General features: G+C 41.1%; 48 protein-coding genes, 1 pseudogene and 1 CRISPR repeat array (1 of these 50 running past the window's edge). Of the genes and pseudogenes, 27 read left to right on the top strand and 22 right to left on the bottom strand.

Features of this window, described 5'->3' with window-relative positions:
• The 7 genes from ACM0OW_RS19495 to ACM0OW_RS19465 form a co-directional block, all read left to right on the top strand.
• Positions 1-652, top strand: the 3' portion of a protein-coding gene (locus ACM0OW_RS19495; protein WP_414551804.1) for a ferredoxin--nitrite reductase. It extends 893 nt beyond the left edge of the window; only the last 652 of its 1,545 coding nucleotides appear in the window; its start codon lies beyond the left edge, outside the window; it ends in the stop codon at positions 650-652.
• Positions 653-714: 62 nt separating this feature from the next.
• Entirely contained in the window at positions 715-2,025 is a 1,311-nt protein-coding gene (locus tag ACM0OW_RS19490; protein ID WP_414551803.1) for a CmpA/NrtA family ABC transporter substrate-binding protein, read from the top strand.
• Between the two features lie 59 nt (positions 2,026-2,084).
• Positions 2,085-2,924, top strand: coding sequence for a nitrate ABC transporter permease (gene ntrB, locus ACM0OW_RS19485; RefSeq protein ID WP_414551802.1), 840 nt, complete (start codon positions 2,085-2,087; stop codon positions 2,922-2,924).
• A gap of 120 nt (positions 2,925-3,044) precedes the next feature.
• Positions 3,045-5,033 (top strand): nitrate ABC transporter ATP-binding protein, encoded by a 1,989-nt coding sequence (locus tag ACM0OW_RS19480; protein WP_414551801.1) that lies wholly within the window; start codon positions 3,045-3,047, stop codon positions 5,031-5,033.
• 145 nt (positions 5,034-5,178) lie between these two features.
• Positions 5,179-6,018: a nitrate ABC transporter ATP-binding protein gene (locus ACM0OW_RS19475; RefSeq protein ID WP_414551800.1), complete on the top strand. Its 840-nt coding sequence runs from the start codon at positions 5,179-5,181 to the stop codon at positions 6,016-6,018.
• Positions 6,019-6,088: 70 nt separating this feature from the next.
• A complete protein-coding gene (locus ACM0OW_RS19470; protein WP_414551799.1) occupies positions 6,089-7,600 on the top strand; it encodes an MFS transporter in 1,512 nt (503 codons plus the stop codon).
• 231 nt (positions 7,601-7,831) lie between these two features.
• Entirely contained in the window at positions 7,832-10,015 is a 2,184-nt protein-coding gene (locus tag ACM0OW_RS19465; protein ID WP_414551798.1) for a molybdopterin oxidoreductase family protein, read from the top strand.
• Here the strand turns inward: ACM0OW_RS19465 and trxB are convergent.
• Complete coding sequence (gene trxB, locus ACM0OW_RS19460) at positions 10,006-11,001, bottom strand: thioredoxin-disulfide reductase (RefSeq protein ID WP_414551797.1); 996 nt, start codon at positions 10,999-11,001, stop codon at positions 10,006-10,008. The genes ACM0OW_RS19465 and trxB overlap by 10 nt on opposite strands.
• Before the next feature lie 465 nt (positions 11,002-11,466).
• Here trxB and ACM0OW_RS19455 point away from each other — a divergent pair, with 465 nt between their 5' ends.
• From ACM0OW_RS19455 to ACM0OW_RS19440, 4 genes are all read left to right on the top strand, one after another.
• The gene (locus tag ACM0OW_RS19455; protein ID WP_414551796.1) at positions 11,467-11,919 is read left to right on the top strand and encodes a phosphate-starvation-inducible PsiE family protein; all 453 of its coding nucleotides are present in this window, start codon (positions 11,467-11,469) and stop codon (positions 11,917-11,919) included.
• Positions 11,920-12,233: 314 nt separating this feature from the next.
• Positions 12,234-15,965: direct repeats of the CRISPR family, unit length 37 nt; unit sequence GTTTCAATCCCTGATAGGGATTATTGGTGATTTCAAC.
• A gap of 417 nt (positions 15,966-16,382) precedes the next feature.
• Positions 16,383-16,838, top strand: coding sequence for a nitrate reductase associated protein (locus ACM0OW_RS19450; RefSeq protein WP_414551795.1), 456 nt, complete (start codon positions 16,383-16,385; stop codon positions 16,836-16,838).
• Between the two features lie 118 nt (positions 16,839-16,956).
• Complete coding sequence (locus ACM0OW_RS19445; protein WP_414551794.1) at positions 16,957-17,559, top strand: DJ-1/PfpI family protein; 603 nt, start codon at positions 16,957-16,959, stop codon at positions 17,557-17,559.
• A 456-nt stretch (positions 17,560-18,015) separates the two neighbouring features.
• A complete protein-coding gene (locus tag ACM0OW_RS19440) occupies positions 18,016-19,383 on the top strand; it encodes a PrsW family glutamic-type intramembrane protease (protein WP_414551793.1) in 1,368 nt (455 codons plus the stop codon).
• Positions 19,384-19,702: 319 nt separating this feature from the next.
• Here the strand turns inward: ACM0OW_RS19440 and ACM0OW_RS19435 are convergent, their stop codons facing one another.
• The 12 genes from ACM0OW_RS19435 to ACM0OW_RS19380 form a co-directional block, all read right to left on the bottom strand.
• The gene (locus ACM0OW_RS19435) at positions 19,703-20,350 is read right to left on the bottom strand and encodes a hypothetical protein (protein WP_414551792.1); all 648 of its coding nucleotides are present in this window, start codon (positions 20,348-20,350) and stop codon (positions 19,703-19,705) included.
• A 357-nt stretch (positions 20,351-20,707) separates the two neighbouring features.
• Positions 20,708-22,273 (bottom strand): CHAT domain-containing protein, encoded by a 1,566-nt coding sequence (locus ACM0OW_RS19430; RefSeq protein WP_414551791.1) that lies wholly within the window; start codon positions 22,271-22,273, stop codon positions 20,708-20,710.
• 107 nt (positions 22,274-22,380) lie between these two features.
• Positions 22,381-24,657 carry a PP2C family protein-serine/threonine phosphatase gene (locus ACM0OW_RS19425; protein ID WP_414551790.1) on the bottom strand — a complete coding sequence of 759 codons (2,277 nt, stop codon included), beginning with the start codon at positions 24,655-24,657 and terminating at the stop codon, positions 22,381-22,383.
• A gap of 635 nt (positions 24,658-25,292) precedes the next feature.
• A complete protein-coding gene (locus tag ACM0OW_RS19420; RefSeq protein WP_414551789.1) occupies positions 25,293-26,240 on the bottom strand; it encodes a F0F1 ATP synthase subunit gamma in 948 nt (315 codons plus the stop codon).
• A gap of 150 nt (positions 26,241-26,390) precedes the next feature.
• Positions 26,391-27,911 (bottom strand): F0F1 ATP synthase subunit alpha, encoded by a 1,521-nt coding sequence (atpA, locus tag ACM0OW_RS19415; protein WP_414551788.1) that lies wholly within the window; start codon positions 27,909-27,911, stop codon positions 26,391-26,393.
• 157 nt (positions 27,912-28,068) lie between these two features.
• Positions 28,069-28,626 carry an ATP synthase F1 subunit delta gene (gene atpH, locus ACM0OW_RS19410; protein WP_414551787.1) on the bottom strand — a complete coding sequence of 186 codons (558 nt, stop codon included), beginning with the start codon at positions 28,624-28,626 and terminating at the stop codon, positions 28,069-28,071.
• The gene (locus tag ACM0OW_RS19405; RefSeq protein WP_414551786.1) at positions 28,623-29,186 is read right to left on the bottom strand and encodes a F0F1 ATP synthase subunit B; all 564 of its coding nucleotides are present in this window, start codon (positions 29,184-29,186) and stop codon (positions 28,623-28,625) included. The genes atpH and ACM0OW_RS19405 overlap by 4 nt, the downstream gene beginning before the upstream one ends.
• Before the next feature lie 114 nt (positions 29,187-29,300).
• The gene (locus ACM0OW_RS19400) at positions 29,301-29,792 is read right to left on the bottom strand and encodes a F0F1 ATP synthase subunit B' (RefSeq protein ID WP_414551785.1); all 492 of its coding nucleotides are present in this window, start codon (positions 29,790-29,792) and stop codon (positions 29,301-29,303) included.
• Positions 29,793-29,917: 125 nt separating this feature from the next.
• Positions 29,918-30,163 carry an ATP synthase F0 subunit C gene (gene atpE, locus ACM0OW_RS19395; RefSeq protein ID WP_006196223.1) on the bottom strand — a complete coding sequence of 82 codons (246 nt, stop codon included), beginning with the start codon at positions 30,161-30,163 and terminating at the stop codon, positions 29,918-29,920.
• Positions 30,164-30,287: 124 nt separating this feature from the next.
• A complete protein-coding gene (gene atpB / locus ACM0OW_RS19390; protein WP_239730647.1) occupies positions 30,288-31,034 on the bottom strand; it encodes a F0F1 ATP synthase subunit A in 747 nt (248 codons plus the stop codon).
• Positions 31,035-31,151: 117 nt separating this feature from the next.
• Complete coding sequence (locus ACM0OW_RS19385; protein WP_414551784.1) at positions 31,152-31,592, bottom strand: ATP synthase subunit I; 441 nt, start codon at positions 31,590-31,592, stop codon at positions 31,152-31,154.
• A gap of 297 nt (positions 31,593-31,889) precedes the next feature.
• Entirely contained in the window at positions 31,890-33,071 is a 1,182-nt protein-coding gene (locus ACM0OW_RS19380; protein ID WP_414551783.1) for a class I SAM-dependent methyltransferase, read from the bottom strand.
• Between the two features lie 228 nt (positions 33,072-33,299).
• Here ACM0OW_RS19380 and ACM0OW_RS19375 point away from each other — a divergent pair, with 228 nt between their 5' ends.
• Both ACM0OW_RS19375 and ACM0OW_RS19370 read left to right on the top strand, forming a co-directional pair.
• Positions 33,300-33,869, top strand: a complete 570-nt coding sequence (locus tag ACM0OW_RS19375; protein WP_414551782.1) for a zeta toxin family protein — start codon at positions 33,300-33,302, stop codon at positions 33,867-33,869.
• Positions 33,829-34,059 (top strand): hypothetical protein, encoded by a 231-nt coding sequence (locus ACM0OW_RS19370; protein WP_414551781.1) that lies wholly within the window; start codon positions 33,829-33,831, stop codon positions 34,057-34,059. The genes ACM0OW_RS19375 and ACM0OW_RS19370 overlap by 41 nt, the downstream gene beginning before the upstream one ends.
• 60 nt (positions 34,060-34,119) lie before the next feature.
• On the opposite strand, the gene ACM0OW_RS19365 is transcribed toward ACM0OW_RS19370, so the two are convergent.
• From ACM0OW_RS19365 to ACM0OW_RS19355, 3 genes are all read right to left on the bottom strand, one after another.
• Entirely contained in the window at positions 34,120-34,764 is a 645-nt protein-coding gene (locus ACM0OW_RS19365) for a hypothetical protein (protein ID WP_414551780.1), read from the bottom strand.
• On the bottom strand, positions 34,761-35,819 hold the full coding sequence (locus ACM0OW_RS19360; protein ID WP_414551779.1) for a DNA cytosine methyltransferase: 1,059 nt from the start codon (positions 35,817-35,819) through the stop codon (positions 34,761-34,763). Before ACM0OW_RS19360 ends, ACM0OW_RS19365 begins: the two co-directional genes overlap by 4 nt.
• A gap of 366 nt (positions 35,820-36,185) precedes the next feature.
• Entirely contained in the window at positions 36,186-36,545 is a 360-nt protein-coding gene (locus ACM0OW_RS19355) for a hypothetical protein (protein ID WP_414551778.1), read from the bottom strand.
• Between the two features lie 422 nt (positions 36,546-36,967).
• On the opposite strand from ACM0OW_RS19355, the gene ACM0OW_RS19350 reads away from it, so the two are divergent.
• Positions 36,968-40,378: a phycobilisome rod-core linker polypeptide gene (locus tag ACM0OW_RS19350; protein ID WP_414551777.1), complete on the top strand. Its 3,411-nt coding sequence runs from the start codon at positions 36,968-36,970 to the stop codon at positions 40,376-40,378.
• Between the two features lie 108 nt (positions 40,379-40,486).
• Here the strand turns inward: ACM0OW_RS19350 and ACM0OW_RS19345 are convergent, their stop codons facing one another.
• Positions 40,487-40,645, bottom strand: a complete 159-nt coding sequence (locus ACM0OW_RS19345) for a hypothetical protein (protein WP_414551776.1) — start codon at positions 40,643-40,645, stop codon at positions 40,487-40,489.
• A gap of 249 nt (positions 40,646-40,894) precedes the next feature.
• On the opposite strand from ACM0OW_RS19345, the gene apcA reads away from it, so the two are divergent.
• The 6 genes from apcA to ACM0OW_RS19315 all read left to right on the top strand — a co-directional run bounded on the left by apcA (position 40,895) and on the right by ACM0OW_RS19315 (position 45,926).
• Positions 40,895-41,380, top strand: a complete 486-nt coding sequence (apcA, locus tag ACM0OW_RS19340) for an allophycocyanin subunit alpha (RefSeq protein WP_089091414.1) — start codon at positions 40,895-40,897, stop codon at positions 41,378-41,380.
• Between the two features lie 69 nt (positions 41,381-41,449).
• Entirely contained in the window at positions 41,450-41,935 is a 486-nt protein-coding gene (gene apcB / locus ACM0OW_RS19335; protein ID WP_193999007.1) for an allophycocyanin subunit beta, read from the top strand.
• A gap of 230 nt (positions 41,936-42,165) precedes the next feature.
• On the top strand, positions 42,166-42,372 hold the full coding sequence (locus ACM0OW_RS19330) for a phycobilisome linker polypeptide (protein ID WP_239730635.1): 207 nt from the start codon (positions 42,166-42,168) through the stop codon (positions 42,370-42,372).
• Positions 42,373-42,805: 433 nt separating this feature from the next.
• Positions 42,806-43,357 (top strand): heme NO-binding domain-containing protein, encoded by a 552-nt coding sequence (locus tag ACM0OW_RS19325; protein ID WP_414551775.1) that lies wholly within the window; start codon positions 42,806-42,808, stop codon positions 43,355-43,357.
• Between the two features lie 11 nt (positions 43,358-43,368).
• Positions 43,369-44,760 carry an ATP-binding protein gene (locus ACM0OW_RS19320; RefSeq protein WP_414551774.1) on the top strand — a complete coding sequence of 464 codons (1,392 nt, stop codon included), beginning with the start codon at positions 43,369-43,371 and terminating at the stop codon, positions 44,758-44,760.
• An 11-nt stretch (positions 44,761-44,771) separates the two neighbouring features.
• Entirely contained in the window at positions 44,772-45,926 is a 1,155-nt protein-coding gene (locus ACM0OW_RS19315) for a glycosyltransferase family 4 protein (RefSeq protein WP_414551773.1), read from the top strand.
• On the opposite strand, the gene ACM0OW_RS19310 is transcribed toward ACM0OW_RS19315, so the two are convergent.
• Positions 45,893-47,104, bottom strand: coding sequence for a glycosyltransferase family 4 protein (locus ACM0OW_RS19310; RefSeq protein WP_414551826.1), 1,212 nt, complete (start codon positions 47,102-47,104; stop codon positions 45,893-45,895). The genes ACM0OW_RS19315 and ACM0OW_RS19310 overlap by 34 nt on opposite strands.
• Before the next feature lie 141 nt (positions 47,105-47,245).
• Between ACM0OW_RS19310 and ACM0OW_RS19305 the strand changes: the two genes are divergently transcribed.
• From ACM0OW_RS19305 to ACM0OW_RS19285, 5 genes are all read left to right on the top strand, one after another.
• Entirely contained in the window at positions 47,246-48,151 is a 906-nt protein-coding gene (locus ACM0OW_RS19305; protein ID WP_414551772.1) for a hypothetical protein, read from the top strand.
• The gene (locus ACM0OW_RS19300; protein ID WP_414551771.1) at positions 48,148-48,819 is read left to right on the top strand and encodes a hypothetical protein; all 672 of its coding nucleotides are present in this window, start codon (positions 48,148-48,150) and stop codon (positions 48,817-48,819) included. The genes ACM0OW_RS19305 and ACM0OW_RS19300 overlap by 4 nt, the downstream gene beginning before the upstream one ends.
• Before the next feature lie 3 nt (positions 48,820-48,822).
• Complete coding sequence (locus ACM0OW_RS19295; RefSeq protein WP_414551770.1) at positions 48,823-49,431, top strand: FHA domain-containing protein; 609 nt, start codon at positions 48,823-48,825, stop codon at positions 49,429-49,431.
• A gap of 95 nt (positions 49,432-49,526) precedes the next feature.
• Positions 49,527-50,549 (top strand): UDP-N-acetylglucosamine--LPS N-acetylglucosamine transferase, encoded by a 1,023-nt coding sequence (locus tag ACM0OW_RS19290; protein WP_414551769.1) that lies wholly within the window; start codon positions 49,527-49,529, stop codon positions 50,547-50,549.
• Positions 50,550-50,577: 28 nt separating this feature from the next.
• Positions 50,578-51,774: an FtsW/RodA/SpoVE family cell cycle protein gene (locus ACM0OW_RS19285; RefSeq protein ID WP_414551768.1), complete on the top strand. Its 1,197-nt coding sequence runs from the start codon at positions 50,578-50,580 to the stop codon at positions 51,772-51,774.
• Between the two features lie 4 nt (positions 51,775-51,778).
• Here the strand turns inward: ACM0OW_RS19285 and ACM0OW_RS19280 are convergent, their stop codons facing one another.
• Positions 51,779-52,267, bottom strand: coding sequence for an N-acetyltransferase family protein (locus ACM0OW_RS19280; protein ID WP_414551767.1), 489 nt, complete (start codon positions 52,265-52,267; stop codon positions 51,779-51,781).
• A gap of 307 nt (positions 52,268-52,574) precedes the next feature.
• Here ACM0OW_RS19280 and ACM0OW_RS19275 point away from each other — a divergent pair, with 307 nt between their 5' ends.
• Positions 52,575-53,486, top strand: coding sequence for a hypothetical protein (locus ACM0OW_RS19275; protein ID WP_414551766.1), 912 nt, complete (start codon positions 52,575-52,577; stop codon positions 53,484-53,486).
• A gap of 56 nt (positions 53,487-53,542) precedes the next feature.
• On the opposite strand, the gene ACM0OW_RS19270 is transcribed toward ACM0OW_RS19275, so the two are convergent.
• Both ACM0OW_RS19270 and ACM0OW_RS19265 read right to left on the bottom strand, forming a co-directional pair.
• Positions 53,543-55,177 carry a dipeptide ABC transporter ATP-binding protein gene (locus tag ACM0OW_RS19270; RefSeq protein ID WP_414551765.1) on the bottom strand — a complete coding sequence of 545 codons (1,635 nt, stop codon included), beginning with the start codon at positions 55,175-55,177 and terminating at the stop codon, positions 53,543-53,545.
• 149 nt (positions 55,178-55,326) lie between these two features.
• Positions 55,327-56,133, bottom strand: coding sequence for an Rpn family recombination-promoting nuclease/putative transposase (locus tag ACM0OW_RS19265; RefSeq protein WP_414551764.1), 807 nt, complete (start codon positions 56,131-56,133; stop codon positions 55,327-55,329).
• A 667-nt stretch (positions 56,134-56,800) separates the two neighbouring features.
• Here ACM0OW_RS19265 and ACM0OW_RS19260 point away from each other — a divergent pair.
• Positions 56,801-56,899, top strand: a pseudogene (locus ACM0OW_RS19260) (PEP-CTERM sorting domain-containing protein); the annotation flags it as partial.
• A 96-nt stretch (positions 56,900-56,995) separates the two neighbouring features.
• Here ACM0OW_RS19260 and ACM0OW_RS19255 read toward each other — a convergent pair.
• Positions 56,996-57,463 carry a DUF29 domain-containing protein gene (locus ACM0OW_RS19255; protein ID WP_414551763.1) on the bottom strand — a complete coding sequence of 156 codons (468 nt, stop codon included), beginning with the start codon at positions 57,461-57,463 and terminating at the stop codon, positions 56,996-56,998.
• Between the last annotated feature and the right edge of the window lie 208 nt (positions 57,464-57,671).

Raw genomic sequence — 57,671 nt, 5'->3', positions numbered from 1 at the left:
AGCTGCTAAAGACGAAATTGACTGGGAAAAACGCGACCATATTGGGGTATATAAACAGAAGCAAGCAGGATTAAATTACGTAGGCTTAAATATTCCTGTGGGTCGGCTGTATGCCCAGGATATGTTTGAAATTGCCAGTTTAGCTGAGGTTTATGCCAGTGGGGAGGTTCGGTTTACAGTTGAGCAAAACATCATTATTCCTAATATTCCTGACTCGCGTTTGGCAACGTTTTTAACAGAGTCGCTCCTACAGAGATTTCCAGTTAACCCAGATATGTTAACGCGATCGCTTGTTTCTTGTACAGGCGCACAGTTTTGTAACTTTGCCTTAATCGAAACCAAAAACCGCGCCTTGGAAATGGCTGAAGCCTTAGCAGCTGAGTTAACCCTCACTCGTCCGGTGCGAATTCACTGGACTGGTTGCCCTAATTCCTGCGGACAGCCTCAAGTCGCAGACATCGGTTTGATGGGAACCAAAGCTCGTAAAGATGGCAAACCTGTAGAAGGCGTAGACATATATATGGGTGGCACAGTTGGCAAAGACGCGCATTTAGGCGACTGCGTACAAAAAGGCATCCCCTGCGAAGATTTACAGCCTGTATTGCGAGATTTACTCATCCAGCATTTTGGGGCAGAACTGAATAATTCGTAATTCGTAATGCCTCTTTCAGAGGAGCTTCGCTAACGTAATTCGTTAATCACAACTAAGCACAAATGTCAAACTTTCCTAGAAGACAATTTATTTTTACCGCAGGTGCAGCAGCCGCAGCTTCTCTCTTGGCTCATGGTTGTTCTAGCAATAATTCTCCCACAGGGACAGGGACAACAACCCCTGCTACTAACGTTTCTTTAGCAGCTAATGCACCACAGGTAGAAACAACTAAAGCTAAATTAGGATTTATCGCCTTAACTGATTCTGCTCCCTTAATTATCGCTAAAGAAAAAGGCTTTTTTGCTAAATACGGCATGACTGAAGTCGATGTGATCAAGCAAAATTCCTGGCCTGTCACCCGCGATAATTTGGCACTTGGTTCAGGTGGTGGTGGGATTGATGGCGCACACATCCTCAGCCCCATGCCTTACTTAATGACCATCAATAATATAGTGCCAATGTACATTTTGGCACGGTTAAACACCAACGGTCAGGCGATTTCTGTAGCCAAGAAATTTAAAGAGTTCAATGTCAAGTTAGAAAGTAATGCATTGAAAGAAGCGGCATCTCAAGCTAAATCCGCGCAAAATGCTTTGAAATTTGGTATGACCTTTCCTGGTGGTACACACGATTTATGGATGCGCTACTGGCTAGCGGCTGGCGGTATCAATCCAGACCAAGATGTAATTTTAGCACCCGTACCACCACCCCAAATGGTCGCCAATATGAAAGTAAACACCATTGATTCTTTCTGTGTGGGAGAACCTTGGAACGCTCAGTTGGTAAACCAAGACATCGGTTATTCAGCCTTAGTTACAGGCGAATTGTGGAACGATCATCCAGAGAAAGCCTTCGCCATGCGCCAAGATTGGGTTGATCAAAATCCTAACGCTGCACAGGCCATGTTGATGGCAGTTATAGAAGCACAACAATGGTGCGACAAAGCAGAAAACACCGAAGAAATGTGCAAAATCTGCTCAGAACGTAAATATTTTAACGTTGCAGTTGCCGATATTGTCGAAAGATCCAAAGGCAATATTGATTTTGGTGATGGACGCACTGAGCAAAACTTCCCATATCGGATGAAATTCTGGGCAGATAATGCTTCATATCCTTATAAGAGTCATGATATTTGGTTCTTAACTGAAAATATTCGCTGGGGTTATTTGCCCAAGGATACCAATATTCAGGAAATCGTTGATCAGGTGAATAAAGAGGATTTATGGAAGCAAGCGGCTAAAGCAGTCAGCGTGCCTGATTCTCAAATTCCTACCAGTACTTCTCGTGGTATAGAGACTTTCTTTGATGGAGTCAAATTTGACCCAGATAAACCACAAGAATATTTAAATAGTTTGAAAATTAAGAAAGTCTAATTACTGCCGATTGAATAAATTCTTTTGTAATCAACCGAATTTGATAGGGGAGATAAAAAATGGCTGCTATTACGGGAAGTCGCTTTAAAAGTAATAAGTCGGTAAAGGTTATTAATAAACTAGTGGTAGAAAAAATAGTCCCGCCATTAGTAGCATTAGCTGTCTTTCTAGTTATTTGGGAGCTACTGGTTTTAATTCCCGATTTTCAGCTACCTGGTCCAATCAAAACCTTTAATGACACTTTTGATCCTTTTATAATTCATCCATTTTTTGATAATGGCGAAAGTGATAAAGGTTTGGGTTGGCAAATACTCAGTAGCTTAGAACGAGTTGCTTGGGGCTTTTCTCTAGCAGCCATTGTGGGCATAGTGGTGGGGATTTTTGTAGGTACTAATCGATTTCTTTACAATGCTGTAGACCCTCTATTCCAAGTTTTGCGAACTGTACCACCCTTGGCGTGGCTACCAATTTCACTAGCAGCATTTCAACAAGCTAACCCTTCTGCTATTTTCGTAATTTTCATTACCTCTATTTGGCCGATTATTATTAACACCACTGTAGGGGTGCAACAAATTCCTCAAGATTATGTAAATGTGGCGAGAGTTTTACGTCTAAAAGGACTAAAGTATTTCGTAAAAATTGTGTTTCCGGCGACTGTTCCTTATATATTCACTGGATTACGAATTGGCATTGGTTTATCTTGGTTGGCGATTGTTGCCGCAGAAATGTTGGTTGGTGGTGTGGGAATTGGGTCGTTTATTTGGAATGCTTATAACACGAGTACGGATACTAATTTAAGTGAGATTATTATCGCTCTGATATATGTCGGTGTGGTGGGTTTGCTGCTAGATAAGATGGTGGAATTTATTGCAGGTAAGGTTGTGGCTGAACAAAAGTAGAGAAGATTTTTTTAACGAACCGCAGAGACACAGAGGACACAGAGTTAAGAAAGAAAAGGAAGAGGTTTTTACACACTATCTTCTAATTACGAATTACGAATTACGAATTACGAATTAAATATGACTACTTTTGTTGAGGTTGACCACGTTGATCGGGTTTTTGATTTGCCGAATGGGGGTAAGTATATTGCTCTCAAAAATATTGAGTTGAAAATTAAAGAAGGGGAATTTGTTTCTTTAATTGGACACTCTGGTTGTGGTAAGTCTACTCTGCTAAATATTATTGCAGGTCTAGATAGGGCAAGTATTGGGGGCGTGACTTTAGAAGGGCGGGAAGTTCGAGACCCTAGCCCAGACAGAATGGTAGTATTTCAAAATTATTCGCTGCTTCCTTGGTTAACAGTACGGGAAAATATCGCTTTGGCTGTGGATGAGGTGTATAAACATCAACCCCAAGGTCAACGTCGGGGGATTGTTGAAGAACATATCGACATGGTAGGACTGCGCCTAGCGGTGAATAAACGTCCTCATGAGTTGTCTGGGGGGATGAAACAACGGGTGGCGATCGCTCGTGCTTTGGCTACTCGTCCCAAGTTGTTGCTACTAGATGAACCCTTTGGGGCGCTGGATGCTTTGACACGGGGGAGTTTGCAAGCACAATTAATGAAAATCTGTAACGAACACAATGTTACTTGTGTGATGGTGACGCACGATGTGGATGAAGCGCTATTGTTGAGCGATCGCGTTGTCATGTTAACCAATGGCCCCGAAGCACACATTGGGCAAATTCTGGAAGTGCCTATTCCTCGACCCCGTGAACGTTTGGAAGTAGTCAAACATCCCAATTACTACAGTCTGCGGAACGAAATTATTTACTTCCTCAACCAACAAAAGCAAGAGAAAAAACGTAAATCCCAGCAAATTCCTGTATCAGTGGGGACATCTCACAGAGGTTTAGAAAAAGTCAATCTAGATATTGGCTTTATGCCTTTAACTGATGCTGCACCTTTAATTATTGCCCAAGAAAAAGGTTTCTTTGCCAAATACGGCTTAGAAAAAATTACCCTAACCCGTGCTTCTAGTTGGAACGAAATTGCCAAAAATGTTGCTACAGGTAGATTAGATGCGGCTCAAATGCTGGCGGGAATGCCTTTAGCCATGACTTTGGGTGCTGGTGGTAAAACACCGACTTGTATAATTAATGCCTTGAATATCTCCCGTAACGCTAACGCCATCACCTTAAGCAAAAACTTATACAACCAAGGTGTCAGAAAACCATCTGACCTGAAAGCGGTGATTAATGCTTCTCCTGACAAAATTATCACATTAGGAGTAGTTCATCCCACTTCAATGCAGAACTTAATTCTGCGTTACTGGCTAGCGGCTGGTGGGATAGATCCTGATAGAGATGTCAGCTTAAGTGTAATTCCACCAATGGAAATGGTTGACCAACTTAAAGCCGGCAATATTGACGGTTATTGTGCGGGGGAACCTTGGAATTACATGGCTGTTCATCAAGGCTTAGGCTTTGTAGCTGCTACCGCCTTAGAAATTTGGTCAGGACAGCCGAAAAAAGTTTTGGGAGTCCGGGAAGATTGGGCGCATCAGCATCCAAAAACCTATCAGGCGCTAATTAAAGGACTATTAGAAGCGTGTAAATACTGCGATGAACTCCGCAACCGGGAAGAAATTCTCAAATTAATCTGCCGTTCTGAGTATCTGAATGTAGATCCAGCTTATGTCCGTCCTGGTTTCATCGATCCTTATGATCGCGGTGATGGTACTCTCCCAGAACAACTCACAGCATACAACCAGTTTTATCTTAATAAAACCAACTATCCCAATCGTACCGAAATTTTGTGGATGGTGACTCAACTAGCGCGTTGGGGTTTAGTACCATTTCCTAAAAATTGGGTAGAAGTGATTGAAAGAGTTTGTCGTGCAGATTTATTTGGTGCTGCTGCGAGAGATTTAGGCTTACTGGATATTGGTTGGGATGATCCGATTCATTTATTTGATGGCAAAGTTTTTAATTCTTCTGAACCAATTGAATATCTCAAAAATTTAGAAATTAACCGCCAGTTTCAAATTGAAGAGGTGTTGATTTAGGTTCACGCAGAGGCGCAGAGGCGCAAAGGAAGAGTTTAAGAGACTTGCAAGAAACCTCTCTCTGATTTCTTTACTCTGTGTCCTCTGTGTCTCTGCGGTTGGTTTAAAAAAAATCCCTAGCAATCTATTAACCAAATTTGAATTTATGCAATTAGTAAACAAAAATACTCAAGTTAATCAAGTGCTAGCTCAGAAAAAAGAAAATTTTTTAGTGATTGATGGTGTTAGCAAAATTTACCCAACCTCTCAAGGTCCCTACACCGTAATTGATGGCATTGACCTAAAAGTTCGTGAAGGCGAATTCGTTTGTCTTATTGGTCACTCTGGCTGTGGCAAATCAACTCTTTTGAATATGGTATCTGGGTTCAACACCCCTACCGATGGTGTTGTATTCCTCCAAGATAAACCCATCACCGAACCAGGTCCAGATAGGATGATGGTATTCCAGAATTACTGTCTACTGCCTTGGCTGAGTGTTTTTGAGAACGTTTATCTAGCCGTTGATTCGGTGTTTACGACTAAAACCACAGCAGAAAAAAGGGCGATTGTTAAAGAACATTTAGCAATGGTGGGTTTGACAGAAGCTGCTGATAAAAAACCTAGTCAGATTTCTGGCGGGATGAAGCAACGAGTTGCGATCGCACGCGCCCTTTCCATCCGTCCTCAAGTGTTGATTTTAGATGAACCTTTTGGGGCTTTAGATGCCATTACTAAAGAGGAATTACAAGAGGAATTACTGCAAATTTGGCAAGAACATCAAGTTACTGTTTTGATGATTACTCATGACATTGATGAAGCCCTGTTTTTAGCAGACAGGCTTGTGATGATGACCAATGGCCCAGCCGCTAATATCGGCGAAGTGTTAGATATTCCTTTTTCTCGTCCTCGCAATCGTCGCCAAATTATGGAAGATCCAGAATACTATCACCTGCGTAATTATGCTTTAGACTTTCTGTTTAGTCGATGCGCTCATCCTGAAGATTAAATAAGAATAATTGAAAGGAAGAAAACGCGATTCATCGCGTCTCTACAGGAATTTAACGAGGGAATATTGAATGCTTAGAGGATTATTTTCATTACAGGGTCGCTACCGAATATTACATCTGACTTGGTTTGCATTTTTTCTCTCATTTGTAGTCTGGTTTAACTTTGCACCGTTTCAAACAGCTATTAAAGAAGCACTAAGTTTAACTGAAGGACAAGTTAGAACGATCGCTATTTGTAATGTAGCTCTAACTGTGCCAGCCCGGATTATTATCGGTATGGTTCTAGACAAGTATGGACCACGGATTACTTACTCTATTTTGCTGATGTATGCGGCTATTCCCTGTTTAGCTTTTGCTTCAGCCCAAAACTTCAGTCAGTTGGTAATTAGTCGCTTGGCGCTCAGTATAGTCGGTGCTGGGTTTGTAATTGGGATTCGCATGGTTGCTGAATGGTTCCCTCCTAAAGAAATTGGCATTGCAGAGGGAATTTATGGTGGTTGGGGTAACTTTGGTTCCGCAGCTGCGGCTTTTACTTTACCTTCACTAGCGGCGGCGACGGCTTTTTTCACCGTTGGTCAACTGAACTGGCGACTAGCGATCGCATTAACTGGGATAATAGCTGCTATCTATGGAGTGGTTTATTTCTTTAACGTTGAAGATACTCCCTCTGGCAAAGTTTATCAGCGTCCCTCTCGTCACGGTGGGATAGAAGTTACTACCAAGAAAAGCTTTTGGCTATTGATGTTAACCAATATTCCCTTAGTGGGCATTTTAGCCATATTAGCTTGGCGCATTTCTAAAATTGGTTTACTCTCTCCAACACAGTTATTTATTGTCTACTTTTTGTTAATTGGTCTGTATCTCTTCCAAGCTTATAAATGCTGGGATGTTAATCAAGACTTGATGAGAGGTAAAAAACAATATGCTGCTAAAGACCGTTATCAGTTTTCACAGGTAGCAATTTTAGAACTAACTTATTTTGTCAACTTTGGTTCAGAATTAGCTGTTGTTTCTATGCTACCAGCGTTTTTTGAATCAACTTTTAGTCTCAGCAAAGTATTAGCAGGAATGATTGCGGCTAGTTACGCATTCATGAATTTAGTTGCACGTCCTGGTGGTGGTTGGGTTTCAGATACAGTCGGTAGTCGTAAATGGACAATGACTATACTAACTGGTGGTATGGGTATTGCTTATCTAGTAATGAGTGGTGTCAGTGGTAATTGGTGGTTAGCCATAGCAATTTTACTGACGATGACTTGTTCATTTTTTGTCCAAGCTGGTGAAGGTTCTACTTATGCGATTGTTCCTTTAGTGAAGCGGCGAATTACTGGACAAATTGCCGGCAATGTTGGTGCTTACGGCAATGTTGGCGCTGTGGCTTACTTGACTTTATACAGTTTTTTACCAGCAGGTGATGTTGGGAACCAAATCTTTTTTCAGACTCTGGGTGTGAGTGCGTTGGTTGTGACTTTCCTTTGTGCTTTTTTGCTGAAGGAACCTCAAGGTTCTTTTGCTGAACATCATGAGGGTGATGAACCAGAATTGATAGTAGAAGAATTTCCTGCTTTTACTGAGGATTAAAAGTAGTCATTGGGCATTAGGGACTTCCAAATAAAAAAAATATCCCAAAAATTATTGTGGGGCGGGCATCTTGCCCGCTAATGACCGTAAGAATTATGGAATAACGAACCGCAAAGTACGCAAAGGACACAAAGAAGGAAGGAATAGTTTTAGAGAGTTTTGCGTAAGTCCATACTAATTAAGAAAATTTTTTTCTTCCCATTTTCGACTCGCTACTTCAAGCAATCTACCATGACTGAATTTACTAAAACTCTTTGTCCTTACTGTGGTGTGGGTTGTGGACTGGAAGTTTCACCGCCGGCGCAATTGGCGAAAGCAACTAATCGAGATAGTCAGGGAAATCCAATTTGGCGGGTACGGGGTGATAAGGCTCATCCGTCGAGTAAAGGGATGGTTTGTGTTAAGGGCGCAACTATTGCTGAATCTTTAGATAAAAGTAGATTACATTACCCAATGGTGCGAGATTCTTTAAATCAGGAGTTTCGCAGAGTTAGTTGGGATGAAGTTTTTAATATTATTACGCAACGTATCCAAACAATCCGCAGTAACCAAGGATCAGAAGCTATTTGTATGTATGGTTCTGGTCAGTTTCAAACTGAAGATTACTATATAGCTCAGAAACTTTTAAAAGGATGTCTGGGTACTAATAATTTTGATGCCAATTCGCGTTTATGTATGTCTAGTGCTGTGTCTGGATATATTCAAAGTTTTGGCTCAGATGGACCACCTTGCTGTTATGAAGATTTAGATTTAACTGATTGTGCATTTTTAATTGGTACGAATACGGCGGAATGTCACCCCATTGTTTTTAACCGGTTGGTAAAACATCATAAAAAAAATCGCCACGTCAAAATGATTGTGGTCGATCCTCGGCGGACACCAACGGCTGAAGCTGCTGATTTACATTTAGCTATTCGTCCCGGTACAGATATTGATTTGATGAATGGGATGGCTCATTTATTGATGCGTTGGAATTATATTGATATCGGTTTTATTGATGATTGCACCAGCAATTTTTCTGAATACGCTGAGGTAATTCGTCATTACACTCCAGAAGTTGCGGCTCGTCAATGTGGTATCAGTATTGAAGATTTAGAAACCGCAGCTAAATACTGGGGTGAATCTCAACGGGTGCTTTCTCTGTGGTCAATGGGTGTCAATCAATCCAGTGAAGGTACGGCGAAGGTCAGAACAATCATTAATCTGCATTTGATGACTGGACAAGTTGGTAAGCCAGGGGCTGGACCTTTTTCCCTGACGGGTCAGCCGAATGCAATGGGAGGTAGAGAAGCTGGGGGTTTGGCGCATTTATTACCCGGTTATCGTTTGGTAAAAAATCCCCAACACCGTGCGGAAGTTGAGCAGTTTTGGGGATTAAAACCTGGGCAAATTTCACCTAATCCTGGTTTAACTGCGTGGGATATGATTACTGGTTTGGAAAATGAGGCTGTAGGTTTACTGTGGATTGCGGCGACTAATCCGGCTGTGAGTATGCCAGATTTAGAAAGAACTAAAAAGGCTTTATGGCGATCGCCTTTAACAATTTACCAAGACGCATATTATCCCACAGAAACGTCTGCTTATGCTCACATTCTTTTACCCGCAGCTCAGTGGAGTGAAAAAACAGGCGTGATGACCAATTCTGAAAGAACAGTGACTTTGTGTCAAGCCTTCCGCCAACCGCCCAGAGAAGCCAAAGCCGATTGGGAAATTTTCGCGGAAGTGGGGCGCAGGTTAGGTTTTGAGAAAGAATTCGCTTTTACTAACTCATCTCAAGTTTATGCCGAGTTTGTGCAATTGACAGGCGATCGCCTCTGCGATATGACTGGTATTAGTCATGAACAATTACAAATAGACGGCCCCACTCAATGGCCTCATGCGACAAAGGGGACTAAGGAATCTCAACGCCTTTATACTGATTTACGTTTCCGCACACCAGACGGACGCGCCCGTTTTGGGGCATATTACTCTAAAGGTTTAGCAGAACCACCCAATCCTAATTATCCTTTTATCTTGACAACTGGGCGACTTTATGGGCATTGGCACACGCAAACGCGCACGGGACACATTGAAAAAATCCGCAAAATGCACCCGGAACCGTTTATTGAAATTCATCCCCGTGATGCTGCTAGGTTAGAAATTACAGACAATCAAATAGTGGAAGTGCGATCGCGTCGGGGTAAAACGAAATTTCCTGCTAAAATTACTAAAGCGATCGCACCAGGGACGGTATTTATCCCCATGCACTGGGGGGCTTTATGGGCAGATGATGCCGAAGCCAACACCCTTACCCATCCTGAATCTTGCCCAGATTCACTCCAACCAGAATTAAAAGCCTGTGCTGTACAACTAACCCCAATCAATGCAGATTTACTACCAGAACAGCATCAACTACAAGGCTCAAATTATTCATGAGAATTAGCTAATTTTCCCCATTTGTCGGCGTGGGAAACTGAAACCTGATTTTGGGACTCTAGCCAACGTTCTGCATCAATAGCCGCCATACAGCCAGTTCCGACAGCAGTCGCGGCTTGTCGATATACATGGTCTTGAGCATCACCACTGGCAAACACACCAGTAACATTTGTATATGTTGAACCAGGAAGGGTGCGGATATATCCTTTCTCATCCATGTCCAGCCATCCCTGAAAAATTTTTGTATTTGGCTGATAACCAATGGCGACAAATAAACCCGCTATCGGTAGAGTATATGTCTGTTTAGTTTCTATATTTTTTAACCGTAATCCTTCTACTTCCTCTTCTCCCAAAATATCTTCGACTAATGTATTCCAAATAAAGCTGATCTTTTCTTTGGCAAAAGCACGCGCCTGTAAAATTTTAGAAGCACGTAATCTTTTTCGTCGGTGAATAACATAAACCTTGGCACAAAAGCGTGTTAAGAAAATAGCATCTTCTATCGCCGTATCCCCACCGCCAACAATTGCCACTTCCTGTTCTTGGAAAAAAGCCGCATCACAGGTGGCGCAGGATGACACACCATGACCTAGTAGCCTTTTTTCGTTTTTCAAACCCAAATATTTGGGACTAGCACCAGTAGCGATAATTACAGCATCAGCCAACAAGCTTTTTTGCTCATCCAAGATGAGGTGAAATGGTCGCTGTGAAAAATCTACAGATGTAATCATGCCATAACGCAATTCTGTACCAAAGCGGGCTGCTTGCGTTTCAAAATGCTGCATTAATTCGGGGCCAAGAATCCCATTGACAAAGCCTGGATAGTTTTCCACCTCTGTAGTAGTAGCAAGTTGACCCCCCGGTTCAGGGCCTCTAATTACGAGTGGTTTCAGGTTAGCCCGTGCTGTATAAATAGCAGCAGTCAATCCCGCCGAACCAGCACCGATAATAATCACTTGACGATGCTCGGAATTCACAAGATTCATTTTCTGTGTATTTTCTCTCAAGAGCTTTGAGAGTAGTTAAATTTGATATTTATCCTGTTTAAGGGTTATAGTTCAAAACTATCAATAATCGAAAGGCTTGACCTCCCTCCACTGCAAGACTATATAGTATCCGTGCGGAGTACTTCACACTACTTCAGATGCGCCTAAAGAGTGATGCTGATTTCTATGTATATTCAGGATATTATGTCAAGCAAAAATCAGAAAAAATGACCATTATTGACTCTGAACTACTTAACTGATATATAATAGCTGGGTTCGCTATAAAACAAGATGATTAAATCTTTAAAGACGAAATCTGCCAAGTCCTAATAAATTAGTGCTGCTGTTTCACTTCAGAATGCCCTGTTTTCTAAACGGGGGAGTGTGTCAATTGTAATTCCATGTTTATATTTAAAGTTGACACTAAAGAATTAAGATTGTTTTTAACCTTTTAAATTAGGTCAGATGAGGCATCTATTCAGAAAAATTGGGAATCTTGCTAAGGACGAAAATTTTATGCGCCTGATAGAAAATATCGAGGTGCTTGTTTCTAAGGTATTATCACTGGCAATGGTGGTGGTAATTGTAGCCTCAATCTTTGATCTAGGCGTTTACTTAGTTAATGAATTATTTACGACTAGTTATGGCGAATTCAATGAAGTATTATTTACAATTTTTGGATTATTTTTAAACATTTTAATTGCTTTAGAGATATTAGAAAATATCACAGCTTATCTGAGAAAACACGTTGTTCACGTTGAGTTAGTTATTGTTACTTCTTTAATTGCAGTTGCCCGAAAAATTATTATTCTTGATTTAGACAAAGTAACAGGCGGTACTATAATTGGTCTAGGAGTTGCAGTTTTATCTCTATCAATCGCTTACTGGATTATTCGTAGTAGCAATATTAGACATTAAAGATCAATTCTATCTACAAATACCGATATCCCCAGATACCCAACTTCTTCAAGAAGTCGGGTATCTTTCTGTTCATAACTTATTAATTCAAGCTTGTTCAATATTGATAAATAAATGTATTTTTCACATCATTGTCAAGGTCGCAACGCATATTTTTAGAAATATTTGCAATCCCTATTAGGGATTATAGGAGTTACGCATTGATAATAAATACGAAATATGTATAAAGCTAAAAAGTACATATTTCGTAGGGGTTTAGCATTGCTAAACCCCTACCACACCGACTTTTCATGGCACGGCTAACTATTCCTTAAGTTTCAATCCCTGATAGGGATTATTGGTAGTTGTAACTCTTGCCTCAAATCTAATTGAGTCTACTTTTCCTTCAGTTTCAATCCCTGATAGGGATTATTGGTGATTTCAACAAAATTAGTCGATGGTTTTAAGTGGCTACAAATCGTTTCAATCCCTGATAGGGATTATTGGTGATTTCAACTCATTTTCCTTTGGGTGCGGCTGGGTAAGGATAGCGTTTCAATCCCTGATAGGGATTATTGGTGATTTCAACACGAAAGTCTGTGCTTGATTACGTGAATATGGCGTTTCAATCCCTGATAGGGATTATTGGTGATTTCAACCTTCCTTTTATCTATTAAGCCTATCCATCTGGTGGTTTCAATCCCTGATAGGGATTATTGGTGATTTCAACTTTCTAAATAACTATTTGAATCAAAGTTAAATAGTTTCAATCCCTGATAGGGATTATTGGTGATTTCAACTGAATTGGGGAGAACTAAATGGGAGGAAAACTACGTTTCAATCCCTGATAGGGATTATTGGTGATTTCAACAAGAAGTAGATCCTGAAGAACCTCCCGCTTCTCCTGTTTCAATCCCTGATAGGGATTATTGGTGATTTCAACAAATTAAACCGTACTATGAACGAATATAGTAACAAAGTTTCAATCCCTGATAGGGATTATTGGTGATTTCAACACATTTAGTGGAAAGTATTTAATCATGGATTACAGGTTTCAATCCCTGATAGGGATTATTGGTGATTTCAACCAATTATTCCAATTGCTACCGATGCAAGCTTGGCCAGTTTCAATCCCTGATAGGGATTATTGGTGATTTCAACCTATCCTTGGAGGTACAGGGGTTGATGGTAATTTTGTTTCAATCCCTGATAGGGATTATTGGTGATTTCAACCCGTCCCTAGCTCACAAGTCTTACAGGGTTGCGTGAGTTGTGCGTTTCAATCCCTGATAGGGATTATTGGTGATTTCAACAAATTTTGGGTATGCGATCGCATTTAGGATCACATGTTTCAATCCCTGATAGGGATTATTGGTGATTTCAACTTGAAGCGCTTAGAGTAAGGAACGCAACATAATGTTTCAATCCCTGATAGGGATTATTGGTGATTTCAACTATAAGATTGGAAATATCCAGAGCCGCAAGCATGAGCAGGTTTCAATCCCTGATAGGGATTATTGGTGATTTCAACAGGTCTTGGATCAGCGCTGGCATATTCTCGGCTGTTTCAATCCCTGATAGGGATTATTGGTGATTTCAACGTTCCATTCGGGGGAGCATCAAGTATTGTGCTAAATGTTTCAATCCCTGATAGGGATTATTGGTGATTTCAACAATTATTCCGAATTTGAGGTTCTGGATTTTGTAAGTTTCAATCCCTGATAGGGATTATTGGTGATTTCAACTGACCGTGAAGCATTCGATGTCTACCATCAAGTAGTTTCAATCCCTGATAGGGATTATTGGTGATTTCAACTTCACTGCACTGGTTACAGTACATTGTTGATTCCCAATTGTTTCAATCCCTGATAGGGATTATTGGTGATTTCAACCCTAGCTCTAGGTAGGAAGTTCGTAGGGTTTGAGGTTTCAATCCCTGATAGGGATTATTGGTGATTTCAACTTTGAGACTTTCATCGAAGCATTTTGGATATATTTCGTTTCAATCCCTGATAGGGATTATTGGTGATTTCAACAAGTAATAGCAATTCTAGCAACTATTTATGCTGAGTTTCAATCCCTGATAGGGATTATTGGTGATTTCAACTTCGGGCTAAATCATCCTTGGTATTTCCGGTGCTTCCAGTTTCAATCCCTGATAGGGATTATTGGTGATTTCAACTCATTCGCAGCATTGCCAACTTCGCGCAAATAGCCGTTTCAATCCCTGATAGGGATTATTGGTGATTTCAACCTATCATCCTATCATGAAGAGGCACTAGCACCTGTTTCAATCCCTGATAGGGATTATTGGTGATTTCAACTTCGATAGGAGTGGGGACAGTAGACTTTGTTCTACAGGTTTCAATCCCTGATAGGGATTATTGGTGATTTCAACCACCTGCTGCTGAGTTTGTGGTAGTTTTTGTGGAGGTTTCAATCCCTGATAGGGATTATTGGTGATTTCAACGTTAAAATCAGTTCTTTAAGCACGTCATGAGTCAAGTTTCAATCCCTGATAGGGATTATTGGTGATTTCAACGTTGTCGTGCGATCGCTTACCATGCCAAAATCGAGTTTCAATCCCTGATAGGGATTATTGGTGATTTCAACTATATTATCTGAATGCTCTTCTAGAGCTAGAGAAACGTTTCAATCCCTGATAGGGATTATTGGTGATTTCAACTAGACTCACCCAGAATCTCTGAGTCAATTAGAACGTTTCAATCCCTGATAGGGATTATTGGTGATTTCAACCCTGTGGGATAGATGAGAGAATGTTTTGGGATGAGTTTCAATCCCTGATAGGGATTATTGGTGATTTCAACGTGATTTCTCAGCCCGTAAGTAGCGAGAATACCAAAGTTTCAATCCCTGATAGGGATTATTGGTGATTTCAACATGCCCATGTAAATCACGGGACATTTTCTAATGCTATTGTTTCAATCCCTGATAGGGATTATTGGTGATTTCAACCCGTAGTTAAATGTTGCATAAGGTATAATAATAGGCGTTTCAATCCCTGATAGGGATTATTGGTGATTTCAACGCCTTGGCGATTTAATCTAGCTGGTACATTTACTGTGTTTCAATCCCTGATAGGGATTATTGGTGATTTCAACTCCTCCAATCCCCCCTATTGTTTTGCGAATTCGCGGTTTCAATCCCTGATAGGGATTATTGGTGATTTCAACGATTGAGTTTCACTCATTAGCCTAAAAGAATATTCGTTTCAATCCCTGATAGGGATTATTGGTGATTTCAACGGAACCTTGCCAGTTTTCGCCAGGGAGGCGATCGCTAGAGTTTCAATCCCTGATAGGGATTATTGGTGATTTCAACTTTTTTCTGTAAAAGCTCTCTAGCCTCTTCTCGGCTCATTTGTTTCAATCCCTGATAGGGATTATTGGTGATTTCAACCCGGCATCCTGTGTCGCTGGCAAGAAGTCCCTAGTTTCAATCCCTGATAGGGATTATTGGTGATTTCAACTGGGTAAGCTACCCCACCCGCAAAATTGACCTCGTTTCAATCCCTGATAGGGATTATTGGTGATTTCAACCGTTGTCGCTGAGTTTTGAGGTCTGTTGTAGTTAATGTTTCAATCCCTGATAGGGATTATTGGTGATTTCAACGAAATTGTAAGCCGATTCAAATTGACCAATGTCTGTTTCAATCCCTGATAGGGATTATTGGTGATTTCAACCGAAAGATCCAGTTGTCTTCCGAAATAAGAAGAAGAGTTTCAATCCCTGATAGGGATTATTGGTGATTTCAACCATCGTGGTTAAAGCAATTCGCCCAATAACCTGGTTTCAATCCCTGATAGGGATTATTGGTGATTTCAACGGAGCTATGCGGTATCCGAACCAAGCATCTATCCTGGTTTCAATCCCTGATAGGGATTATTGGTGATTTCAACAATTACCAGCAATCAAACCAGTAGAGGAGAAAGTAGTTTCAATCCCTGATAGGGATTATTGGTGATTTCAACTTTGTATAGCTTCTATTATCAAGTCTTCATCATATTGAGTTTCAATCCCTGATAGGGATTATTGGTGATTTCAACAGCCCGCATCTGGAAGCATTGATATATTTGGTTTTCAAGGTGCTGTTTCGTCAATCTAAAACGAATATAGCTTTTCAGCGATTGGGTTGTCAAGAGAGACATAAGAATAAATAACTCAAAAGCTTTGATAGCAAGGGTTTCGGGGTTTGCGTCAACCTCGATTTAGGTATGAGAGGGTTCAAAGCCAGATGAGGTAAGGATTTCAGGCGGAAAATTTTCAATGTTCAAAAAAACACCTACTGGTTGACGCAAAACTCATTTGCAACTCTACCAAAAAAAGGCGATCGCTAGGCCTCTAATCACTAGATAAGTGCATTTTGGTCTAGGTTGGTTATGGGAGACTTAGGAAATTAACTCCTAGTACTAAGTCATGTTGTCCATACCTACAACACACTTTCTATTCAAACTTCTAAAATTATGGCAGATTTCTTTGAATTTGAGGCGGATTTTGTAGATTCCTTGCGTTGCATACCCATGCAGGTACGCTACAAATTAGATACGTGTGGTATCAAGCTGAAATTGTCTCATTGGCATCAAATGACCGAAGATGAGCGTGCAGCTTTAGTAGAATTACCTTGCTCCACCGAAACAGAAATTCCGGTTTACCAAGAATATCTCCAGCAGCTAATTTTAGAACGTACGGGAAGCCCAGCAGCACAAATACCCATCGACGCTTATCCATTATGGATGGATGCTGGTAGTGTCCCAGCTAGTATCCAGGAAAAAGCTCAAGAAATGGGAACTAGCCTCACATTGCTACAATGGTCAAGTTTAACGCTCTTACAGCGCTTTGCTTTGATTAAACTCAGTCGTCCAGGACATGAAAATAAAAACTTTTCTAGAGCTATGGCAGAATTTAATCTGGTAGATTAAAAAAATTGTCTTGATGCACAGAAAATTAGAATCTGTAATCATGATTACAGTTTATTGACATCTCACAATCTCTTAGTGTTTTACTGGAAATGAATTGAATATGTGAGGAGATTAAAACATGGCAGCTAAAAAAATTTTGATGCTGATTGGGGACTATGTGGAAGACTATGAGGTTATGGTTCCCTTCCAGGCTTTGCAAATGGTAGGACACACCGTTGATGCAGTTTGTCCGGACAAAAAAGTTGGTGAAAAAGTGCGAACAGCAATTCACGACTTTGAAGGAGACCAGACTTACAGTGAAAAACCTGGGCATAATTTCATTTTAAATGCCACATTTGCCGAAGTAGAAGCCGCCACCTATGATGCTTTGGTCATCCCCGGAGGACGCGCCCCAGAATACATCCGCTTAAATCAACAAGTGCTAGAAATTACCCGCCATTTCGCTCAAACAAATAAGCCAATTGCGGCTATTTGCCACGGTTTACAGCTATTAGCTGCGGCTGATGTCTTGCAAGGTAAGAGTTGTACTGGCTACCCTGCTTGTAGCCCAGAGGTACGCATTGCTGGTGGTGTATACGTAAATGTTGCTGTTGATGAAGTAATAGTTGATGGTAACTTGGTAACAGCGCCTGCTTGGCCGGCTCATCCTCGTTGGCTAGCAGAATTTCTGCAAGTCCTGGGGACGAAGGTTGAGCATCCAGAGATTGCCAACGTGAGATAATTTTTTGACGGCACAGCCTCAGACAGGTTAACAGATGAACTAAAATATTTTTAGTGCTGTGCCTCTACAAAATTTTGTCTAAAATTCAGAAAATATTCTGAGTTAAAAAGAACTCATTGCCAATAATTAACAATTATATAACTTTTCAACTCAACTAAATGTGGTGTATACTACTAATATTTAATAATTAATTCTGTATGGGGTTGTCTCTACTATATCATCCATAAAATCTAACTAATATATTTGACAAATAAGGCACAGAAAATATTTTTCTTAGCTAGAATGCTTGTCATTAATGAGTTAGGCAATATTAAATTTTAAATCAGCAAATTTAAAGTTTCTTCGCAGTAAGTAAAGCTATAGTGTAGTTAGCAATGCTGCTGTTGGTGTGGCTCAGGTTAAGTCCTAATGCCCAAGTATTTTTGATAAATTTGTTTGGAAAGACACTCTAACTAGATGACAGGCAAAAACACAAGACATAATGCATTTCTGCGGCTAGTGTCTGGTAATGTAGCAGCTTTTGGTTCAGAATCTCGCTACTCGCTGCTAACCAGTAAAGAGGTAGTAATTGGACGCGACCCCACCTGCCAAGTTGTCTTGGATGCCATGATGTATCGGATGGTATCTCGCCGTCATGCTGTGGTTCGTCCCCTCTCCTCACCGACCGATAACAAATTTAGCTGGGTACTTTGTGATTTAAATAGTGCCAATGGCACTTTTTTAAACGGAAAATGCTTGTCTGAATGTCAGGAATTACACGCAGGCGATCGCATTTCTCTCGGTTCTGATGGGCCGCAATTTATCTTTGAGTATGATTTGATTTCTCAGCCCACGGTGATGACAAAACAAGTCAAACCATTACCATCGGCTTCTAAAAGTAACGGTCATACGCATTTAAAACAGCCAGATTCGGTGAGTTTCACCCAACTTTTTCCAATTATTTCCACTGGCAAGGATTTAACTCGCAAAGCTTATCTGATACCGGGAATACTTACCGTCATTTTTGTAGTGCTAATGTTTGCTACCGTCGGTAATCCCCAAGCGAATCAAATCATCGTCGCAACTTACATTGCATCGGCTGCTTACTATTTTGTTTACCAACTTTGTGGTAAAGAGAAGCCTTGGTGGGTGCTAATGGGCGCAGCATTGAGTACAACTCTGATTTTGCTTAGTCCCCTGTTAGATTTATTTATCTTCGTGTTTCGCGTCATCTTACCTGGTAGTTTACCTTCACCCCAAGACCCTACCACCTTTACCGAATTGCTAGTCAGAATGTTCTTTGGTGCGGGGTTGATGGAAGAATTACTCAAAGCATTACCGCTAATTGGGGCATATTTAATGGGTCGGAGTTTACCTTCCCCTTGGCGAGAACGCATCGGCATTTGGGAACCCTTAGATGGCATTCTCCTGGGAACAGCTTCGGCTATCGGTTTCACTCTCTTGGAAACTTTGGGGCAATATGTACCAGATATTACCCAACAGGTAGGAATAGGTGCGGCTGGTCAATTGGCAGGGTTTCAATTGCTAATTCCGCGAATTTTAGGCTCTGTAGCCGGACACATGGCTTACAGTGGCTACCTGGGGTATTTTATCGGGTTAGCTGTCCTCAAGCCCCGGATGAGTTGGCAGATTCTCTCTATTGGTTATATTAGTGCCTCTGCACTCCATGCTTTATGGAACGCCACAGGATCTATTAATGCTTTACTTTTGGTAGTGGTTGGGGTGTTATCTTATGCCTTCTTAATGGCAGCAATTCTGAAAGCACGGGTTTTGTCACCAACGCGATCGCAAAATTTTGCCACCCGCTTTATTGGTCATAAATAACGGACTTCCAATCAACCTCACACCACATCAAGTGGTGTGATTCCGTCTTTTCTGAAACCGTCGCCACAAAATAGAGCCACAGTTCGCCATACCAAAATCCCAGACAATATTATTTTGACCTGAAAAATTTATTATGTGTCTTGCGATAGATGACGCTAATATTTCCATCAATCTATGATGAAATTCTGTCGTGAGATATATGTCTAAAGAATGATAAAAAAATCTCAAACTCATACAATGAGCATTATAGGCAAGCAAAACTGTTTGCAGCCTGAATCAAATTAAAGCTTTGAGATTCTAGAAAAATAATCGGCTGATCTTAGTCTTCGGAGTCAGGACTATTTAATTGCCTGAAAGCATAGTAAGCGATCGCTACACTGATTTTTGCTTGTTCAACTTCTGATAAGGTTAACCAATCTCGATTTTCGATCTTACTAATCATCGCAGTCACATCTGTGGATTCGCGACTACGCATAGCATGGGCAAAGGGACGAGTTAAAACAAACAAATCTTCTATATCCCAAGCAGGTAATACAGATTGAACACACTGCACGAGTTGATCGCTGATTGTTTGTTCAGAAGCAAAAATTTCAGTAGCTTTCAAGGCGATCGCATTCAGCCAATTTTGGGGTACAGCATTAGCAAAGGCTGAATTTAAAGCCACTTGTAACTTATCGACAACTGACTCATTGGGATCACATTTGTGATGCGTAGAAGTTACCACCTCAGACCAAAGGCTGTCTAAGTGATTATAAAAAGCTTGGGATTGTGTGAACAGTTCTTCATCCAGAAAATCTTGTGTGGCTAACTGTTGTTCTAATTGGCTAAAATAAGCTTCAGACTCATGATTAGCCGGATTCCAAGGATAAGTACCATCCTCTGGTTCAAGCAAAGTATCTAATAATTCTAATTCCACTTGGGATAATAAGGTGTTGAAAGTTTCTGATCCGTTAACTTTATTAGTCATTGCTTGCCTCCTGATAAATTATTTAGCAATATTGACAGCTACAACTTCCCGAATTAGATTTCCGCAAAACAGTTAATTTTATCTAAAGTTGAAAATAATTTTTTGAATTTGGCACTAGCCAAGAAAATTTATTCTTTACTGGTAATTTCTATTGCACAAAAAGTCAATACACAAATAGTTATTACTTTACCGAAGAGGCAGAGGGGACGGGGGCAGGGTGCAGGGGGAAAAGAGGAAAGGGTGTTAAGTAACCAAAAGTTCACTCTAATTTCTAACTCCCCCTTGCTCCCCGCTCCCTGCTCCCCTGCTTCTTGACTTCCCCCCTTGCCCCCTTGCCTTTCTAGCTTTTCCCAATCCCTAAGCATCTTCAATTACAAACTGCCAAATTTTACCTTTAGAACTACCAAATTTTAATTGCATTCCCGATTGTAAGGTAACTTCCTCACGCAGAATTTGTTGCCAACCATTAGGCCCTAAACACCAAGTTGTACCGTAAGTAGAAAAATCTTGCAAGTAATAAGTTCTCACAGGACCTGTAGCAGTCAAATTACTGCGGCATAAAATTTCGGCGTGACGCTTAGAAACTGAAAGTTCTGGGATCACAATATCATTATCTTTTGTGCGACCGATGCGGGTGACTCCAGGTCGTAATATCCAAGTTTGCCCTGCCGATGAAAGCGATCGCAAAGAAGCGATAGGAATGGGAGAATTTATATTGGGGATGATACTATCTGGTAATTCGGTAATTCCCTCATCAAAACTCTTAATTAGTTCACCATCAAAATCTGGGTGCAGATAAAGCACGGGCAGAGTCCAAGCAAGTTGATTGAACTTATATAGTGTTAACAATTCTTGCCTAGCCTCAGCAACTGCCTCATCAATGGACTTACGCGATCGCAAAGCCTCAGTGAAAGCTTGTATAAAACTGTGGCTTTCGTGGTCAGCAATTTGATCACGCATTCCCAAAACAGCCGGGACACCATGACGGATTAACACTTCTGCCAAACTACTGGCTGGGATAGCTTGGTGATTAATTGCGGCGGGTTGTGCGCCCCAACAAGCGTTAAAAACCGCTAGTTTCATCCCACTCCGGGTTAATACTTGTGCTAATTCAATCCCATTCAGGGTCATACCCGGACGCAAAAAGAATAATCCCCCATCTGGGCCAGGTAGTCCATGACCAGCGTAAAAGAACACGTTATAGGCTGCGGTTTCTAATTCTTGAATTAATTCTTGTGGTGTAGGTTGCAAGAGCGTCTTAACTGTACAGGGTGCATAGTTTTGAGAATTGCTACTTGCCAAAATTTTTTCTAGAATAGCTGCTTCTTGTGCCAATTGCAGGTTTTCATCATGTCCCAAAACCAACAAGATACTTAAAGCTTGGTCGGTTCGCAAATAGGGCAGAGGTTCAACTTCACTTGTCGTGCGACTAAATAGCAAATCTGGTGAGAGGGACATTGCCGATTGCCCAGGTTGGCGCTGCATAATTTCCCAAGGTAGGGCAATTAGATCCGGATCACGGATTTCTAACCGAAAACGCAAACGTGTATACCGACCCATAGCTATACCCCGACTGCGTTCGAGGCTGCCAAGAATTGGTCCGTCGAAGATCCAGCGCCAGAGATTAATGCCCAAGTACTGCATCAGACGACTACTGTAACCAGCTGTCTGTCCGGAAGGGGGTGAAACTAAATCGATGGAAAATTTGGGATCTGACGGTGGCTGTAAACCAGGAAAAAGATATAAACCACTATGGCCAGCAAACATTTGCTGCCATTCTTGCCAAACTTGAGTGAGTTCAGCTGGCCATACACAGTCATGTAAAACATAACCACTGGGATATGGAGCTTTGACCACCCAAATAGCGAAGTTATCTGTGCCAGTGTTGATGAGACGGGCGATCGCCAGGTTCAGGGATGGCATGGATTCATGAAACTAAAAGGTTAGAACAGATAATTTTCAATAAAAATTTTCCTCTGACGAAATTTGTCTGTCACTATTATCTGTATTATTCCAGATTTTTAAGCAATTTAACGAGGATTTAACTCAGTTTGGGGAGAATTTATGCTTTCATTTACTGTTGGGGGTGGGCTAGAGGTAGAATTACAGACATTTTCTGCGTTTGATGGCAAAACAGCGACTCCCAAAGTTTGCAGTTGAGATAATCCTATCCACCGTGTTTGCTCTCCTGTGGGCAAAGGTTGATTGGGGACTAGATTTGTCGTGTCTTGAGTGCAGATGCGTAGATTTACAAACAAATCTCCAGTTCCCGGTTGAGGATTGGGTTTGATTGCCATCACTTCCAAAAAGCTGTTGGGGGGCAGTATTGGCTGAGTACTACCAAGGATTTCCGGCTGAGTTTGAATTACCCAACCAGGGGAAATGTTATCAAGCGATCGCTCTGTGACGGCAGTAGTAGGAGTGGGCTGTACTGTAATGGCGGGAATGGTAGTTGATGGCGATGGCGATCGCAGTCGCATCATCCAGTATCCTATTGAACCAGCTAAGACAACTAATAGGAAAGGAACTATTAAACTCCAAGGCAATTTAGAAATTGTACTGGGCTGATTTTCTGGTACGACCTTCGTTTTTTGGTTCGGGCTATCATCTAGTAACGTGGGTTGTAAGCCTTGATTTACAGTAATAGCAGTTGAGAGCGAGGAAATATCTGGAATGACTGCTTTCAGGCTTGACTCTGGTTCGCGATATTGGACTTGATGGTGTAATAATGCCAAAGTCACATTATCATGTCCGTTTCTGATGTTAGCCAGTTCCACCAATTTGTCAGCTACTTCGACTAAATCTTCTTCACCAGTCAGAATTGGTAAAATTTCTGTTTCCCAATAATCTTCCACACGGTCAAAATCACTTAATCCATCTGATGTCAGTAAAAATATCGCATCTTCATCCAGGATAAATCTCTGGGAAGTCGGATGTAATGAATTACTAGGACTCATTCCTAAAGCTTGTACCAGAGAACCAGCACCAGGCTGTTGCACTGCTTCACGATAGATAGCATAGCCAAGCCGGACTTCCCGCGAAGCCACATCATCATCAAGGGTAACTTGGTAACAACCGTGACGGGTAATCCAATAGGCACGACTATCTCCAACGTGAGTAATGTATATTTCGTGGGCAATAGGCAACGCCATCACTAAGGTTGTACCCATACGTTGACGCGCGTGGCGATTTTCGCTGTCATTGCGTTGGCTAATCTTGTCATTAGCAATTGCTGCCGCATTATCTAAATCAGCTAGCAGTAATGAAGGTTCAATATGATCATAAGGAACATTTATGAGTTGCTGTACCTGCTGATGAATTGTTTCAATCGCCAAATTAGAGGCAACATTGCCTCCTTGGTGTCCACCAATGCCATCACAGACAATGGCTAAGGCTGATGTTTGTGGTGGTTTATGCACAACTGTGCCACTAGCAGGGTAACAAGCATCTTCGTTACGTTGACGACTTGGCCCTGTGTCTGTTTTAGTAACCAGTCTGATTGAGGGAGTTTGTGAGCGTCCTAATTCTGCTAGACCTTGATCTAAAACGGCAATCAGTATTTCTGATGAACTAATTTTGCCTTCCATCAGAAACTTGCTAATATCAAGCACAAAATCAGCGATCGCTGGTTTGGACTCTGACGCTAATTTTTGCCAAAATGCACCTAATTCGGGTAATTCTGGTGATTTTGCAGCGTCAAAACGCAATTCTAACAAGCGGACTAATGGTCCTTCTACCCGGAGTAAATGAGGATTTATTAAACTAGTAGCCACCCCTTCACTTTTCAAAGGTTGCCACAAATGAGCTATCTGCCATAGCCAGTTAAGTTGACGCATTGATGAAGCATCGCGCCAAGCCATGTTTAACTGGCTACATAGCTGCACTTGTAGTCCTGAACTATCTACGAACAAAGGTGGCTGTTCTAAAAGTAAGATTTCTTGGTGAGATCCTGGACTGAGCGTAGCCGAAGCCTGTCCCTCAGATAGAGAAAGTATGCCATATACCTGTGGTACGTTGAGGCTATAGGGAATTAATCTGAGATAAGCTTTAATACCCTCTAAATTCTCATATTTAGGTGATTGGGGTAATAAACCCGGCTTTCTATCTAAAACAACAGATTTACTAATCACTAAATAGCGATCGGCTAATACATCTCCAGGGCTACCCGCACTCAAACCATCCCCTACAGCCCACAGGTAACGTCTGGGTAGGGGTGTAGAGCATCGCTGGCAAAACTTGTGAGTTAAGGGGTTAGCAGCCAGACAAGCTTCATTTGGGCAGTAGAGCGTTGCCGCATCATTTTCCATAGTGTTCGCAGTGATCAGCGATTGGCAATTTTTTCAAAAGCATTGGTAGCGGTAATCAAAACCGCCGAAGTTTCTTTAACTCAACATATCCAATTTTGGATCATGATTCTAGCTGGCAGATCCCAGAGTATGTTAATAATTAATTTACTTATGCCAGTTTTCATTAGTCCTTAATCAACTCTACTGCCTCATCATAGCTTCTATTGCTCTTTGCCTCTCCACTATCCGAGCAGGTAAACTTCACCTTGTCACCAAAGCATAACTCAAAAAAATTTAGAAGCACGGCTCGTAGTCAATCAAATAATACTTAGCACAGATATAGGAATCCGGTTTGATATTTGAAATTATTTACATATTTAGGTAAAAGGCACAAGGCAAGACTCAAAAGGGTTTCAGGTAATTTAGGTGTACGGAGTTTTTTCAAAAATCAAATAGGAGTCCTATCGAGTGAAGTTTTTGTAATCACCAAGGCGGTTAAGACAGTGTTGATAGCTCAACGCTTTCAAGCAAATGGGTTTACACTCAGGACTCAGCACTTTGCTAAAAACACTCCCAAATACTAAAAATAGCTAATTGCTAATTATCGACACAACTAGCAATTAGCTATTCATCAATACTAAACAATGCGCGATTCCCTAAGTTAGTGCTTCAGCACCACCCACAACTTCTAACAGTTCTTGGGTAATAGCAGCTTGTCTAGCTTTGTTGTAAGACAACGAAAGACTCTTAATCAAATCACCGGCGTTGTCGCTGGCGTTGTTCATCGCTGTCATCCGTGCTGCTAGTTCACTGGCTGCTGATTCTTGTAACGCCCGCAATAGCTGATTACTCAGATACAGAGGGAGTAAAGAATCCAGAATTTGCACAGGATCTTGCTCAAAAATCATGTCACGGGGCAGAGGGCGAGCTTGGTTAGTCACTTTTTGCCGTTCTACTTCAAATTGACCGCCACGGGTTGTCAGGCGGAAAATTTCGTCATCTGCTGCTTCTAAACCTTGAGGGTCTAAAGGAAGCAGGGTTTGCACCACTGGGCGGGAGCTAACCAAAGAGACGAATTTGGTATAAATTAGCTCAATTCGATCCACACTTTCTGAGAGAAACAAAGAAAGTAGTTGATCTGCAACTTCTGTAGCTTCGGTTGCGGTAGGAATTTGTTCTAAACCAGTGTAAGTACCGTCAATGGGTTGTTCACGACGTTGGAAATACTGGATGGCTTTGCGTCCTACCAGTACGAATTTGTAATTTACGCCTTCTGCTTGTAGTTCTTTGGCGCGGTTTTCTGCCCGACGAATAACATTACTGTTGTAACCGCCACACAAACCCCGGTCGCCGGAAATTACTAATAGCCCAACTGTTTTAACTTCCCGTTTTTTCAGTAGTGGGAGGTCTACATCTTCAAACCGTAGACGAGTTTGCAAACCATACAGAACTTGTGCCAAGCGGTCAGCAAAAGGACGAGTAGCAGTTACCTGTTCTTGGGCGCGACGTACTCTCGCAGCCGCTACCAGCCGCATGGCTTCTGTGATTTTTTTTGTGTTCTTGACCGACTGAATGCGATCGCGTATTGATTTGAGATTAGCCATATTTTTAAGTTCTGAGTCCTCAATCCTGAGTGTTGAGTGACAAAAAGTACTGAATGCTGAATTTTATAGAAATTAGTAGGTATAAAAACTCTTTCAACTTCTAACTTCTTATTTTACTCAGCACTCAGCACTCAGCACTCAGCACTTTACTTACGCTGTTGCTTTGAAGGTCTGTTTGAATTCAGTTAAAGCTTCCTTCAAGGCTTTTTCTTCTTCGTCACCGAGTACCTTTTTGGTTTTCACGGAGTCGGTGTACTCAGGTTTGCCGGTTTTTAAGAATTCCCGCAGACCCTTCGTAAAGGTAGTTACTTTTGCTACAGGAACGTCATCCAAGTAACCGTTAATCCCCGCATACAGAATTGCTACTTGCTCGTATACTGCGAGAGGAGCATTTTGTGGCTGCTTGAGTAGTTCCCGTAACCGTTCACCACGTGCCAATTGGTCTTGAGTGGCTTTATCTAAGTCAGAAGCAAATTGGGCGAATGCTTGCAGGTCGTCAAATTGGGCTAATTCCAATTTAATCTTACCGGCAACTTTTTTCATCGCCTTGGTTTGCGCCGCCGAACCCACACGTGATACCGAAATACCGGGGTTTACTGCGGGACGAATACCAGCGTTGAACAGGTCAGAAGAAAGGAAGATTTGACCGTCGGTAATAGAAATTACGTTGGTGGGGATGTATGCCGAAACGTCACCAGCTTGGGTTTCGATGATTGGGAGGGCAGTCATGCTACCTTTACCCAATTCGTCACTTAATTTAGCAGCGCGTTCCAACAAGCGGGAGTGAATGTAGAATACATCTCCAGGATATGCTTCCCGTCCTGGTGGACGACGGAGCAGCAAGGACATTTGGCGATAAGCTTGGGCTTGCTTGGAAAGGTCATCATAAATCACCAAAGTCGCTTTGCCTTTGTACATAAAGTACTCAGCAATGCTGGCTCCGGTGTAAGGTGCTAGGTATTGTAGTGTAGCTGGTTCACTGGCACTAGCGGCGACGACTACGGTGTAGTCCATTGCGCCTTTTTCTTGGAGGGTTTGCACCACGTTAGCAACTGTGGATGCTTTTTGACCAATGGCAACATAGACACAAACTACATCTTCACCTTTTTGGTTGATGATTGTGTCGATCGCGATCGCAGTTTTACCTGTTTGACGGTCTCCAATGATTAATTCCCGTTGACCACGACCGACAGGAATCATCGAGTCAATAGCTGTAATCCCAGTTTGCATGGGTTCGTGTACAGATCGACGAGCGATGATACCAGGTGCAGCAGATTCAATCAAACGACTTTCTGTCGTGTTAATATCTCCTTTACCGTCGATCGCACGACCCAAGGCATCTACTACCCGTCCAACCATAGCTTCACCTACGGGAACCTGGGCAATTCTACCAGTAGCAGTAACGGAGCTACCTTCTTGAATTTCCAGACCTTGACCCATAAGCACAGCGCCCACGTTGTCTTCTTCTAAGTTCTGGGCGATGCCAATTGTGCCATCTTCAAATTCTAATAGTTCTCCAGCCATAGCCTTTTCCAGACCATAGATGCGGGCGATACCATCACCCACTTGGAGAACTGTACCAACGTTAGCAACTTTGACTTCTTGGTCGTATTGCTCGATTTGTTGCTGAATAATGCTGCTGATTTCGTCAGGTCTGATTGAAATACTCATGTGTCTATATTTTTTGCTTTCGAGACTGAAGAAGTAATCGCGTGACTAGTAAGGAGTGGGGAAATAATTTTCCGGTGATTCTCCAATTATTTCATCCCCTGCCCAGTTACCTTGCCAGACTATCAGCACAGCAAGGAAACTTTAGGAGAATTGCAAATTACGAATTACTAGTTAAGCGCAAGGAAAGGCGGCGCAACTGACCACGTAAACTAGCATCAATTACTTGGGAGCCGACTTTAATAATCACACCACCAATTAACTCGCTATCTATTTTAGATTGCACCTCTACCTGACGAGCATTAGTGATGGCCAGAACTTTTTCCACTACTGCTTGCTGTTGAAGCTCACTGAGAGGAACTGCTGAAGTTACTTCTGCTAGTACGGTTTGGTTCAACTGGCGCAACAAAGCCAAATATTGCTGTAAAACTGGTTCGAGAAAAACGATCCGCCGTTTATCTACCAGTAACAACAAAAAATTGCGTAAGTAGGCGTTACCACTTTCACCCAGGATTTGTCTAATCAGAGCTTTTTTGTTCTCACCCGTAATAAAGGGGTTGCCAATAAAGTTCTGTAGATCCTGGTTTTCTGAAAGCAGTCCTAACAAACTCCGAGCATCTTCGCCAAACTCTTCTGTCAAGTTTTTTGCTTGCGCCAGAGACAACAGAGCCTGTGAATAAGGGGCGGCTATTTCAGCTGTTGCTATGTTACTTGTCATACCTCGCCTCCCAATTGTGCGATGCTACGTTCAATTAGAATTTGTTGAGCATCGTCGGCTATGCCGCTTTTTAGTTCAGTTTCGACCTTTTGCAATGCTTGAGCAACTACCCGTTGCTGTAACTGCGCGATCGCTTTATTTAGGTCTGCATTTAAGTCAGCCGCACCTGCTGCTTGCAAGCGTTCAATATCGACAGCAGCCTGCGCCAAGATAGCTTCACTTGCAGCTTGGGCGTTTTCTTGCGCTGCTTGTTTGATTCTTTCGGCTTCTGCTTGAGCTTGCTCTAACTTCTGCTGTGCTTCTTTGAGTTGCTGTGCAGCTTGAGAAGCACGTTGCTCTGCATTCTTAATTGCTGTTTCAATTGTATCCCGGCGAGTTGACAGGGTTTTACCCAGAACTTTCCGCCCGAACACTAACAGCACAGTAATAATAATGGCCAGGTTAATCAGGTTGGTGTCAAATATATCTGTATTTAGACTAAAACCACCATGTCCCGCTTCTTCTGCCAAGTCACCTCCGACGGCGCTGGCTTCCGCCATCAACAGTAAAAAAGTCCCCATGATTTTTCGTCCACAACTCGCTGCCAAGGCTTAACGTGACCCACGCCGCCAACAAATGTTACTTGGCGAATGCGTCTTTACAATGTCGCTTAATGATTCCAAGCTAAATTTTCATTAGCGCCGACTTACTATATCTGCTCCTAAAAGCTTTTCTAGTATTTGGCGACTGAGTGAATCTACTTGTTGCTCTAATGAAGCAAAAGCGGCTTGTTTTTGCTGCTCAATTTCAGTAGCAGCCTTTTCTTTTTCTGCCTGGGCTTGTTTCTGCACTGCTGCTATTTTCTCAGCCGCGATTTTTTGAGCTTCGGCTTGAGCATCAGCAATGATTGTTTGAGCTTGTCGTCTAGCACCTGCTAGGGATTGCTCATATTCTTCTGCCAATTTTTCGGTTTTTGACAAGCGTTCCTGGGCTTCTAATTGATTGCTACGGATGTAATCATTCCGGCCATCAATCGCATTGCCCAGTGGCTTGTATAGTGTTGCGTTCAACACTAGAGCTAAAACTAGAAACTGAATTGCCATTAAGGGCAGGGTAGCATCTAGATCGAACAGCCCCCCTTCCTTGGCAACCTCTTCTACTGCTAATAAGGTAATCCAGTGTGTCATGGTTGCTAATTTCTATCTAAATATATTAGTCCTGAGTCCTGAGTCGGTGAGTTATGAGTTATGAGTTAATTGTCTAACTCCTAACTCTTAACTCCTAACTTTTTGTACTCAGTACTCAGTACCGATTATGCGAAGGGGTTAGCAAACAGTAGCACTAGAGCAACTACTAGACCGTAGATGGTTAGCGCTTCCATGAATGCCAAACTTAATAGCAATGTACCGCGAATTTTGCCTTCAGCTTCTGGCTGACGAGCAATACCTTCTACAGCTTGTCCAGCAGCGTTACCTTGACCAATACCAGGTCCGATTGCAGCCAAACCAACAGCAAGAGCAGCAGCGAGAACGGAAGCAGCAGCAACTAATGGATCCATGATCTTATTTCCTTAATTTACTGAGTTGAGTGGATTTAGACGTTGTTGTGTGTCAGTTGCCATTTGCCTTTGATTATTGTTAAATAACCAATGACTCATGACTTTTGAGGGTATTTCATGCCCCTCATTCATGATGCTCTTCGCCATGATCTTCCATCGCTTCACCGATGTAAGCGGCGGCTAAAGTCGCAAAAATTAGTGCTTGGATGGCGCTGGTAAATAGTCCCAAAGCCATAACTGGCAGAGGTACAAACAAGGGTACTAGCAATACAAGTACACCTACTACAAGTTCGTCAGCCAAAATGTTGCCGAATAAACGGAAGCTTAGGGAAAGAGGCTTGGTGAAGTCTTCAATAATCTTGAAGGGCAACATAAACGACACTGGTTGGACGTAGTTGCCAAAATACCCTAAACCCTTTTTGCTGAACCCAGCGTAAAAATACGCCAGCGATGTCAGCAACGCTAAGGCAACTGTTGTATTGATGTCGCTTGTAGGTGCTGTTAGTTCACCTTCTGGTAAATGTATCAGCTTGAAAGGAACCAGCGCCCCTGACCAATTTGACACAAAAATGAACAAAAACAAAGTGCCAACAAAAGGCACCCAAGGGCGATATTCTTTTTCGCCAATTTGGTTTTTAGCCAAATCCCGAATGAATTCCAGGGCGTATTCCATGAGGTTCTGCAACCCACTGGGAATTCTTTTGATGTTACTGCTTGCGGCTAAGGAAACTAGCACTAGCACACCAATAACAAACCAGGACGTGAGAAACACCTGACCGTGTAGCTTCAAGTTGCCTATTTGCCAGTACAGATGTTTACCCACTTCCAATTCGGCAAGTGGAAGAGAGTAGAAGTTCAGAAAATTCAGCATTTTCTTTCCATATCAATCGTTTCTCCAATATTACCTGGAGAAGAGGAGCTTTCTTTGCAGTGTGGATATTCCTCACGCAAGGCTTAGTTTAGCTTTTTCAGGTTGTCCGCGCTTTGGCTAGTCAGAGACAAAAGCCATCCTAATTACGTAGAAGATGAGTGTGGCTTTGTATGTGAGAAATCCCAAAAATATGGGTAATATTTGTAGTTGATTCCACCGCGATGCTAGGAAAATCAGAGCTACTAATAAGGCTAACCGGGTTTTACTCAGCGCCTGTTTTTCTCTACCTAAACGCTCAACATCTTTTGCCAACAGCCTCAAGTAAAGCACACCTGCACACGCCCCTAATAGATAATTTAGGGCAATGTTCAGCGAGTAAGCAATCCACACAGAGATAAAAACAGTCACTGTTAAGGCAAGTGTAATTATCAACAACTCCTGGTAGAGTTGATAGAACTCCTGCATGGAGGCGTTTTCTGGTTCTGTGTCTTCAAAACCAGATTGAGTTTCTTGTTGTGTTGTCGGAGTGGGGTCAATTGAATCTTCTGACAAGCTCACGAGACTTGAAACCAGTACAGCTAACTTATAATGACTGCACATTCAGTCAGCTGAATCATATCACGATCAGGTAACAATACTTTAGAAAAAAACAATTAACTTCTTGCCGGGATCAGACTCAGGGTAGAAGCCTGTCCTGCACAGGAAAATCCTCGGCGAGGGGGTGAGGGAGAACGGGGCTAAAAAGCCGAAATTCCAGCTAATCAAATTCCAACTTTCTTCAAATTTCGCCTTTTTATCGTTATTATCGGCTCTGTTGATAATTGTATAATCAGCTTGCTGGTCTTGGTACTTTAATCAACTCAGTGACAATAAAATTATCTGCTGTTCGAGGAGTGTTCTCAGTTGATTCAACTCGATTTGCACCGTTGCCAAAATCTCTGCCACGGTTAAATTTCCGTCACATTTTTGTAAAAATTGCAACTCTAATTCTGACAAATTGACAATTTGATAATTGTAATTAAATAGACATTGGCTGGGAAAACCATCAATACAAGGGTTCAGTTCGGGAATGGCTTGCAATAGGAGTTTATCCTCTGACCAGTTGGACTTAATTAGGGGAAGACGACCGAGGAAAAACTCGTAATGGGTGACTTCGGGGTTTAGTAATTCTATCAGGCGATAACGCTGGCGATCGCTCAATTCATCCGCCCGTTCCATTAACTCCGGTGCTTTAGCCAAAAGTCTTGACAACTGCCAAAAATCAGGATTAGAAAAATTAATAAACTCCAAGGCAGAAGCATCAATTAATTCAAACAGCGTATCAATGTTGTAGTCAATTTCCTGGGGATGCACGTACATATCAGCAAAACATTCATCCTTATGGTTTTCTAAAGACCAAAGTTCCTGATCTCGCTTGACAATTCGGTTATTTTCTGGTAAAGAAGAGAATAATTTGCGTCCGACTTGTACCCCATCACGATAATCGCCTTTTTTGTCACCTTGAAGAAGTGCGATCGCCTTTTGCATGAGTTGAATTTCCCAGCGTCCCAATTCGCCATAGACAAAAATGTGCATTAGTCCACCAGGGGCTAACTTTTTCGCTAGAGCTTGAATACCACGGATAGGGTCAGGTAAGTGATGCAACACACCCACGCAATTAATTAAGTCAAACTCACCGGGTAACTGTTCCACATCGTACAAACTCAGGTGATGAAACTCCACCCTATCAGCACCAGAACGTTTACAGCGCTCTTTGGCTACCTCCAAAGTTCCCGCACTTAAATCAATTCCAACTACCTGGGCTTGGGGGTTGAGATGTACCAAATATTCGGTACTCACACCAGAACCACAACCAGCATCTAAAATGCGGATATCTTGCTTTGGTGATTTGCGTCCAGTGCAGAAATTGTAAGCGGCTAACCAATTCCAGCGCCAATTGTACCCAGGTGGGGCTTCATCTAGTAGAGGTTCTGGGGGGAAGGGATAGGTATCGTAGAGTTTCGCAACAGCAGCACTAACAGTTTGGGAGTCTGACATGATCAGGAAGAACGCAGCATTTTAGAGTTTAGCGGATTGGGAGAATTATTCACCATTTGGTAAGGGACTGACAAATAAAAAAATCCCCAACTTGTTTGTAGGGTTGGTTAGGACGGTAGTCCGTAACCCACCATTATCTGAAAAAGCTAAACAGGTAACAACCAAAACCAAGAAAAAGACCAAATCTCAGCCTAAATCATCCGCATAATTAGCATTAGCATTAGAATAATGCCCAATTTATACATTATCGGCGGTGCAAACGGTTCTGGTAAAACTACCAGCGCTTTACAAATCCTTCCCTACTTCCTAGAAGTATTTGAATATGTTAACGCCTATGAAATAGCCGCCGGACTTTCTCCTTTTAACCCGGAATCTGTAGCTATTCAATCCGGACGATTAATGTTAGAAAGACTAGAAACTCTGGTGAAAGCTGAAGCTGATTTTGCCTTTGAAACAACTTTAGCGGCTCGTAACTTTGCCAGATTTTTGAGAGAATGTAAAGACAAAGGTTATATTATCAGCTTAATTTACTTTTGGTTACAAAGTCCCAAATTAGCGATCGCACGGGTACACAGACGGGTAGAAAGTGGCGGTCACAATATCCCAGAAGATACTATTCGCCGTCGCTACCAACGCGGACGCACAAACCTAATTAACTTGTATTTACCTCTGTGCGATACTTGGATCATCTATGATAATTCTGGGTCAGAACCTCTATTAGTGGCTGCATCAGATATCAATCAGGAGGCGATTATCTATGAACTCGAAACCTGGAATCAAATTACAATCAGTGAATAAAACGCAAATTCCCCTAACAGAAATCCATCAAAAAATTGATGCTGGCGTTAAAACTGCTGTTGCTAAAGCTATAGAAAGACACCGCAAATTAGGAGAATCAATTAGCATTTGGCAAGATGGAAAAGTGGTTACTTTAACCCCTGAACAAATTCCCCCTCTCGAATCAACTGAATTATCGATTGAAGGATAATGGTGGGTTACGGACTACCGTCCTAACCCACCCTACAATTTAGGCATTTTATTCCTTTGTCTAATGATCATTTGGTAAACTGATTCCTTGTTCAAGTAACAATTGTCGCTCTTGCCAATCACTATTGCGAATTGTGGGTACAAGAGCCAGAAGACACTCGCGCGTGTCTAGAGTTGGGGGATAACCTTGAAGGTATAGTTCAAGCAGAATTTGTAGAATTAGCACTCCTGGCTTAATCAAAATTCCTGAATTGACATCTAATTCTGTTCGGTTTGGAGGAATAATTATTCCTGCACGTGACAATTCTCCTTTCACCGCCGGAGATAAATCTGTTTTGTGTCCGTTAGGGTACTGATAAGCAAGAACCTGAGTAGAGAAGAGTTCAGAGTAACCAATTGTGCCATCGATATACATGAGACCAATTGGTGTTAGTTGTGGTTGTCTAATGTATCTAGTCGAATAAATTAGACCCAAGTCAGGGAGGATTTGTTGGTAATCACGCCATGCATCTACTTGTCCAGAATCCGCTCTGATGTTCGCAGTGAACACTCCTTCAGCAACCAAAGCTTGGTTAACCAGCACTCGGTAGTTTGGGTATTGTCTGAATCGGTAAGCTGACTCTAGGAGCGCAAACACCTCTCTTGGATTCACTCTTCCCATGTGGTGATTAAAAGACCAAGAGTATCCTGGGTACGGAAGTGTCAAACTGCTATCTCCTCCTTACTCAGATTCTTCAACGTATCTTGGATGGATTTTCCAACAGCAAGAGCAAGAAGTGGAGGCACTGCATTACCAACTTGCCTGTATTGTGCTGTTGATGTCCCTAATAACTTATACCAATCTGGAAATGATTGAAGACGTGCCGCCTCTCGAACTGTGATATGGCGAGGAAAATAGGGATGGATATGAGGTCTACCACCACCTGCCTTGGAACCAACTAATACTGTCCCTGAAGGCTTTTCAGGATCAATTCTATCCGTATGATCTACCTTATCTCTTCTGCCAGGTGGAATTTTTTCGTATCGACTACGAACTCTGTCACCGTGAATACGAATATCATGATTATGCAAACCCTCAACCTGCTCCAAAGCCAGCCTTGCCGGTATCCAATCTGGAAGGTGTTGATTAAGTAAGTCTAAACTTGAAGGATCACGATATATAGGCGAGGGGAAAATAAATTCAACGGGTTGACAGAAACCTACAACAAAAACTCTCTTTCTAATTTGTGGCACTCCATAATCAGCAGCATTCAAAATATCTGTATAAATGTCATAACCCGTCTCAACTTGAAAGTGATAATAAAGCTTTTTCCAGTCCTCACCATTATTGAGGGTCAGTAGCCCTGGCACATTTTCAAAGACAAAAGCTTTTGGCTTTAGCTCATTTATGAGGCGAATATAGTCAAATACAAGTTGACCTCGATAATCCGAAAAAGAACCTCTTTTACCCAGTATGCTAAATGCCTGACAGGGTGGACCTCCCGCAATAAGGCTGATCTTTTCAGCTTTGATCAATTCTTTGATTTCACTTCCTTTCAAATCCCTAACATCTCTGGCTTCCGCTACGCAATCAGGAAAATTGTATGAAATGGTATCACAATAGTATTGAACTTCATCGTTTGAGTATTTGAAGTTGAATCCTGCAAGAGACAAGCCTAAATCAAGCCCTCCACCTCCTGAAAAAAGGGAAACTGCAACAAGCTCATTCCTTTTCTCTTGGGGTAACTTTAAGGAGTTCAATGCAGTAAGATATGAGTTCATGCAAGTTTTAGCTGTTCAAGCAGAGTGCCACTAGGGGTTTAACTATACCTCAAAGGGCGACAATTTGTAATACTTTGACCGAAAAATACACATACTCTACGGGGCAGAGTATGTATTGTAGCAGTTAGGGCTTAGTAATTGATGGCAACTTAACACTGCTTTGGTGCGGACGGAACAGAAGTTATCGTTGAGAGTTCAAGGTTTGCCGCCGCACAACTTTGCCGTTTATATAATTATGCTGATATCTTTGCTCCATCTGACCCGATACAGTATCAAATAGCGTTAGATATTTTCAATTCAGCTAAAGAATACTGGGAATCTCATCATATTCCTATGAACTTTTTAGCGAGAAACAAATAATTGAAATTACCTTAATTCATTGTTTTCATCTAACTCGCGTCGATATTCTGCTATGTCTTCAAGCATTTTATCGAATTGCGGATCGTCTTTATATTTACCAGCTATTTTCAACCAAGGATTTTCTGATGGAGGCGCTGCAATTTCTAGAGTAACTATTTTGGCGGTTTCTAACCGAGTTTGCAAACTTTGGCTGAGTTTTTCTATAGCTTCTGTTTCTGTATTTCCTAAACCTTCACAGTCTGGTAAACCTAACAATGTGGCTTTGACTGTATTATCTGGTTGACTTTTGATCAGCACATCATAAGTTAACTTAGGTGCATTCGTATTCGGGGCAATTTTTACAGATAAATTCATGATATTTTTCATCTCTCGATTTGTTCTGTGATGAGCAGGCGATCGCAACACTAAATGCTAATCTATCTGGAAAATGCTTCCGTCTGTAGTTATCTCGCTGATTAAATCAGTTAAATATTAAATTATATTAAAAATTACTACGTTTACAACAAAGTGTGCTGGTAAGTTTGTATCTAGATGATACAAAACCATAGTGAATTTTCGCCCAGAGGGAATATGTACTTATTCCGGCGAACTCATTTAGATTGCAGATTCTACATACTTCTTAATAATCCAACAGAGAAACCGCAAAACGTTTTAATCTAAAGCTAACTGGGTTAACTTACTGGCAGTTTTGCAGGTAGCACTCTTAGTCCATGCTCACAACAATGTGTCAAGCCTCAAAACAACCCAGATTTAACACATAGATAAATTAAAGGAGTTTTACAAATCTAATGAGCATTAAGGCAAGTGGTGGAAGCTCCGTTGCACGTCCGCAACTATATCAAACTCTGCCGGTGGCGACGATTTCTCAAGCCGAGCAGCAAGACCGCTTTTTGGGAAACGGTGAACTCAGCGAACTAGCAAGCTATTTTGCCTCTGGTGCAAAGCGTCTGGAAATTGCTCAGATGCTGACGGACAATTCCGAGATCATCGTTTCTCGCGCTGCTAACCGGATTTTTGTCGGTGGTTCTCCTATGGCTTTCTTAGAAAAGCCTCAAGAACGAGAACTAGCTATGGCTGGGGCTGGCGCTACGGCTGAGGGAACTGTCACAGAAGGGATGAAACTAGGAACTGTCACCTACGTTGAAAGTCGTGGTGGTTTCCTCGAAAATTTACGGTCAATCTTTAACTCCTCTCCAGGCGGTCCGACACCTGCTGGTTTTAGACCCATCAACGTCGCCCGTTATGGTCCTAGCAACATGGCCAAGAGCTTGCGGGATTTATCCTGGTTCTTGCGTTATGCAACTTATGCAATTGTGGCTGGAGACCCCAATATTATCAGTGTGAATACACGGGGTTTACGGGAAATCATTGAAAGTGCTTGTTCGACTGAAGCAACTTTGGTAGCTTTGCAGGAAATCAAAGCAGCATCACTTTCCTACTTCCGCAAAGATGCTGTGGCTACAGAAATTGTGTCTCAGTACATGGATGTTTTGCTGAATGAGTTCAAAGCACCCACACCTTCTAATAAACTTCGTCAGCGTCCTTCTGGCGACCAACAAGGGCTACAACTGCCACAAATCTACTCTGTAGCAGCAGAACGTCGTCCTAAGTTTGCGATGAAGCCTGGTTTGTCAGCCAGTGAAAAAATTGAGGTTGTGAAAGCAGCCTATCGGCAACTTTTTGAGCGTGACATTACCCGTGCTTATAGCTTGTCGATTTCTGACTTGGAATCTAAGGTGAAGAATGGCGATATCTCCATGAAGGAGTTTGTCCGTCGTCTCGCTAAATCTCCCCTTTACCAAAAACAGTTTTATCAGCCTTTTATTAACAGCCGAGTCATTGAACTCGCTTTCCGTCACATTTTGGGACGGGGACCAAGTAGCCGGGAAGAAGTGCAAAAATACTTTGCGATTATTTCTAACGGTGGTCTACCAGCTTTGGTTGATGCTTTGGTTGATTCTGACGAATACGGGGATTACTTTGGCGAGGAAACAGTACCTTACCTGCGTGGTTTGGGTCAAGAAGCCCAAGAATGTCGTAACTGGGGACCGCAACAAGACCTGTTTAAATACAGTGCGCCTTTCCGCAAAGTACCTCAGTTTATTACTACCTTTGCGGCTTACGATCGCCCACTACCAGACCAACATCCTTACGGTTCTGGTAATGACGCTTTAGAAATTCAATTTGGGGCAATTTTCCCGAAAGAAACCCGCAACCCCAGCAGCAGTCCGGCTCCTTTTGGTAAGGATACCCGCCGCATCTTGATTCACCAAGGGCCTGGTATTAATAATCAACTGAGTAATCCCAAGGCACGGGGCGAGGCTCCTGGTACTCTGGGACGGAAGGTGTTTAAGCTGGATCAAGTTCCTTCTACTCTCAGCAGAAAGGGCGGTAAGGGTGTCAGCGTTAAGTTTTCGGAAAGTTCTACCCAAGCCGTAATTAGAGCGATTTACCTGCAAGTCTTTGGTCGTGACGTTTACGAAGGTCAACGCCTGAAGGTAGCAGAAATTAAGCTGGAAAACGGCGAAATTACTGTGCGCGAGTTTGTCCGCATTTTGGCGAAGTCGGATTTATTCCGCAAGATGTACTGGACATCGCTGTATGTTTGTAAGTCCATCGAGTATATGCACCGTCGCTTGTTGGGTCGTCCTACCTACGGTCGTCAAGAAAACAACAAGTATTTTGATATTGCTGCTAAGAAGGGTTTCTATGCAGTTGTAGATGCCATTCTGGATACCCCAGAGTACAGTGAGGCGTTTGGTGAAGATACAGTGCCTTACGAACGTTATTTGACTCCGGCTGGTGTGTCGTTGCGTCAATTACGCGTTGGAAGTATTCGCGAAGATGTCGGTACTGCGAAGGTTCAGAAAGTTGAAACACCTCGCTTTGTAGAATTGGGTACGGTAACAGAAAACCGCACCGAACCTGATATCCAATTCCGCATTAATCAAGGTGTTACCAAGAAGCGCGAACAAAGCAAAGTCTTTAAGCTGGTAGCAAATACTAGCAATAAAGTTGCTGTAAATACTTTAATCAGCGCTGCTTATCGCCAGATTTTTGAGCGTGATGTTGCACCTTACATTATCAAGAATGAATTCACAGCTTTAGAAAGCAAGCTGGGGAATGGCGAAATTAGTGTCAAGGAATTTATTACTGGTTTGGGTTACTCGAACCTGTACCTGAAAGAGTTTTATACACCCTATCCCAACACTAAGGTGATTGAGATGGGAACTAAGCATTTCTTGGGACGTGCGCCTATAGACCAGGCAGAAATCCGTAAGTATAACCAAATTTTGGCTACTCAAGGGATTCGGGCTTTTATTACTGCGATGGTAGAAAGTGCGGAATATAGCCAAGCTTTCGGTGAAGATACGGTTCCTTATCGTCGCTTCCCAACTCTACCTGCGGCTAATTTCCCCAATACTCAAAAGCTTTACAACCAACTGACTAAGCAAAATAAAGATGTGGTTGTGCCTAGCTTTGAGACTGTGAAGCCCCGCATGAACTCAGCGAATACGCCAATTTTAGCGAAGGCGATCGCAGATTTGGCAGCCCAAGCCAAGGCGATGGATAAAACCAAGCCGTTGTTTATTGAGTTGGGTCGTTCTTTCAATGATGGTCGTGGTCAATCTGTGGAAGTGGGTGTAGGTACAAGCCGCCGCAAACCTGCACGAATTCACCGCATGACCATGAATGCAAATCAAGCAGAGAAGCAACAGGTAATTAATGCTGCTTACTGCCAAGTTTTGGATATATTTAGCGGTCAAGTTCCCCAAGACTTCCGCCGTTCTAACTTAGACAGCAAACTGCGGAACGGAGAAATTTCTGTACGTGAGTTTGTTAGAGAGTTAGCTAGTTCCGAAATCTACCGCAAACGGTTCTATACGCCTTATCCCAACACCAAAGTGATTGAGTTCCTATTCCGTCACCTATTGGGACGCGCACCAGCTACACAGGGCGAAATCCGCCAATATAACAAGTTGCTGGCTGATAGCGGTTTAAGGGCTGCTGTAGAGGCAATTGTGGATAGTCAAGAGTACGCCCGCTTCTTTGGTGAAGATGTCGTACCTTATCCTCGCTACCCATCACTACCTGCTGGTAACTACCTCGGTAGCGTCCAAGCGGCTGCTGACTTAGTGAAGCAATCCTGGTCTAGTTTGTCACCTGCTGTACTGACAGGCCGTCCAAGCGATCGCTAGAAGTAAACGCTTGTAGGGGCGGGTTTACAGATATCATTCAATATGAACGAGGATCTTAATAAACCCGCCCTTACCGAGGTTTGGGAACTGGCTCCCAATACGGTTCGATTAAAGATGAAAGTCAATTTTTTTTAACGAACCGCCAAGTACGCCAAGAGCGCCAAGGGAAGAAGGAAGAGGAAGAAATGCTTCATTGAAGTTTCCCCCTGCTCTCTGCTCCCCGGCTTCTTTTCCCTCATCGCCTTGTGTAATAACGCTTTCCGGCAAAAAATGGCTTTTAAATCTAAGAATTAATATTACAAAGTATTAAGAACAGTCATAAATGCCCTACAGAATGCCGGAAAATGTTTTGCGGAAGGTAGTTAAATTTTCTCTCTAACTCGTCATGCGATAGCTATGGCAATTATTTGATTGTTTTCTCTAAAGCGACGAGGGAAGAAGGCTACTGCCACACCAAATTAAAGTCTCACCAGTTTCTTAAAATTCTGGTTTCATTAGTACTGGAGGAATCCATTAATGAGTATCGTCACGAAGTCCATCGTGAATGCTGATGCAGAAGCCCGCTACCTTAGCCCCGGCGAACTGGATCGGATCAAAAGCTTTGTTTCCGGTGGTGAACGTCGCCTCCGCATCGCTCAAATTTTGACCGAAAACCGCGAGCGCATTGTTAAGCAAGCTGGTGATCAGTTGTTCCAAAAACGCCCTGATGTTGTTTCTCCTGGTGGAAACGCTTACGGCCAAGAAATGACCGCTACTTGTCTGCGCGACTTAGACTACTACCTCCGCCTTGTCACCTACGGAATTGTTTCCGGTGATGTTACCCCCATCGAAGAAATCGGTGTTGTGGGTGTGCGTGAAATGTACAAGTCTCTCGGCACTCCTATTGACGCTGTGGCTGGTGGCGTTAACGCGATGAAGAATGTTGCTGCTACCTTGTTGTCTGCTGAAGACTCTGGTGAAGCTGGCGCTTACTTCGATTACCTAGTCGGTGCGATGCAGTAAGCTGAAGCTGTTTTTACTGCTGCTGAAACACAACTATTGCAATCAGGTTGGAAATAAGGAAAGAACAACATGCAAGACGCAATTACCTCTGTCATTAATGCTTCAGACGTTCAAGGTAAATACTTGGATACTGCGGCTCTAGAAAAGCTCAAAGGCTACTTCGTAACTGGTGAACTACGCGTGCGCGCTGCTACAGCTATTAGTGCTAACGCAGCTGCGATCGTTAAAGAAGCAGTAGCTAAGTCCTTGTTATACTCTGACATCACTCGTCCCGGTGGTAATATGTACACCACCCGTCGCTATGCTGCTTGCATCCGCGATTTGGACTACTACCTACGTTACTCTACCTACGCTATGCTAGCTGGCGATCCTTCGATCCTAGACGAGCGCGTATTGAATGGCTTGAAAGAAACCTACAACTCCTTGGGTGTTCCCGTAGGCGCTACTGTACAAGCTATCCAAGCTATCAAAGAAGTAACCGCTAGCTTAGTCGGTCCCGACGCTGGTAAAGAAATGGGCGTTTACTTAGACTATATCTCCTCTGGCTTAAGCTAAGAGTTAGTTTGCACTTAATACATTAGGTGCGACTTTATTAAGGTCTGGAAATCAATTGTGAGTGTTAGAACGTTCTATTGCTTATGTTGTGAATGAGTGTTAGCGGTCTAGTATTGATATTTGATTTCCAGACTTGGAGTGATTAATTTAAATATTTGCATAGAAATATACACTCCCACTTTTGTTTGTAATAAAAAACTTTTCACAATCACCGTAGGAGATTTTAAGATATGGCTCGTTTGTTTAAAGTTACTGCTTGTGTCCCCAGCCAATCCCGCATTCGTACTCAAAGAGAGTTGCAAAATACTTATTTCACTAAGCTAGTTCCTTACGAAAACTGGTTTCGCGAACAGCAACGCATTCAAAAAATGGGTGGCAAAATCGTGAAGGTAGAATTAGCAACTGGTAAGCAAGGTACTAACGCTGGGTTGCTGTAATTAATATATAACGAACATCATTCTAGGGAGTTGTCAAGAGGTCAAGGTAGGCCTCTTTTTTGTTGCTTATTCTATCACGTTAATTGGTCAAATATCTTGAAGAGGCGGTATCCTTAAGTATACTTCCAGGCTTTCAGAAATCAACAATGTCTTAACCTCCTTCGCGGTTGCTATACATTAAAGCTTGAAATATTAGTGCTGACTTACATAAAAGTCATCTAAAGCTAATTTCCAGTATATAAACTTAGATAATATATTGAATTCATAAAATAAACTAAATGTGAATAGTATAAATACTGATGTAATTGTATTGCTTTATAGCATTAACTACTAATAGTTATTTTTATGCTTTCCGGTTGTTCCAGTGGTAGAGAGTTATTCCAATTAACCCTTAGTTCTTGTAATCAAGTTGGTTTAATTAGAGGAGGCTGTTATGTACGGATTGGTAAATAAAGGTATTCAAAATATGGTGTGTAGTCGCTTTGGTGAGGAGATTTGGCGAAAAATTAAGCAGAAAGCTGAAGTCGAGACAGATTTTTTCCTCAGCATGGAAGGCTATCCTGATGACATTACACACAGGCTGATAAAAGCTGCTAGTGTTGTTTTGGATTTATCTCCGTCAGAGATTATGGCAGCATTCGGAGAATTTTGGGTGGAGTACGCATCGCAAGAAGGCTATGGCGAAATGATGGATATGACTGGGGATACTCTACCTGAGTTTCTAGAAAACCTCGATAATCTTCATACTCGTATAGGAATCAGCTTTCCGAAGCTTCAACCTCCATCATTTGAGTGTACTGATGTCGAAGAAGATTCCTTGAGCTTACACTATCACTCTCATAGAGAGGGTCTTGCTCCAATGGTATTTGGTTTGGTTAAGGGATTAGGAAATAGGTTTGATATAGAAGTTGAGATTACACAAACCCACAGTAAAAATGATGGCGCTGAACACGATGAATTTTTAGTGAAGCATAAACCACACTGAGCGCTAAGTTGATGATTCCTCCTCACCTTTGTCTTTCGCCAGAATTATTTACCGAAGCTTTTCCGTTTCACTTTGTATTTAACCGGAATCGAGAGATATTACAAGCGGGCTATGTTTTACAACGTATTAGTCCGAGTTCATTAGTTGGTGGACAGATAGAGCAGCATTTTTATATTAATCGCCCCCCTATTGCGGTTGATTTTGATGCTATTCACAAAAAAACTAATTCTATATTCATTTTGGAGTTTATTCATAATGGGATGTATCTTAAGGGGCAGATGATGTATCAACCAGAGCCAGAAGCTATGTTTTTTCTGGGTTCTCCTTGGATTACAGAAACAGCTAGTCTTGCTCCTCTTGGCATCAAATTAAAGGACTTTGCTCTTCATGACCCTATTAGTGATTTTATTTTTTTATTAAAAGCTAAAAATACTGCTTTAGCTGACACCGAAAAATTAACTATAGAACTACAAAAGGCACTGGAAATTAAGGAAAATCTGGCTCAATTTGCTCAAGCACAAGCTCAAAAATTAGAAAAATCTTTTAAGGAATTACAACAAACTCAAGCACAATTAATCCAAGCTGAAAAAATGTCCAGTTTGGGACAACTGGTGGCAGGAGTAGCCCACGAAATTAATAACCCAATTAATTTTATTCATGGCAATTTGAGTTACATTGATGATTACACACAAAATTTACTCAAGCTTGTGGAGCTTTACCAAAAAGTTTATGTCAATCCTGTACCAGAAATTCAAGATTATACCGAAATAATTGAATTAGAATTTTTGCTGGTTGATTTACCCAAAATTATCAATTCTATGAAAATAGGAACCAAGCGGATTACTGAAATTGTCAGGTCTTTGCGTAACTTTTCTCGTCTGGATGAAGCAGATATGAAAAGAGTTGATATTCATGAAGGCATAGATAATACTTTGTTGATTTTACAAAATCGGCTGAAGGAAAAATTTGACTACCCAAAAATTGAAATTGTAAAAAAATATGGCAATATACCTTTAATAGATTGCTATCCGGGTCAACTCAATCAAGTATTTATGAATATTATTAATAATGCTATTGATGCTTTAGATAGTTATAATGAAAATCGATCTATTGCAGAAATTTATACTAATCCTAGTATAATTAATATTATGACAGAGGTTTTAAATGAAAATCGTGTTGTCATCTACATTAGTGATAATGGTTTAGGGATGACTGAAGCAGTTAGAAAAAAACTATTTGATCCATTTTTTACTACTAAGCCTGTAGGTAAAGGTACAGGTTTAGGTTTATCAATTAGCCATCAAATTATAGTAGAAAAACACAAGGGAAATTTAAGTTGTATATCAGAACCCGGAAAAGGAACTGAGTTTTGCATTGAAATTCCTATATCGATTAATAGCTAGTCAAATATTGAATGAAGCGTCTTTTATTGATTACAGAACGGTTTGCCCCAGATTTAGGCGGTTTGGCTAGCAGTGCTACGCGCCTTGTAAATACGCTTTGCCAATTAAATATAGAAGTTGATGTTGTTACCTGGAGTCGTTATTTACAACCTGGGGAAGTTTTACCCCCGGAAAGATTAGAAGCAAAGTATCGAGTTTATCGTATAGGGTTATACCGTCATTGGGATATGACGATGCCTCATACTCTGAATGTGCTGGATTGGTTGCAGCAGACTCGTGGATATGATGCTATTTGGGGTCATTATCTTTTTCCGAGTGGTTTTTTGGCGACGTGGTTTGCAGGATTGAAAAATATACCCAGTACTGTTAGCGCCCGTGGTAATGATATTGATAGGGAAATGTTTCCACCGGGTGATTTTGCCCGTCTGCAATGGACGCTACAACACGCTAAGGTGATTACGGCTGTAAGTGCTGATATGTCTCGCAAAATTCAGTTATTGAGTGGACGCGATGATGTTTTGGTGCTGAAAAATGCGGTGGATACAAATATATTTTGTTTGCCAAGTTCAGGTGAGGTTACGCGAGAGAAGTTAGGAATTGCACCTGATGAGGTTATTTTGGGTTTTTGTGGGGAATTGCGGGAAAAGAAAGGACAGCAATTTTTGTTAAATGCTTTGACAACAGTTCGCAGTCAGCGTCCGGCTTGTTTGTTAATTATTGGTGAGGTACGGGCTTCTCAGGAATCTGTACTGCAAGTTTATAAAACTCAGCAGCCAGAAAATGCCCAGCGAATTATCATTACGGGACATTTATCTAATTCTGGTTTGGTGGCTGAATATCTCCGGTTATGTGATGTTTATCTCCAGCCTTCACTGTGGGAGGGAATGCCAAATGCGCTACTAGAGGCGATGGCTTGTGGTTGTTGCTGTATTGCTAGTGATGCGGGTGGAATTCCAGAGGTAATTTTACATGGTGAAAATGGTTTTATGTTGCCTCGTTCTCAGTTGCATAAATTAGGTGAGGCGGTGTTGGAATGTTTGACTATGCCGATAGAACAGAAAAATGGCATTGTTCAAGCAGCAAGCGATCGCATCCTCAATGAATATTCTATCGCTCAAGAGCAACAACAACTTCAAATTTTACTTAGCCGCTTGATGCCCAATTGAGCATAAGCCGCCGTTAAAGCTGCACCGGCAAGTTTCCAAGTATATTTCTCTTCAATGCGCTGTCGGGCATTTTTAGCCAGTTTGGTAGCTAATTCTGGGTCATTGTGTAACTGCAATACGGCATCTTTAATGGCTTTGGCTGAACCTGGTTTGACTAATAAAAAATGTACTTTGTCTTCGCCTAGTTCGCGGACTACAGGCAAATCACTAGCAATTATAGGGACTCCCGTAGCCATACCTTCTAAAATCTTCAGGGGACAACAACCTTGAACTAAGTTGCGATCGCTTGGCATTAATGGTGCCAAAATAATATCGGCAGCGTGGATATGTTCAACTAACTGTGTTTGTGATAGGGGTTCTAAAATAGTGAGTTTCTCTGCAATTCCTAATTTTAACGCCAGCTGCTTTAACTTTTTGATTTGATCCTCTCTGGCTTGTCCAATTACTGTTAAATAAGCAGGAACATCTTTATTTACTAGTTCTAAAGCTTCTATGGCTAAGTTTACACCTTGCCAGGGGGAAAGTGTCCCAAAATAAATGATTTGGATAACTGCTGGGCGCTTAATCATGGCGGGCAAAATACCACCAGAATGATTATAGGTAAACACATCTAAATCTACACCGTTGGGAATCACTTGAATTTTATGAGATGGTATATCCCGACTTTGCAAATATGCAGCAGTGACATAGCTGGGTGTGATAATTAAATCGGCTGCTGCTAAACAAATTTGTTCCTGGGAGTGCAATTTGTGCAATAATTCTCGATCCTCAGCTACCCCAGGATAACGATATTTTAGTTCTATAGAAGGTAAACCGTTGACTTCAAAAATTAACTGCTCACAATATTTATTTTTATTAAGTCCTATAACAAATCCTTCATAAATTGAACGAATGTGAATTGCCGCAAATTGGCGATTTTGCAACCATCCCCGCAGCAAATTTTGAAAATACAAAACTCTGGAAATCAAATTACTACCCACAGCAGGTAACATTGTCTGCTGCACTTGGGGAAATATTTCATCCTTATCTATCTGTTCTGCTGTAGGAGAAACTGTAACTAATTCGATATGACCAAAAGCTGCGGCTAAAGCCTGAGAAAAAGCTGCAATATGAATGGCTGCACCCTTTGGTGCTGGGACAACATCAAAGGATATATAGGCTATCTGCTGTTTATGTATAAACATTTATATACCTGATTGACACTTGTTTTTTTACTTTGTTATACTGACGGCGATTAATATCTGTTTATCTCATATATTTTGAGTTTGAAAATAATTTAAATAAACTTAATAAAATAAATTGATGGAGTACAGATTCAAATGCCTATTGAATTACAACAACTACGCAAAGATTTAATCTATGAAGATACAGCACTTTTGGGCAGTGTGACAACTGATTTAGATGATATAGCAGCACTTTCTCAACTTGCAGAAATTAAGCAAAATAAATTTGGCAAACAAGCCATTTATTATTTTTCAACAGCCGCAGTTGTAGGTATTTTTAGCTTTAGTTTAGCTGCTATTGCCTCTGGTTTCCTAAATATAGTAGTTTTTGTCCTGAATCTGGGTTTAGTCGGTTTAATCATCGCTTGGGTTTATACATTATTTATGATGTTTAAATTTAAGAGATTAAATTTAATTAATTATCGATATAATCTCATTAAACAATTGCTGCAAATGCTGGCTAGAGATTTAGATGAAACGAATTTAATTTATCTGAAATTATCTTTTCAAACTGGTGAAAAAAATGAATATAAAACAAACACTGTAAAGCATCCCTACAAGAGTGGATGGAAGATAGATATTTATGAAAATCAATGGTTAAACATGAGAGGACGCTTTTTAGATAAAACGCGTTTTATGTTAAGTATTACTGGACTATCTAAAAAACAATATGGTTGGAAACGTAGCAGAAGTGGCAAAAGTAAGTATAAATCCAAAGTGAAATCACAAGGATTGGATATAAATCTCTATTTAACCTATCCTCAACGCCGATATGGAGCAGTAAAAGTTTTACAAAGTGAGGTGACAGAGGCGATAAAACTGCCTCAATTCTCTATGATAAAAAGTTTGAAAGTTACAGAGAAATCTATGAATTTTACTGTCAGGATTTCCCCAGAGGTTGCAGAAAATGAAGGGCAAATTTATCAAACAGTTGTCGCTATGTTTTTAAGCCTTTATCAAGTTTTAAATTTGGCAAAAATGCTTTCCAAGGAAACTGTATGAAGCATAGCATTGGTAAGATTTTAACTTTAGGAATGTTAATTACGGCACTTTTAAGCTGTAGTAACAACCCAACAAAAGATGAAGTTTCTCAACAGAATACTCAGACAACAACCGTTACAGTAACTAATGTTGCTAACCGAACTGAAAAAATCAAGTTTAAAACTGAGTTTGGTGCAGACTTATTTTCTCTCAAACAGCAAGATAATGGGGCAAAATTAGTTGATGGAAATGATCAGGAATTAGCCAGAATTAGAGAAAATACTCCAGGAAAACTGAAAATTAAAAATGCTTCAGAGAAAGTTTTGGGTTACGTAATCAGTCAAAAAGGTCAGTGGAAGTTAGAAAATCCAGAAGAAAGTCAAGTTTTATATATTCTTAAAATACAGAATGATGGTCACTACACTTTAGAAGATGCTGCTAATAAGGCAATTTATCAAATTCAGACGCAAAATAATACTTGGGAGATTAATACACCAGACCAAAAGTTAGTTTATCAGGTGAGAATTAAGGATGGCAAAACTTCTTTGAGAGATGCATCTGCAACCACAGTTTTTTCGACAAAATCAGAGATTTCACCCATTGCATTCGCTTGTTTTGGTTTTGATGTTCTGACTCGCGAACAACAAGCGGCTTTAGCTTATGCTGTAAATTTAACAGGAGGAAAGTAAAACTTGCAGATTCAATTGAGTTGGATAGACCCAAATACTGAAGAACGCCGAGAACCATTATTTACAACTCCAGTGGCTATTGGCCGGAACTTTGAAGAAATGCCAGCAGAAATTAATGGTAAATTAGTTTCTAGGGTGGTGATTGCAGATGATTTGGTTGCAGATTATCATGTTTTAATTACTGGGGAAAGTCAACGGTTAATGGTGATTTCCCAAGATCCAAATATGGTGATGAAAATTAATGATTTGCAAAAGAGTAATGGTAGTCTGAAAGATGGCGATCGCCTGCAAGTTGGTAGCTGCGAAATTGTGGTAAACTTGGCAACAAGCAATGTATGCGATCGCATGGTAGGATTTCTGTTTAAACGAAAGTGCGATCGCACTGATCAAACAGATTGTCCTTACTGTGAACAGTCTTATGAAGAAGACTATGCTTTTTATTCCGGTTATGGCAATTATCGCTCTGGCTACTGGGGTGATAACTATTATGACAACCGTGATTGCTATTTCTATGACCCCTATACTGGTAATGTCAACTTTACAGAAGCTGATGCTATTAGTTTAGAACGTGAAAGTGATGGTGATTTTGAATATGATATGGGTGCTAGTTGAGTGGGTAGGGGCGGGTTTAAGCAGTCAGTCTGTGGTTCGTCGAAATCCTTAGTAAACCCGCCCGTAAACTTTTTAAAATTATTTCGTTTTAACTATTGAATAAAACTTGGTTAATTTACGCCCTTGGTGGCGGTTGGGGACATTTAAACCGTGCTTTGTCTTTAGGCAGAATTGCGGCAAAATATAGAAAAATCAGAATTATTACAAATAGTCCTTATGCACAGAAAATCAGTCATGAGGGTTGTTTAGTACATTGGATTCCTGATGATGCTGGATTTTCAGCAACTTGTCTAAAAGTCCGAGAAATTTTACTCAATATTGATTATGACTGCTTAATTGTTGATACCTTTCCCAGGGGTTTGGGTGGTGAATTGGCAGATATTCTGCCTCAATTGCACTCTATTCCGCGAATTTTAATTCATCGGGATATTAACCCTAAATATATTATTGCCAAGAATTTACGGGATTTTGTCATGGCAAATTTTAATCTGGTGATTGTACCGGGAGAAGGTACAGATTTAGGTTTAGCAGATTTGCCTGGTGTTCAGCATACAGCACCTTGGTTGATTCGTAATGCTGAGGAATTACCAGAGAGAAACACCACGCGAACATCGCGTATCATGAAAGTGGATAAATCTGTAAAAATTATCCTAGTCTGTGCCGCAGGTCAAGCATCAGAGTTAAATATTTTTAGTCAACTAGCGCTGCGACTGCATCAAGAATTTCCCGAATGTGCTGTGAGAATTTTAGCCGCTAACTGTCCTGAGAATTGTCCTGAAAGCTTATGGATATCTCACCATCCGGGTATAGAATGCCTCGCTGCATCTGATATAGTCATTGGTGGGGGGGGATACAACACAGTTTACGAATGTGCCGCCGTGGGTGTACCTCTAGTAGCATTAGCATTTGAGCGATTGTACGACCGCCAAGCAAAAAGAGCTAGTAAAGGTTATTATGTCCAGGATATTGAACAAGCGTTCGGCAAAGCCGTGCCGGAGGCAATCGCTACTGTGAGAATATTGCTAAACCAAGTAAAAACAGCAAATACACAGTCTGCGCCAGCTTATGTTAATGGTGCTGTGCAAGCAATGTATCAAATTATGAGTTATAAGTTGTGAGTTATGAGTTTTACTACTGTAGCTAATCGTGAATCTACGTCGCCTGATTCCAATTTTTGATGATTCCGTCTCCTCCTGGGCTTTAGAGGCGCGGTTACTGCGCTGGCTAACATTGATTTGGCTGTTTGTCGGCTTGATTATGCTGTTTTCAGCATCCTATCCCGTGGCTGAATCGAGTCATGGAGATGGACTTTACTTCATTAAGCGCCAACTCGCTTGGGTCTTCGTTGCCCTGATAGGATTTAACATAATTGTGAATCTTCCGTTACGGAAAATTTTGGGTAATACTCATTGGTTTGTTGCACTGTTTTTGCTGTTAATCTTCGCTACATTGATACCAGGAGTGGGTAAAGAAGCTTTGGGTGCAGCACGTTGGATAGGTATCGGACCAATAACCCTGCAACCTTCAGAATTAATTAAACCGTTTTTGGTGCTGCAAAGTGCGCGACTGTTTGGACAGTGGGAACGGTTGAGTTGGTCAGTTCGCTTAACTTGGCTAGGTGTTTTTTGTCTAGTGCTTTTAGGAATTTTGGCACAGCCGAACTTAAGTACAACCGCACTCTGTGGTATGACTATGTGGTTAATAGCCTTAGCATCTGGACTATCTTACAGATATTTGGGAGGAACAGCATTTGGTGGGCTGATGTTAGCGCTAATTAGTATTAGCCTGAAAGAATATCAGCGCAGGCGTGTAATGTCATTCCTCGATCCTTGGGCTGACCCTAGAGGCGATGGGTACCAACTAGTACAAAGTTTGTTAGCCGTAGGTTCTGGTCAAACTTGGGGGGCTGGGTTTGGGCTTTCCCAACAAAAGTTGTTTTATTTACCAATTCAGGACACCGATTTCATTTTTTCCGTGTTCGCTGAAGAATTTGGGTTTGTTGGCAGTATGGTCCTGCTGATCATGTTAGCGGTATTAGCTACTATAGGATTAATTGTGGCATTGAAGGCTAAGAATATAGTCAATCGACTAGTAGCCATTGGTGTAACAATTGTGATTATAGGACAATCATTGTTACATATTGCCGTGGCTACAGGTGCATTACCTACCACAGGCTTACCCCTACCCATGTTTAGTTATGGTGGTAATTCCATGATTTCCAGCCTAGTCAGTATGGCTTTGCTAATTCGGGTAGCCCGCGAGAGTAGTGAAGCGGAGGTAGTACCATTGCGAAAACCCCAACCTCAGAACTTGCGTCAACGTCGGAGTTTACAAAAAAAGTAAAAACCTAAATTCGCAATCCCATAATTATTAAATCCCGTTCCACACCATCAAGTTCTGCAACTTGCGGTAAATATCCCCACTGTTGAAACCCGAATTTGGCAAACAGCTTTAAGCTGGGGTGATTGTGGGCAAAAATAAAGCCCAAAAGCGTTTTTATCTGTAAATTTGGACTCTCGCTAATGGCTTGGGCGAGGAGTAGTCCACCTATACCACGTTGATGAACAGACGGAGAAATATAAATACTAATTTCGGCAGTGGCATCATAAGCTGGCCGTCCATAGAATGATTTAAAACTCAGCCACCCCACAACTATACCTTCTACTTCTATCACCCATACTGGTCTTTGTAAAGGCGATCGCCCTTGAAACCAAGCCAGGCGACTTTGTACAGAAACTGGTTCTAAATCAGCTGTGGCTTTGCGGCTGGGAATTGATGCATTATAAATTGCCACTATTGCCGGTAAATCAATTTCATTCGCATGGCGGATGGTCATTGCTGGGGTTTTGGAGAAAGATAAAATCTTTAAAATAATAGCAAAATAATTAAATTTTTGGTTAATCTTGCAGAAATGCCATCAGGTTATTTCTTGATCACAATTTTCAATTATTCATCCTAGAGAAACAGATGAATTTCTGAATATGAGAAAAAATAAATATATTGGCGAATTTTTGTAGCTATAACTACAAATAAATCTTGGGAATTTCAAACTATTTAAAAATCTATATGCACCAAAGGTAGAGGTTGTTTCTATTAGCTATATCTAGGATTAATGTAGCTGAGAAAATTTCTACCTACCTTTTATGTTTAAGAATTTAGTAGAAAATCCTGAAATTTCCGAAAATAACGAGCAGCAAGATTCAACTGTAGAATTAACTTTATTTATCAGTAAATTCAAAACTACTATTTGGCTGTTAGGCATTCCCACTTGGATTTATGGAATAGTAGATCAGAGTTTGGACACATTTGCTGATGGTTATTTATCTAGTTTAGAATTTTTTCATCTTTTGACTACAGTTTTATTTTTTTTAAGTTGGCTGTATTTAAAACCTGATATTAAAGATCAGCAATCTCAATTAAACTTGTGTCCAATGCAATCAAATAAGTTTGCATTAAAAAAGCGACACATGATCAGCCAAGAATATATATTACCTTTTCCTTACCTTTGTCAAATTTATCATCTGTTGAACTTAAAACATTTAGAAACAGTTCATAATTTTAGCTTAAATAACTTAAAAATACTCAATATTAGCCACTTTCAGCCCACAAATATTGGTGGAATCATCAAATTCCAAACTATTTTAGATTCTCCCGCAAATCCTCTAAGAATTTGGAGAAAACCGATTGTAGAGGTAGATTTAATTTTACACACTCCCTATACAATTGAATTGAGTATTCCCGTTTACAATAAGAAAAGAATAATCGTAATTTTCCAAGCCTTCCCATTGACGGATAAGGAACATCAATTATTCATAGATATTTATAGTGATTTAAACTGGCCTAAACCACTACTACAAATCCTGTTACATTTTGCTTCGTGTTTGACATTATTTGAAGATTTACCCTATCTCCGCAATTTAGCTGACACGAATATTGAGCGTTTATTCAAATTAAGTAAATTTTCTAATAATGCAAGTACGTTACTCTTTAAAAGATTTGTTGAGCTTTATGGAACGAGTGGAAACACAGCTAAATTAATTGAAGGAAATCATTAAATTTGTGGAACCTCACCCCAACCCTCTCCTTACTAAGGAGAGGGAGTATGAATATTCTAAGCACGCGCCAACAAGGGGGCGGCTGCTAGTAAAGTTTTAGTATAGGGGTGTTGAGGATTAGTAAAAATCTGCTTTGTACTACCCATTTCCACAATTTTACCACTGTGCATTACGGCAATACGATCGCACAAAAATCGCGCTAACCACAAATCATGAGTAATAAACAAGTACGTTAATTCAAATTCTACTTTTAATTGTAACATTAAATCCAACACTTGTGATTGAACACTGGCATCTAACATACTCACAGGTTCATCACAGATTAACAGTTTAGGACGAGTAATCAAAGCACGAGCGATCGCCACTCGTTGCTGCTGTCCTCCAGATAAATCTGATGGATAACGTTGATAATAAAGTTCTGCTGGTGTTAATCCCACTTTTTCCAACATCCACAAAACTTGTGCTTTCGCTTTATCTGCATCAGCTAAATTGTGGATAAATAAGGGATCAGCTATGCTTTGTCCCACTGTCATCACCGGATTCAGACAAGCATGAGGATCTTGAAAAATCATTTGCATTTGTCGCCGGGAAGCCCGAATTTCTGGGCGCGATAAAGTCGTTAACTCTTGCCCCAAAAATTCAACTTTGCCAGCCGTAGGACGAATCAGTTGTAAGATTGTCCTGGATAGGGTACTTTTCCCACAACCTGATTCCCCAACTAATCCAAAAATCTCCCCTTGATAGAGTTCTAAATTAATTCCATCGACAGCTTTAATGGTTTCCCCTGGCTTTTTCCATAATCTTGCAATAAAATTCGGTTCGATAGTGTAATGCTGTTCTAGTTCTGTAATTCGCAATATTGCTGATTGGGAAGTCTCTTTTCTACTGTCTTCATCTACTGCTTGAATATGCAAAGCTGCTTTTAATAGCGATCGCGTGTATTCATGTTGAGGTTGTCTCAATACAGTTTCAGTTGCACCCATTTCTACCATTTTGCCCTGATACATCACACCGATGCGATCGCAATATTCGCCCACCATCGCTAAATCGTGAGAAATCAGCAGCAGCGCCATATTTTCCTCACTACATAGACGGGTTAATTCTTGTAAAATCTGTGCCGAGACGGTGACATCTAAACTGGTGGTGGGTTCATCAGCGACAATTAACTTAGGGTTGAGAAGTAAAGCCAAGGCGATCGCTACCCGTTGACGCATTCCGCCGCTAAACTCATGGGGGTACTGATACCAACGACTGGCGGGAATATTCACTTTTTCCAAAGTAGCGATCGCTATTTCCTTCGCTTCCTTAGTGGATAACTGTGGTGAATGCGCCTGAAGAGTTTCAATACAGTGCTTACCAATAGTCATCAAAGGATCAAGCCGTGTCATGGGATCTTGAAAAATTAAGGCGATCGCCTCTCCCCGAAATTTCCGCAACTGGTTAGGCATCAAATCAAACACCGATTTACCCTGAAACGTCACCCGACCCTCAACGCGACTATCAGGGGGTAACAAGCACATTGCAGCCCTTCCTAGAGTTGATTTACCACAACCAGACTCACCCACCAAACCCATGCTTTCCCCCGGTTGCAAGGTGAAAGATACATCATCAACTGCCCAACTTACCGCTTCCTCGTGACGCTGAGGATAAGCAACACGTAGATTCTCTAGAGAAAATAAAGTTTCACTCATATATTAGTTGTCAGCCGTTTAAATTTCAGCCAGTTTATCAGATTAGTTCAGAAATGCGGATGAGTCTCATACAAAACCTCACCTCCAACTCATCTTTTTATTAGTCAGAAAAGGCGGAGTGAGGTAAAAAACCAGATTTGCATCTTATTTTATTTATCGCCTAAAGCCTTCCTGATTGTTTCAGTATCTAATTCTAATAATTCTGCTATCTCCTGAATGCTGAGTCCTCGTTGTACAAGCTTGGGCAAAATATTTAATTTGGCTTTTAGTTCGCCTTTTTGCTCGCCTTCTTGTTCACCTTCTGCTTTTGCTTCTTGATAAACTCTAGTTTCTTTCAGCAAGTTTAAATTCAGCATGGTTTCTATTTCCTCACGGCTTAAATTAGGAAACTTGTAGACAACGATTGTCTCTATAAATTCTATAAGTTTTCTTTGAATGAGAGTATCTGTCAATTCCTCCCTCGCCTTGTCAATCAGAGTTTTGGCGAGTTCTTCAGCTTTGTTTTCAGTCTCTACAACTAAGCGAACAATTCCTACTCCTAGAGAATTAGCTGGTAAATCTTCAAGTTCGTCTAGGTAAAAGCGACGCAGATGAGGTTCTAACAATGAACGATAACGCAGGGGATAGCTACGTTCATTACTGCGTTTATCATAGATAACTATCGCTAACCAGTCAGGGTTAGGTGGTTGATATTGGGTGAAATAAAGAAAAATACTCGTAAACAGTCGACCATAAAATTCATCATCTTTGTAAAACTGAATCTCGACGAAATACAGGGGTTGATTAGGAAATTCTTCTAGGGGAGAAAACAACCCATCTAATCGAAAGCTTTTTTGTTTAATTTCTGGTGCGGTAAACTCATAAGTATTGGTGTTAATCTCAGGTTTACCAATAATTTCAAAAAAGATGTTGGGAAATTCTTTAAATATTTCGTAGAAAATTGCGTCTGTTTTCATTGATTACGAATTATTAAACTGCTATTTTACCATTCTCCCTACTCCTGTATAGGCGGGTTTAGACAAGACAACAGACTTACGATTTAAACCCGCCTTACCCAATCCCATTTTCCAAGTTGTTACAAAAATAACTTTCAATGGGCAGTGAAAAATGAGATGATGTCAGAAGTAGAGCAAAAGGTAAAGAATTGTTAATTTTCCTCCTCCGGTTGTGGCTGGAGAATAGCTTCACAGTAGTGAATGAGAGTAGTCAGGCGCATCATTTGGAAATGGAGCATCAGCAACTGGATTTATTGATTTTGATCCTGCTCAAATCCCTAATCCTGGAAATAACTTTTCTCTAATAGTAAATGATTTTTCTGTAACCGTCACAGGAACAACTACAGGGAATGGAACGTTCACATTATCTGACTTTGGCTCTTTTATTTTTCAAACACCTCCTGATACGCCATTAGACTTTAGCCAAGAATTAGTTGGACAACCTGCGACTTCCCCTGCTCTTCCCTTTGGAACAACTCCTACTTTCGGGCAGGCAGGAGATTTTAATATTTTTGCCAACAACCCCAATGCACCCAACGGAACTTTCTTCTTTCAAATTACAACTTCTGGTGGTTCTGGCGACAATTTAGTATTAACTAGTTTTAAGCCTCAATCCACAACATCAACTTCTGTTCCTGAACCTGCTTCCCTCATCGGTATCTTAGGCTTAGGTGCTTTCGGCCTTACCTCACTCCGCAAACGCAAACAAGCCTTAGTTACAGCATAAATCTATCATTTAATATTATTAAAATCTAGCCATGTTAACTCCAGACATGGCATTTTTGCTTTTGATACAAAAAATCGCACAACAAAATCTTAAATATCAATTTGGAAAAAAATCTGAATCTAAAGTTTCGTCAACAGAAAAAGGACTATCATTAGGAAAAATAGCAAGGGGAAGTCCAGTTTCAATAGATGCTTCTGTGCGAGCATTTTGATAACAATTAGTAAAAACTTCCAAATAATAGCTTTTTAAGCTAGGACTATCTAAAAAGGCTTCTTGTAATCTTAGACGATGTTCATAGATTGTATATAACCAAATATTAGAGCGTTTTTGGGGTTGAAATTTGTATTTGAGCAGGTGCATTAAAATTACTCTAAGATTACTTCTCAAAGCATTTTTTTCACTTCTGCCCATACTTTCTATTTCTTTAATTAAATTATCTAAATCTACTTCTGAAAAATATTGTTTTTTTAATAGATAAACAATTCGCTCTAACCACAAGTGATAGTCTTGTTCATAAAAACTAGAATCTTGATCTTTATTTACATTTATAAGTTGATTTGTCATTTAAATCATGACTCCCATAACCAGGATATTTTTATTATATGCCAGCCGCTATTTGATTAGTGTTTAATTTATGAGGTATAGGAGTTACGCATTGACAATAAATAATAAATATGTATGAGTCTAAAAAGCACATATTTCGTAGGGGTTTAGCAATGCTCATTGGTGTCAACTTAATGGTACAGCCTCCCAAATTTGCTCTCTGATTTGT

The organism is Anabaena sp. CCY 0017 (assembly GCF_963920885.1).
Taxonomy (GTDB): domain Bacteria; phylum Cyanobacteriota; class Cyanobacteriia; order Cyanobacteriales; family Nostocaceae; genus Nodularia.
This window is presented reverse-complemented; position numbering and strand designations above follow the sequence as displayed.

Excerpts from the sequence above, each read along its gene's own strand:
- atpB (WP_239730647.1), bottom strand. The coding sequence starts at position 31,034 with ATGCTGAATTTTCTGAACTTCTACTCTCTTCCACTTGCCGAATTGGAA.
- ACM0OW_RS19325 (WP_414551775.1), top strand. The coding sequence starts at position 42,806 with ATGTACGGATTGGTAAATAAAGGTATTCAAAATATGGTGTGTAGTCGC.
- ACM0OW_RS19430 (WP_414551791.1), bottom strand. The coding sequence starts at position 22,273 with ATGCCATCCCTGAACCTGGCGATCGCCCGTCTCATCAACACTGGCACA.
- ACM0OW_RS19380 (WP_414551783.1), bottom strand. The coding sequence starts at position 33,071 with ATGTCAGACTCCCAAACTGTTAGTGCTGCTGTTGCGAAACTCTACGAT.
- atpA (WP_414551788.1), bottom strand. The coding sequence starts at position 27,911 with ATGAGTATTTCAATCAGACCTGACGAAATCAGCAGCATTATTCAGCAA.
- ACM0OW_RS19475 (WP_414551800.1), top strand. The coding sequence starts at position 5,179 with ATGCAATTAGTAAACAAAAATACTCAAGTTAATCAAGTGCTAGCTCAG.
- ACM0OW_RS19440 (WP_414551793.1), top strand. The coding sequence starts at position 18,016 with ATGACAGGCAAAAACACAAGACATAATGCATTTCTGCGGCTAGTGTCT.
- ACM0OW_RS19405 (WP_414551786.1), bottom strand. The coding sequence starts at position 29,186 with ATGGGGACTTTTTTACTGTTGATGGCGGAAGCCAGCGCCGTCGGAGGT.
- ACM0OW_RS19300 (WP_414551771.1), top strand. The coding sequence starts at position 48,148 with ATGAAGCATAGCATTGGTAAGATTTTAACTTTAGGAATGTTAATTACG.
- ACM0OW_RS19275 (WP_414551766.1), top strand. The coding sequence starts at position 52,575 with ATGTTTAAGAATTTAGTAGAAAATCCTGAAATTTCCGAAAATAACGAG.
- ACM0OW_RS19470 (WP_414551799.1), top strand. The coding sequence starts at position 6,089 with ATGCTTAGAGGATTATTTTCATTACAGGGTCGCTACCGAATATTACAT.
- ACM0OW_RS19315 (WP_414551773.1), top strand. The coding sequence starts at position 44,772 with ATGAAGCGTCTTTTATTGATTACAGAACGGTTTGCCCCAGATTTAGGC.
- ACM0OW_RS19270 (WP_414551765.1), bottom strand. The coding sequence starts at position 55,177 with ATGAGTGAAACTTTATTTTCTCTAGAGAATCTACGTGTTGCTTATCCT.
- apcA (WP_089091414.1), top strand. The coding sequence starts at position 40,895 with ATGAGTATCGTCACGAAGTCCATCGTGAATGCTGATGCAGAAGCCCGC.
- trxB (WP_414551797.1), bottom strand. The coding sequence starts at position 11,001 with ATGAATCTTGTGAATTCCGAGCATCGTCAAGTGATTATTATCGGTGCT.
- ACM0OW_RS19265 (WP_414551764.1), bottom strand. The coding sequence starts at position 56,133 with ATGAAAACAGACGCAATTTTCTACGAAATATTTAAAGAATTTCCCAAC.
- ACM0OW_RS19455 (WP_414551796.1), top strand. The coding sequence starts at position 11,467 with ATGAGGCATCTATTCAGAAAAATTGGGAATCTTGCTAAGGACGAAAAT.
- ACM0OW_RS19375 (WP_414551782.1), top strand. The coding sequence starts at position 33,300 with ATGCCCAATTTATACATTATCGGCGGTGCAAACGGTTCTGGTAAAACT.
- atpE (WP_006196223.1), bottom strand. The coding sequence starts at position 30,163 with ATGGATCCATTAGTTGCTGCTGCTTCCGTTCTCGCTGCTGCTCTTGCT.
- ACM0OW_RS19445 (WP_414551794.1), top strand. The coding sequence starts at position 16,957 with ATGGCAGCTAAAAAAATTTTGATGCTGATTGGGGACTATGTGGAAGAC.
- ACM0OW_RS19255 (WP_414551763.1), bottom strand. The coding sequence starts at position 57,463 with ATGACAAATCAACTTATAAATGTAAATAAAGATCAAGATTCTAGTTTT.
- ACM0OW_RS19400 (WP_414551785.1), bottom strand. The coding sequence starts at position 29,792 with ATGACACACTGGATTACCTTATTAGCAGTAGAAGAGGTTGCCAAGGAA.
- ACM0OW_RS19465 (WP_414551798.1), top strand. The coding sequence starts at position 7,832 with ATGACTGAATTTACTAAAACTCTTTGTCCTTACTGTGGTGTGGGTTGT.
- ACM0OW_RS19320 (WP_414551774.1), top strand. The coding sequence starts at position 43,369 with ATGATTCCTCCTCACCTTTGTCTTTCGCCAGAATTATTTACCGAAGCT.
- ACM0OW_RS19435 (WP_414551792.1), bottom strand. The coding sequence starts at position 20,350 with ATGACTAATAAAGTTAACGGATCAGAAACTTTCAACACCTTATTATCC.
- ACM0OW_RS19305 (WP_414551772.1), top strand. The coding sequence starts at position 47,246 with ATGCCTATTGAATTACAACAACTACGCAAAGATTTAATCTATGAAGAT.
- ACM0OW_RS19360 (WP_414551779.1), bottom strand. The coding sequence starts at position 35,819 with ATGAACTCATATCTTACTGCATTGAACTCCTTAAAGTTACCCCAAGAG.
- atpH (WP_414551787.1), bottom strand. The coding sequence starts at position 28,626 with ATGACAAGTAACATAGCAACAGCTGAAATAGCCGCCCCTTATTCACAG.
- apcB (WP_193999007.1), top strand. The coding sequence starts at position 41,450 with ATGCAAGACGCAATTACCTCTGTCATTAATGCTTCAGACGTTCAAGGT.
- ACM0OW_RS19370 (WP_414551781.1), top strand. The coding sequence starts at position 33,829 with ATGAACTCGAAACCTGGAATCAAATTACAATCAGTGAATAAAACGCAA.
- ntrB (WP_414551802.1), top strand. The coding sequence starts at position 2,085 with ATGGCTGCTATTACGGGAAGTCGCTTTAAAAGTAATAAGTCGGTAAAG.
- ACM0OW_RS19480 (WP_414551801.1), top strand. The coding sequence starts at position 3,045 with ATGACTACTTTTGTTGAGGTTGACCACGTTGATCGGGTTTTTGATTTG.
- ACM0OW_RS19420 (WP_414551789.1), bottom strand. The coding sequence starts at position 26,240 with ATGGCTAATCTCAAATCAATACGCGATCGCATTCAGTCGGTCAAGAAC.
- ACM0OW_RS19450 (WP_414551795.1), top strand. The coding sequence starts at position 16,383 with ATGGCAGATTTCTTTGAATTTGAGGCGGATTTTGTAGATTCCTTGCGT.
- ACM0OW_RS19330 (WP_239730635.1), top strand. The coding sequence starts at position 42,166 with ATGGCTCGTTTGTTTAAAGTTACTGCTTGTGTCCCCAGCCAATCCCGC.
- ACM0OW_RS19355 (WP_414551778.1), bottom strand. The coding sequence starts at position 36,545 with ATGAAAAATATCATGAATTTATCTGTAAAAATTGCCCCGAATACGAAT.
- ACM0OW_RS19350 (WP_414551777.1), top strand. The coding sequence starts at position 36,968 with ATGAGCATTAAGGCAAGTGGTGGAAGCTCCGTTGCACGTCCGCAACTA.
- ACM0OW_RS19490 (WP_414551803.1), top strand. The coding sequence starts at position 715 with ATGTCAAACTTTCCTAGAAGACAATTTATTTTTACCGCAGGTGCAGCA.
- ACM0OW_RS19425 (WP_414551790.1), bottom strand. The coding sequence starts at position 24,657 with ATGGAAAATGATGCGGCAACGCTCTACTGCCCAAATGAAGCTTGTCTG.
- ACM0OW_RS19280 (WP_414551767.1), bottom strand. The coding sequence starts at position 52,267 with ATGACCATCCGCCATGCGAATGAAATTGATTTACCGGCAATAGTGGCA.